This window comes from Bradyrhizobium sp. USDA 3311, from assembly GCF_054062495.1.
In genome coordinates this window covers 6259486-6313716 of sequence record NZ_JBSSFI010000001.1, presented here as the reverse complement: position 1 = coordinate 6313716, position 54231 = coordinate 6259486, and the positions used below count along the sequence as shown (strand labels likewise).

Sequence of the window (54231 nt, the reverse complement as noted above, 5' to 3'; positions counted from 1 at the left end):
GCGCATGCGATGTCGCCGGTCGGCGGCGTCGGCGTCAATCTCGCCGTGCAGGATGCGGTGGCGACCGCCAACCTGCTCGCGGACAAGCTTCAGCACGGCTGCCCGTCCGAGGATGAGCTCGACGCCGTGCGCCGCCGGCGCGAGTTCCCGGTGAAGATGACGCAAGCCATGCAGGTGATCGTGCAGAACAACATCATCAGCGGCGCCCTGCAGGGCGGCGACCGGCCGTTGAAGGTGCCGCTGATCGTGCGCCTGATCACCGCGCTGCCATGGCTCCAGGGCATCCCGGCGCGCCTGATCGCGCTCGGCGTGCGGCCCGAGCACGTTCAGTCCAAGGCCGCCCCGGCATCGTAGCGCTGCAATCGGGTAGGGATAATTTCGCGTTAAATCGCGCGTGGCGCGTTGCGGGCGTGCAACAGCGCAGACGGATTCAAGCACCGCAACCTGCCAATCCGGCGTCTTAACTTTGTTGATTCAAATTTGAGTAAGACCTGCGTGTGAGCGTGCGCCCATCAAAGGACACGGGGTGTACCATGCGTAACAAATTGATTGCCGCCTTCGCCTGCACGACCGCGCTGGTTTCGACCGGCGCTGCGTCCGCCGCCGATCTCGGTGCGCGCTACACGAAGGCGCCCGCCTATGTCGAGCCGCTGTTCAACTGGACCGGTTTCTATGTCGGCGGCCACATCGGTGGCGCCTGGACCAACGAGCAGTTCATCAACAACGGCAACAGCGGCGGCTTCGGCGATCTGGTTCCGGGACAGGGCTATCGTCAGCGCAACTCGGGCGTCCTCGGCGGCGCGCAGATCGGCTACAACTGGCAGGCGAACAACTACGTGTTCGGCATGGAAGGCACGATCTCCGGCCTCGATAACAAGGGGTCGTTCCTGAATACTGCGTTCGGTGCCGGTGACGACGTGTTCTCCTGGCGCGCCAATGTGCTTGCGACCGTCGTCGGCCGCGCTGGTTTCGCCGTGCAGAACAACCTGTTCTACATCAAGGGCGGCTATGCGGGCGTGAACAACCGCCTGTCGGTCAGCGATACGGTTGGCCCGGCGACGGGCTCGGGCGGTCAGACCCACTGGGCCAACGGCTGGACCGTCGGCGCCGGCTGGGAATACGGCGTCACCCGCAACTGGATCGTCGGCCTCGAATACAATTACGCGGCCTTCGGCAGCCAGACCTATCAGCTCGGCGGCACCACGACCAACTACACCTTCGACGCCAAGCCGCGCGACCTTCAGTGGGCCGTCGTGCGCGCGAGCTACAAGTTCGACGCGCCGGCCATCGCGCGCTACTGAGCAACGAACGACCAAGCAGCAAAAAAGACGATCACTGACAAATTCAAAGCCCCGGCATTGCCGGGGCTCTTTTTTTCGTGCAGCGAGCGTGCGTCTTAGGCCATCACCGAGAACCCGCCGTCAACGGGGATCGCGGTGCCCGTGACGAAGTTCGAGGCGGGTGAGGCGAGGAACACCGCGATGCCGGCGAAGTCGTCGATCTCGCCCCAGCGCCCCGCAGGCGTCCGCGCCAGCACGCGCTCGTGCAGGCCCGACACCTGCTGCCGCGCGCCGCGGGTGAGGTCGGTGTCGATCCAGCCCGGCAGGATGGCGTTGACCTGGATGTTGTCGGGCGCCCAGGCATTGGCGCAGGCGCGCGTGTATTGCACGATGCCGCCCTTGCTCGCCGCGTAAGCCGTCGCGAAGCTGGCGCCGAAGATCGACATCATCGAGCCGATGTTGATCACCTTGCCGTTGCCGGACGCCTTCAGCGCCGGATAGGCCAGCTTCGAGCACACGAAGGCGCTGGTGAGGTTGGTATCGATCACCTTGTTCCACTCGTCGAGCTCGAGCTCGTGCGGCGGCTTGCGGATGCTCATGCCGGCATTGTTGATGAGGATGTCGATGCGGCCGAACTCCTTGACGACGCGGTCGATCATGGCTGCGACCGCCGCCTGGTCGGTCACGTCGGTGGTGACGGCGATTGCCTTCACGCCGCGCTGTCTGAGATCGGCAACGGCGGTGGCCGACTTGGTTTCGTTGCGCCCGACCACGGCGATATTGGCGCCGGCATCGGCGAGCCCGTGCGCGAGGCCGAGCCCGATGCCGCCATTGCCTCCTGTGACGATCGCGACCTTGCCGCGGAGATCGAACCGGCTGGATGTCATGCTTTCACTTCCTGGTTTCTTCTATTGGTTGCTTTGCCAGATCAGGACCAGCCCGAACCCGGCCATGGCAGCACCATAGCCGGCCCATTGCAGCTGGTTGACCATGAAGCTCGATCGCGGCCAGGGAACGGTGCCCGTGCCCTGTCCGATCCAGAGCAGCCCGACGGCGAGGACAAACAGGCCTGCGATCAGCAGAAATCTGCGCATGCATTCCTCCCCGTTGGTCTGGTTCCGCCGCGGCCTAAGGCATGAACGACTGCCGCGGCCACGAAAACTTGGGCGCACAGTAACCGTAGCTGCGGTTCGGATACAACGGCGGCGCTCGCACAAGTGTCCGGCGTAAGCGGGAGCCACGGCGATGCGCGCTGCTCGGGGTAGGGCGATCACCAATACGGACCGGGCGGAGATCGAAGTCAGCTCGCCTGCGCCTGCAAGTCGCTGAAGGCGGTCGTCGGCCGCCGGCATTCCCGCAACGAAAAAGCCCCGGACGATGCCGGGGCTTTGACGTCTGAACTTGCGTTCGGATCAGTACTTGGCGACGACCGGGCCGGTCCAGTTGAAGCGGTAGACCAGCGAGGTCGAAACCGTCTGGTTCCAGCTGTTGGCGCGGATGCTGTTGACCAGCGGAACGTTGCCGGCGTCGAGCAGCTCGGTCTGGGTCTTGGCATTGTAGAAGGCCGAGCGATATTCGGTCTTCATGAACCAGCCGGGCGAGGTGATGCCGAAGATATTCAGGCTGTTCTCGACGCCGCCACCGATGAACCAGCCGTTGCGGTTGTAGCTGGCGAGATGAGCGCCGACGGGCACGCCCGCGAGGTCCGTGAAGTTGGTCTGGCCGAAGTGAGCGCCTGAGTAACCGCCATTGACGTAGGAGAGAACGTTCGGGGCGACCAGCCAGCCGAGGCGAACGCCCGCGGCCCAGGAGTCTTCCAGCTTCTGGTTGCCGGTGATGCCGAAGATCGGATCCTGAATGGTGGCGCGGATGCTGCCGAACTGACCGTCGGCGAACACACCGGCGACCCAAGTGCCGCTGAACTGCCAGTCGTAGCCGAGACCGACGGTGCCGAACCAGCCCGAGCCACCCTGGCGTTGGGTGATCGTCAGCGGGGTGCCCGTGACAGTATCAACCACGCTCTGGTCAGCGTTCGACAGGCCACCGCCGCCACCGCCGAAGATGTAGAAGCCGGTCCAGTTGGCAACCGGAGCCGCCATCGGAGCCTTCACGTAGGGACGCGCCGCGAGATCAGCCGCCGAGGCCGAACCGGTCATCGCCGCAACCGCGGTCAGAGCCAGCAAAATCTTCTTCATGATAAAATCCCCAACCTTGGTCTGTAGCAGGCGCGAGCGCACTGAAGTTCGTGTCATCTGATGCCCGGACTATAGACGCTTTCCGCCGAAATGCTGTTGCGTGGCAGGCACAGTCGCCGGAAAACGCCCGCCGGCCGGCCCCGGGGAGGATGACGTTAGACTTACAAAAAGAGATGTAATTTCAGTGCGTTATGTGGATTTTCGAATTCCTGGCCCGGGTAAGATTTCGTTAGCAAACTCAGCCTTGTCCGAAGCGGAGGTAGTCCTGCCTCGGCCTTGGTGCCGGTGAGTCGCGGGCCGAGTCGCGGGCCGGTGCGCGGCGTGGAGCGGCGGCGTCCGGCATGAAGTGCCGGGACGAGGGCGGTATCGTCTCCACAAATGAAAAAGCCCCGGACTTGAGCCGGGGCTTTTCGACGGGACCGCGCGAGGTCAGACGTCGAGCAGATCCTCGTTCGCGAATTCGGCCTTGTCCGAAATGAAGGCAAACCGCGCCTCGGCTTTGGTGCCCATCAGACGTTCCACCGAATCGGCGGTGGTGTCGCGATCATCCGCCAGCAGGACCACCTTCAGCATGGTCCGCTTGGCCGGATCCATGGTGGTCTCCTTGAGCTGCGCCGGCATCATTTCGCCGAGGCCTTTGAAGCGGTTCACCTCGACCTTGGCGTTGGCGTTGAACTCGCTCTTGATCAGCGCCTCCTTGTGCGCGTCATCGCGGGCGTAGACCGACTTCGAGCCGTGGGTGAGCTTGTAGAGCGGCGGCACCGCGAGGAAGAGGTGGCCCTCGTCGATCAGCCGCGGCATCTGCCGGTAGAAGAAGGTGATCAGCAGCGAGGCGATATGGGCGCCGTCGACGTCGGCGTCGGTCATGATGATGATGCGCTGATAGCGCAGATCCTCTTCGCGATATTGCGCGAGCGTGCCGCAGCCGATCGCCTGCACGAGGTCGGAAAGCTGGGCGTTCGCCGTCAGCTTGTCCTTGCCGGCAGAAGCGACGTTGAGGATCTTGCCGCGCAGCGGCAGCACGGCCTGGGTCTTGCGGTCGCGTGCCTGCTTGGCGCTGCCGCCGGCCGAGTCGCCCTCGACGATGAACAGTTCGGAACCTTCGGTGCCGGCGTCGCTGCAGTCGGCGAGCTTGCCGGGCAGGCGCAGCTTCTTGCCCGCGGTTTTCCGCGCGGTCTCCTTCTCCTGGCGGCGGCGCAGGCGCTCCTCGGCGCGGTCGATCACGAAGTCGAGCAGCTTGTTGGCCTGGTTCGGATTGCCCGACAGCCAATGGTCGAACGGATCCTTCATTGCCTGCTCGACGATGCGTTGCGCTTCGGCGGTAGCGAGCCGATCCTTGGTCTGGCCCTGGAATTCAGGCTCGCGCACGAACACCGAGAGCATCACCGCCGCACCCACCATCACGTCTTCCGACGTGATGGACGAGGCGCGCTTGCCCTGGCCGACGCGCTCGGCGTGATCCTTCAGGCCGCGCAGCAGCGCGCTCCGCAGGCCGGATTCATGCGTGCCGCCATCGGGCGTCGGCACCGTGTTGGTGTAGGACGAGAGGAAGCCGTCGGCATCCGCGGTCCAGGCGACCGCCCATTCGCAGGCGCCATGCGCGCCGTTGCGGCCCGACTTGCCGGAGAAGATGTCGGGATGCACCAGCGTGTCGGCGTGGATCGCGGCGGCGAGATAATCCTTCAGGCCGCCGGGGAAGTGGAAAGTCGCTTCCGCCGGCACGTCGTCGATGCCCTTGAGCAGTTCGGGCGCGCAGTTCCAGCGGATCTCGACGCCGCCGAACAGATAGGCCTTTGAACGCGTCATCTTGAACAGGCGCTGCGGCTTGAACGCGGCCTTGGCGCCGAAGATGTCGGTATCGGGCTTGAAGCGCACGCGCGTGCCGCGGCGGTTGTTGATCTTGCCGAGATCCTCGAGCTTGCCCTTGGGGTGCCCGCGCTCGAACGTCATGCGGTAGAGTTTCTGGCTGCGCGCGACCTCGACCTCGAGAAGGGAGGAGAGGGCGTTCACGACGGAGATGCCGACGCCGTGCAGGCCGCCCGAGGTCTCGTAGACCTTGCTGTCGAACTTGCCGCCCGAATGCAGTGTGCACATGATGACTTCGAGCGCCGACTTCTTCGGAAACTTCGGGTGCGGATCGATCGGGATGCCGCGGCCGTTGTCGGTGACGGTGAGAAAGCCGTCCGCGCTGAGCTCGACGCCGATGAAGGTCGCGTGCCCGGCGAGCGCCTCGTCCATCGAGTTGTCGATGACTTCGGCGAACAGGTGATGCAGCGCCTTCTCGTCAGTTCCGCCGATATACATGCCGGGTCGGCGCCGCACCGGTTCCAGGCCTTCGAGCACCTCGATGTCGGCCGCGGTGTAGTCGGCTTCCGCGCCGCCCGCGCGTGGCGACGCCTTGGCGGCGGCGCGGGGCTTCGGCTCGTTGCCGCCGAAAAAGTCGTCTTTTGCTTTTGGTTTCAACTGCTTGGACATGAATTTTGATGTGTTTTGAGGGCCGCGCGGGCGGCGAATCGGTTCGGGCGACTATGACACGGCTGGCCTGGAAAGGTCACCGCAGGGCCGGCGGGGGCTGGGGTTGGGAGCTAATCCCGGCGATTTTACGCCGCGGGCCGCTCTGTTCCCGGCAATTTGACGGTGAGGTCGACGCTCAGCCGGGTTTTGTGACTTGATGTCACACAAGTCCCTGGCTTACCAGTCTTTTTCACTGAGCAGGACCTTGAGACGGGGCGGGAAGGCTATTCTGGCATGGAGCAGTTTGCGCACGCACTGGCCGACTTCGTGCGTGCTCACGAGGCTTGGGCGGCTCCGATCGTGTTCCTGCTGGCGTTCGGGGAGTCGCTCGCCTTCATCTCGCTGCTCATTCCGGCCTGGGGCGCACTGGTGGCGATCGGCGCGCTGATCGGGGTCAGCGGCATCAGCTTCTATCCGGTGTGGATTGCCGGCGGCCTCGGCGCGGCGCTCGGCGACTGGGTCTCCTACTGGTTCGGCTATCGCTACAAGGAGCATGTCGCGCAGATGTGGCCGCTCTCGCGCTATCCGGAACTTCTGCCCAGGGGTGAGGCCTTCGTGCGGAGCTGGGGCGTGCCCAGCATCTTCATCGGCCGGTTCTTCGGCCCCTTGCGCGCGTCCGTGCCGCTTGCTGCCGGCATTTTCGAGATGCCCTATTGGAGCTTCCAGGCCGCCAATTTCGTCTCGGCGCTGGTCTGGTCGGCGGCGCTGCTGCTGTTCGGCGACGTGATCGCGAAGATCATGGAATGGATCTGGCGCGTGATCTGACGCCTGAACCTTGACGGGAACCGGATCTGGCCCTATAGCCCCGCGCCATGATCAACGCCGCGACCATCCTGTTCGCCCGTCGCCGCCGCCGCTCTTTAGCGGTTTGGGCGGTCGATCGCGTTTGAGATCATCGTCTTTGCCGCTGGACCCGATCCGCGGCATTCTTTCTCCTGTCAGCGCGATCTGATCCGGCGGCCCCCCAAGGAGGCCCAGCAGGAGACCACGATGTACACCCCACCTTTTTTCAAGCAGGACCGCGCCGCGAGCCTGAAATTCGCTGAGGAGCGCGGCTTCGGCACGATGTGCGCCTTCGACGGCCACAGGCCGGTCGCCTCGCCGCTGCCGTTCTACCTGACCTATGCCGCCGACGGCACGCCGCAGGCCGCCTTTCATGTCGCCCGTCACAATCCGCTGCTAAAGCTTGCGGACGGCGCGACCTCCTGGCTGCTCGTGGTCAACGGCCCCGATGCCTATGTATCGCCGGACTGGTACGTCTCGCCGGACCAGGTGCCGACATGGCTCTACCAGTCGGTGCATCTGACCGGGTCGGTGCGGCTGCTGTGTCGGATGACGAGCTGTCGGTGCAGATCGATACGCTCAGCGACAAGTTCGAGAGCTGGCTCTTGCCGAAGAAGCCGTGGACGTCGGGCAAGATGACGGCGGGCCGGCTCGAGGCAATGAAGAAGGGGATCGTGGGCCTGATCATGACGGTTGAAGAGGTCGAAGGCAGCTTCAAGCTCAACCAGCACAAATCGGACGCCGACTATACGGCGATCGCCAACGCGCTCGGTGCGCAACCCGCCGCCGACGCGAGGGAGATCGCGCAACTGATGCAGGACGTGAGGCCGGAAGCCTTCGCGGCCGAAACCAACAAGCTCGAAAGGAGCGTGCCATGAGCCTTACTGATACCAAACAGGCCCCGAAGGCGGGCGCTGCGACCAAGCCCGCCACCGTCTTCGTCGACGGCGGCTCCGGCACCACCGGGCTCGGCATCAACGAGCGGCTGAAGCTCCAGAGCGATGTCGCGGTGAAGACGATCGCCGACGACAAGCGCAAGGATCCCGCGGTGAAGAAGGCGCTGATGGAGGAGGTCGATCTCGTCATCCTCTGCCTGCCCGACGAGGCCGCCAAGGAGACGGTTGCGCTCATCGACAGCATGGGGCCGTCGGGCCCGAAGGTGCTGGACGCCTCGACCGCCTACCGGGTTGCGCCCGACTGGGCCTACGGCTTTCCGGAACTGACGCCGGATCAGCCCGCCAAGATCAAGGCCGCGAAGAAGGTCTCCAATCCCGGCTGCTATCCGACCGGCGCGATCGCGCTCTTGCGGCCGATCGTCGATGCCGGGCTGTTGCCATCAGACTATCCCGTCACGGTGAACGCGGTGAGCGGCTATTCCGGCGGCGGCAAGTCGATGATCGCGAGCTTCGAAGACGGCAGCGCGCCGTCCTTCGAGCTCTACGGCCTCGGCTTCGAGCACAAGCATCTGCCGGAGATGCAGCTCTATTCGAACCTGACGCGGCGGCCGATCTTCATTCCCTCGGTCGGCAACTACCGGCAGGGCATGCTGGTCTCGGTGCCGCTCCAGCTCGACACGCTGCCGGGCAAGCCCAGCGGTGCCGATCTCCAGGCCGCGCTGGCGAAACGCTACGCCGGCTCGAAATACGTCTCGGTGATGCCGCTCCAGAACGAGGCGAGCAAGGGCGGCCGGCTCGAGCCGGAGGCGCTGAACGAGACCAACATGCTCGAGCTCTACGTCTTCGCCAGCGACAAATATCACCAGGCCGTGCTGGTCGCCCGGCTCGACAATCTCGGCAAGGGTGCCTCGGGCGCGGCCGTGCAGAACATGCGGCTGATGCTGGGCCTGCCGGAGGCGTAGCGGCAAGGCTCTCTCTCCACCGTCGCCGCGAGCGAAGCGAAGCAATCCAGAATCTTTCCGCGGCGACAGTCTGGATTGCTTCGCGCCTCGCCATGACGCCGGGAATGCTCGGCAGCAAGATACGCGGCTGCCGGGGCTCTTCGTGCCGTGCCAAAACTCAGCGCAAAATCACGTCCGCCGGAAACGGCCGAACGGGACGGCCGGCACAGACATTGTCACGCGCCACCACCGCGTCGTGGTGAGACTTTTCGATTTCACCGAGCGAGCGGCTGGAGATGTCGCACGCCTCCTGATGGTCTTGCGCGTAGGCGTGCAGGGAACTCCAGGAGAGCGATGCGCGGATGTAAGCGTTACAGCGGTCCGGCATCAATCCACGGTTCATCGGCTTGGTGGCTTCGATGGCTTCGCTGCGCAGGCGCATCAGTTCGGAGCATTGCGCCTGCACCTCGCCGCCAAATCCGGCGAGCGCGCTCATCGCGATGGCTGAAAGAAGGGTCCGCATCCGGAATCCTCGCTTCGGCTGCCTCAGCCCGCGTGACAATATCGCAGATCGCAGGGGCCTGCGCCTGCTTTTCGGATGCTCAAAGCACCTTGAAGATCGCCAGCGCCAGGACGGCCTGCGCGAGGAAGCCGACGGTGAAGGCCAGGGTGCGGAACACCGGGATTCCCATCGCGTAGACGATCAGATGTGCGACGCGCGACCAGAAATAGACCGCGCAAGCGAGAACGGTCCATTTCGACGAATAGTCGATCGCGTTCAGGATCAGCACCAGCGGTGCGAAGATCACGAGATTTTCCACGGCGTTGTCATGCGCGAACATGAGTCGCGTCGCCCAGGGCGATTGCGGCTTGTCGCTGCGGGAGGGGTTTGCCATGGCGCCCGACAGCCCGCGAACCTGGCAGCGGTCGAGGATGTAGGGGACCCACAGGATGCCAGTGAAAATCACCGTCAGTGTCAGCCAGAACAATTCACGCGTCATAACCCGGTCCCCTCATTCATCACTGTGCTGAAGGTGAGCTTATACAAGCGCAGGAGATTCCGCTATGCGCGAACCCTGACATAGCTGCCGGGTGCATCCTCGATCGGGGGGAGCGCCTCGCTGCCGACTGCGCGCGCCGGGACTTCCTCGGGGTCGAGCTCGCCGAGCCATTGCCGCCAGTCCGGCCACCACGAGCCCTTGTGCTCGACCGCGCCCTTCATCCACTCGGCGACGTTGACGTCCTTGATGTTGTCGTTGGTCCAGTACTGGTACTTGTTCGAGGCGGGCGGGTTGACGACGCCGGCGATATGGCCCGAGCCGGACAGCACGTATTTCACCGGGCCGCCGAAGAATTGCGAGCCGTACAGCACCGACTCGGCCGGCGCGATGTGGTCCTCGCGGGTGGCGAGGTTGTAGACGGGCACCTTGACCTTGGAGAGATCGAGCAGCGTGTTGTCGAGCACCATCGTGCCAGTGGACAGCCGGTTCTCCAGATAGCAATTGCGCAGGTAATAGGAATGGTTCGACGCGGTCATGCGCGTCGCATCCGAATTCCAGTGCAACAGGTCGAACGCGCTCGGCTGCTGGCCCTTCAAATAGTTGCTGACGACATAGGACCAGATCAAATCGTTGGAGCGCAGCATGTTGAAGGCCATCGCCATCTTCGAGCCTTCGAGCACGCCGGCGGTCTTCATGTCGTGCTCGAGCGATGCGATCTGATCCTCGTCGACGAACACGAGGAGATCGCCGGCATGGGTGAAGTCCACCTGCGCCGCGAAGAACGTCGCCGAGCTCACGCGCTGGCGGCGCTTCTCGGCAAGCCAGGCCAGGGTGGTAGCGAGCATCGTGCCGCCGACGCAATAGCCGGCGGTGTGCACCTTCATCTCGCCGGTGACCTTCTCGATCACGTCCATCGCCGTGAGCGGGCCTTCCTTCATGTAGTCTTCCCAGCTCTTGTTGCCGAGCCGCTTGTCGGGATTGACCCATGAGATCACGAACACGGTGATGCCCTGGTCGACGCACCACTTGATGTAGGATTTTTCCGGCTTGAGATCGAGAATGTAGAACTTGTTGATCCAGGGCGGCACGATCAGGAGCGGGGTGCGCAGCACGTTCTCCGTGGTCGGAGAATACTGGATGAGCTGCATCATCTCGTTCTGGTAGATCACCTTGCCCGGCGTCGTCGCCATGTTGACGCCGACGACGAGATTGTCCGGGTTGGACTGGCGGATCTTGAGCATGCCCTTGCCGGCCGCGATGTCCTCGGCCAGCATCTTCAGGCCGCGCGCCAGATTCTCGCCGCTGCTCGCCACCGTCTCGCGCAGCACTTCCGGATTGGTCAGCACGAAGTTCGAGGGCGACAGCGCGTTGGTGACCTGCTGGACGTAGAACTCGGCCTTGCGGCGGGTCTGCGGGTCGAGCCCCTCGGCGTCACGCACCAGCTCCTGCGCCCATTTGGTCGTGAGCAGATAGAGCTGCATCACGAAATCGAAGAACTGGTTCGACTTCCATTCCGGATCGGCGAAACGCTTGTCGCGCGGCGAGGGCGCAATCGCGGGCGGGGCGTCCTGGCCGGCCATGCGGCGCGCCGCCGCGCCCCAGAGGTCGAGATAGTCCTTGGCGAGCTTGGTCTGGAGATCGGACGAGCGCGAGGTGTCCGACAGCCAGTATTCGGCGACCGATGTGAAGGCCTTGACGACTTCGGCAAGCTCGGCCGGCGGACGGTCCTGCACCTCGCCGCTCTCGCGCGGCTTGAGGAAGGCGGCCAGCGCCTTGCCGCCGCTCTCCATCGCCCGCGCGACATTCATCGCGAAGGCTTCCGCATCGAACTTCGTCTCGGGTTTGGGCGTGTCGGTCGTGGCCATACTCATGAGCAGAACAGTAACGATTCATTCCGTATTCGTCACCGCGAAGCTCGCATGTTTGACGTTAAACACTCTCGAAGATGTGTTGCACTGCGACAAATTTTCTTGGTTCCGTCACAATCGAGCCGCACCGCTCGGTTTGGTAGTGCCGGGGTGTTTTCTCGCTCGGACCATTTGGGCAGCAATGGTTTGAGCTTGGGCGCGGTCTTGGGTAAGGTTGCCCGGGGCCGTGCTTTGGGACGAGTAGGGGATTTTCCCAAGTGTTGGCGTTGAGGGACCTGCAAAAGTCGCTGCTGATCTGCGGCGCGCTGCTGAGCGTGGCGTTCGCGCTGGGCGGCTGCTCGAGTCAGCTCGCGGACATGACGCCTGCGGATGCGCAGGCGCATTCCAGGGAGCCCGGCACCTATTTGCCGGTGCATGATCTGCCGCCGGAGCGCGATCAGGCGGTCATCCCGCCGGACCAGCGCGCCAAGATCGAGGCCGAGCTTGCCGCCGCGCGCGACCGCCAGGCGGTCGCCGCCAAGGATGCCAAATGAGGCGGTGCAAGGTAATCGCTGGCGCGACCGCCTTGGCGTGCTAAAAAGACCTCAGTTCAGCCGAGAGTCAGGGCGAACGACTTCAGCCCCCGTCGTCGGAAGTTGCTCTAAACGTTTGATTTTGAGCAATTTTTGCGAAGGGGGCGAGCGCGTCTCCGAACGGCCGTTCTAGCCTGTCGATTCTGTCCTGACCGGGTGCCCGGAGCCCAGAGAGCCATGGAAGAGTTTTACCGCATCCGCCGCCTTCCGCCTTACGTGTTCGAGCAGGTCAACCGGGCCAAGGCGACCGCGCGGAACGCCGGCGCCGACATCATCGACCTCGGCATGGGCAATCCGGACCTGCCGGCTCCGCCGCACGTGCTGGAGAAGCTCAAGGAGACGCTCGGCAAGCCGCGCACCGACCGCTACTCGGCCTCCCGAGGCATCCCCGGCCTGCGCCGGGCCCAGGCCGGCTACTATGCCCGCCGCTTCGGCGTGAAGCTCAATCCCGACACCCAGGTGGTGGCGACGCTGGGCTCGAAGGAGGGCTTCGCCAACGTGGCGCAGGCGATCACCGCGCCGGGCGACGTCATCCTGTGCCCCAACCCGAGCTACCCGATTCACGCCTTCGGCTTCCTGATGGCGGGCGGCGTGATCCGCTCGGTGCCCTCCGAGCCGACACCGCAGTTCTTCGAGGCGGTGGAACGGGCGATCGTGCATTCGATCCCCAAGCCGCTGGCGCTGGTCGTCTGCTATCCCTCGAACCCGACCGCCTATGTCGCGAGCCTCGACTTCTACAAGGACCTCGTGGCCTTCGCGAAGAAGCACGAGATCCTGATCCTGTCCGATCTCGCCTATGCCGAGGTCTATTTCGACGAGAACAACCCGCCGCCCTCGGTGCTCCAGGTGCCGGGCGCGATGGACGTCACCGTCGAGTTCACCTCGATGTCGAAGACCTATTCGATGGCCGGCTGGCGCATGGGCTTTGCGGTCGGCAATGAGCGCGTGATCGCGGCGCTCGCCCGCGTCAAATCCTATCTCGATTACGGCGCCTTCACGCCGGTACAGGTCGCCGCGACCGCGGCGCTGAACGGCCCCGACGATTGCATCAAGGAGATGCGCGACACCTACCGCAAGCGCCGCGATGCGCTGGTGGAGTCGTTCGGCCGCGCCGGCTGGGAGATTCCGCCGCCGGAGGCCTCGATGTTCGCCTGGGTGCCGCTGCCGGAAGCGTTCCGCAGCGTCGGCAGCATGCAGTTCGCGACCCTGATGGTGGAGAAATCCGGCGTCGCGGTGTCGCCCGGCGTCGGCTTCGGCGAGCATGGTGAAGGATATGTCCGCATCGCCATGGTGGAAAACGAGCAACGGATCAGGCAAGCCGCGCGCGGCGTGCGCCGCTTCCTTGAAAGCGGTATCGAAACGTTGCACAACGTCGTTCCGCTCGCCAATCGGCGCTAATTCTCTTCGACAGGTTTTCGATAAGCATCATGGTCGCACCCCTGAAAGTGGGCATAGCGGGGCTCGGCACCGTGGGTGCCGAAGTTGTCCGTTTGATTGAAACGCAGGGACGCGTGCTCGCGGGCCGCAGCGGCCGCGGCATCCGCGTCGTCGCCGTCACCGCGCGCTCGAAGGCCAAGAAGCGCGCTGTCGACCTGCGCGGCGTCGAATGGGTGAAGGATCCGATGGCGCTCGCCACCCATCCGGAGGTCGATTGCTTCGTCGAGCTGATGGGCGGCGCCGGCGATCCCGCGCTCTCCGCGGTCGAGGCTGCGCTCAATGCCGGCAAGTCCGTCGTCACCGCCAACAAGGCGCTGCTGGCCAAGCACGGCCTCAAGCTCGCCAAGGCCGCCGAAAAGCACGGCGGCGCGCTGAATTTCGAGGCAGCCGTCGGCGCGGCGATTCCCGTCATCAAGACGCTGCGCGAGGGCTTGGCGGGAACCGGCATCAACCGCGTCTACGGCATCCTCAACGGCACCTGCAATTACATCCTGACGCGGATGGAGCAGGAGGGGCTGTCGTTTGCCGAATGCCTCAAGGACGCGCAGCGGCTGGGCTATGCCGAGGCCAATCCGTCCTTCGACGTTGACGGCCACGACACCGCGCAAAAACTCGCCATTCTCGCCAGCCTCGCTTTCGGCACGAAAGTTGCTCAAAGCGCGGTGTATGTCGAAGGTATCTCCTCCATCGCCCCGGAAGATCTTCGCGCGGCCGCCGATCTCGGCTACCGCGTCAAGCTGCTCGGCGTTGCCGTTCGCACCGCCAAGGGCATCGAGCAGCGCGTGCACCCGACCATGGTTCCAAAATCCTCCTCGATCGCGCAGGTGATGGGTGTCACCAATGCGGTCACGATCGATGGCGAGGGCATTCCGCCGATCACGCTGGTCGGCCCCGGTGCAGGCGGTGCCGCGACCGCATCCGCCGTTGTCGCCGACATCGCCGACGTCGCGCGCGGCATCCGCGCCAATCCGTTCGGCCGGCCGATCTCGCATTTGCGCGACACCAAAAAGGCGCCGATGGAGCGCCACGAGGGCGGCTACTACATCCGCCTTTTGGCGCGCGATTTCCCGGGCACTGCGGCGGCAATCGCGACCCGGCTGGCAGAACAGAAGATTTCGATCGAGTCGATCGTGCAGCGTCATCCCAATGGCGGCGCTCCGGCGGCAAACGGCAAGGCGGTCCCCGTGCCCGTCATCCTGATCACCTATGCGACGCACGAGGACGCGGTGCGCCGCGCGCTCGCCGCCGTGCAGCGCGACAAGGTGATCAGCGGACGGCCGCAGGTGATCCGGATCGAGAAGAACTAGAGCATGCTCCAGACCCGGTGAGCCGCGCCCGCGCAAAAGTGTGAAGCGGTTTTCCGGAAAGAGCAGGCTCAAGCAATGACACGGTTCGAACGAACTGTGGGTGTTACGAGTTGATGCGGGCGGAGATTTCCGTCCAGAACCGTTTCGAAGGAGTTAGCCGATGTCGACCCATATTTCAGTCCCGCCGCACGCGTTGCTCGAGCGCATCCTCACGCTGGAGATCGTGCGGGTGACCGAGCGGGCGGCGGTGTCTTCGGCGCGGCTGCGCGGCCACGGCAACGAGAAGGCGGCCGACCAGGCCGCCGTGGACGCGATGCGGCGCGAGCTCAACAAGCTGCCGATCGAGGGCACCATCGTGATCGGCGAGGGCGAGCGCGACGAGGCGCCGATGCTGTTCATCGGCGAGAAGGTTGGCATGAATGCCGGCCCGCAGGTGGACATCGCGGTCGACCCGCTCGAGGGCACCACGCTGTGCGCCAAGAACATGCCGGGCTCGATTGCCACCATGGCGATGGCCGACGGCGGCACGCTGCTGCACGCTCCCGACGTCTACATGCAGAAGCTTGCGATCGGACCGGGCTACGACAAGGGCATCGTCGATCTCGATGCGAGCCCGGCTGACAACGTCCGCCGCCTCGCCAAGGCCAAGGGTGTCCAACCGGACGGCATCACCGTTCTCGTGCTCGACCGCCCGCGCCATGCCAGCATCATCGAGAGCGTGCGCTCGACCGGCGCGGCGGTGCGCCTCATCACCGACGGCGACGTCGCCGGCGTGATCCATTGCGCCGATCCCGACAACACCGGCGTCGACATGTATCTCGGCACCGGCGGTGCGCCGGAAGGCGTGCTCGCGGCCGTGGCGCTGCGCTGCATCGGCGGCCAGATGCAGTGCCGCCTCATCCTCGATTCCGACGAGAAGCGCGAGCGCGCCGCCAAGATGGGCGTCAACGATCCCAAGATGATCTACGGCATCGAGGACATGGCGCGCGGCGACTGCCTGTTCGCCGCCACCGGCGTCACCACGGGCTCGCTGCTATCGGGCGTCAAGTTCCGCAAGGACGGCGTGATCGAGACCGAGACGGTGGTGATGCGCTCCGTCACCGGCACCGTGCGCTACATCAAGGCCGAGCACCGCGAGCTGGCGAAGTTCCACCTGGACTGACGTTGGCCGTCATTCCGGGGCGAACGGGACCGCGCGAAGCGCGGCCCGGAGAACCCGGAATCTCGCGCCGACAACCTCTGGATTCCGGGTTCGCGCTCCGCGCGCCCCGGAATGACAAAGACAAAAGCAAAAAGAGGAAGCGCCCATGTCCGATCTCTCCGCCGTCAAAGCCCTGGTCTTCGACGTGTTCGGCACCGTGGTCGACTGGCGCACCAGCCTGATCACCGACTTCATGTGGTGGAGCAGGCAGCGCGGCATCAGCGCCGACTGGACCGCCCTGGTGGACGGCTGGCGCGGCATGTACATGGCCTCGATGGACGACGTGCGCAAACATCCCGAGCGCGGCTATGTCATGCTCGACGATCTACACCGCCGCTCGCTGGAAAAGCTGGTCGCGCAATTCTCGATCAAGGGCCTCACCGAAGCCGATCTCGACTACCTTACCAAGGGCTGGCATCGCCTGCATCCCTGGCCCGACAGCGTCGCCGGCCTGACGCGGCTGAAGTCGAAATTCGTCATCTCGCCGCTGTCGAACGGCAACGTCGCGCTGCTCACCAACATGGCGAAGTTCGCCGGCCTGCCGTGGGACCTCGTCATGTCCGCGGAGCTGTTCGAGCACTACAAGCCCGATCCCGAGACTTATCTCGGCGCCGCGCGCCTGCTCGGCCTCAAGCCGGGCGAGGTGATGATGGTCGCCGCCCACAACGGCGATCTCGCCGCCGCGCAGAACAACGGCCTGAAGACCGCGTTCGTGGCGCGGCCGACGGAGTACGGACCGTTGCAGAAGGTCGACTTCGAAGCCACCGGCAACTGGGACATCGTCGCCAAGGATTTCGGCGGGATCGCCGACAGGCTCGGCTGCTGACATCTTGCGCCGAAGCGCCTTGGCCCGCGCGCTACTTCGCGATCGGCGTTGTCAACTCGGTATCGGCGGTGTCCACCACGAAGACGGCCAGCAGCTTCGCCGGCTCGGTATCGCTGGCGTTGGTGCTGACGGCATGGCGATCGCCGGGCTTCTCGGAGAAGTTCTCTCCCTTGTGAAAGACCTTGGCGGGCTCGTCATTGACCTGGCTGCGGATCGCTCCCTCGAGCACCGTGGCATAGATGAACGCGGAGCGCGCGTGGGTGTGGGCCGGTGAGGAGCCTCCGGGACCATACTCGACCAGCACGCCCTTCATGCTCTTGCCGGGAGCATTCGGCAGGACCTGGTCAAACACGACAGTCACCTTGGCCGACTTCGCTGCGGGCTGCGTCTCGGCTGCCTGGGCCGCCAGGACGAATGCGGCGTAAGCCGCCGTTGCGATCAGCAATCTGCGCATGGGATTTCCTTCATTGCCGTGGTTGCAGCGACCTTGGGATCGCAGATCCTCAAGCCGTCGCGAGCCATTTTGCGAGCGACGTTTTCCCGAGCCGCGCCTCGCCGAGCGGGACCAGCGAGGTGTCCTCGATGGGGGCACCGTAATATCCTGCCTTGGCGTCTCCCACCACCGGGCGGCTGTCGCCCGATGCTTTCAGGCGGCGCGCGACGAACTCGTTGAAGGGAGCTTTTTCCGGTCCCGCGGTATCGATTGTGCCGTTGAGCGGCCGTCCCGTCGCGACCTCCGCGAGGGAAGCAACCACGTCGTCGGATGCGATCGGCTGAAACGACGCCGATGGCACGACGATCTTGCCGTCAATCGCTCCCGCTTCGCCGATGGCCCCGAGGAATTCAAAAAACTGCGTGGCGCGAACGATCGAGTAGGGGACCGGAGATGCCTTGACGATGGTCTCCTGCGCGAGCTTGGCACGAAAATAGGCGATGTCGGGCGAGCGATCGGTTCCCACGATCGACAGCGCGACATGATGCTTGACGGCTGCTGCGGCCTCGGTCGCGGCGAGGTTCTGGCTCGAACGCTGGAAGAATTCCAGCACGGCGGCGGGCTCCCAGGACGGCGCGTTGGCGACGTCGACCACGACATCCGCGCCTGCCAGCGCGGCAGCGAGGCCTTCCCCGGTCACGGCGTTCACGCCTGTTTTTGGAGAGGCCGCTATGACCTCGTGGCCTTGCTGCTTGAGTTTCGACACGAGCTTGGATCCAATCAATCCGCTGCCGCCGATCACGACGATCTTCATGGCATGTCTCCTGAGCATTTTGCGAGCGTGAGCGGCGTCAGGCCAAAGGGGCGTCACGAGCTCTCGTCGACGAAAGTGATGCGAGGGGACTCTTATCCGAGCAGTGAGGCGAGCTCTTGCCTGGAACGGGCCTGCCTTGCCGAAAAATGCTCCAGAAGTGTCGTTGCGACGCGACAGGAACCGGTCAGGGATCATTCCCCTCTGTCGGTCAGATCAAGCGAACGGCCCGGGCCGCACATGCGCGACCCGGGCTTGGTATCACCGGCTACAACGTCATCTGCATCGGTTCGGGATAGTAGTGGAACCCGTCACCCGCCTTGGCGACGTGGCCGTAGCCGGGCCAGGCGAAGTGATAGGACATCACGGGCGTCTTGTTGGCCGCGAGCATGGTGAGCAGCTTGACGCGCGACTCGGCTGCCTGCTTCGGGTCGGTGTCGTAGGAGAATTCCATCCGCGGCCGCTCCAGCAGCAGCACGGAATGGTGCGAGAGGTCGCCGAGGAAGGCGAAGGACTTGCCGGCCGAGCTGACCATGAAGATGGTGTGGCCGACGGTGTGGCCGGGCGCGGAGATGGCCTGCACGCCGGGCAGGAATTCCTGGCCGTCCTTGAAGAACACGATGCGGTCGCGGACCGGCAGCAGGTTCTTGCGGGCGTGCACGACGAAGTCCTTTGCCGGGCTCCCCATCTTGCCTTCATCGGTCCAGAAATCGAAATCGGTCTGGGAGATGTAGATCTGCGCGTTCGGAAACAGCGGCTTGTTGTTGGCATCCACGATGCCGCCGATGTGATCGATATGCGCGTGCGAGCAGACCACGGCATCGATGTCCTCCGGCTTGATACCGGCCTCCATCATGCTCTTCTGCTGCCGGCCGGTGGTGGGGCCGAACATCTTGGAGCTGCCCATGCCGGTGTCGAACAGGATGAGCTTGTCGCCGGTGTTCACGATCGGCGAGTTCTGCTCGAGCACGACATTGTCCGGCGACAGGAAATTGTCGGCGAGCATCTTCTTCACCTCTTCCTTGGAAACGCCGGTGAAGGTGCCGGAGGGATCGCCGAGCGGCAACGGTCCGTCGGAGACGACGGTCACTTCGGCGTCGCCGAGAATGAAGCGGTGCCAATAGGGAGTCTGGGTGCCGAGCTTGGGAGCGCGTGCCATCGCACTGCTGCCGAGCATTGCGCTGGCGCCAAGGCCGGCGCCGAGTGCGAGCAGGGATCGACGTGAGACATCGAGTGTCATTCGTTTCCTCCATTCTTCTTTTGAGCTGCGCGATTGTCTCGCGCGTTGTGTTCGGCCTGAGGCCAGCGGTGGAATGCTGCGCCGGTTCAGACAAGCTAGCAAGTGGAATTGATTTGCGGGTCAGCGCGGCTTGTCAAAGTGCGCGATGCAATTCCGGCGCGCGACAAAAGACACCGGTTGCCGACGTTGCTTTCGTCAGCACGATCCAGCCACGCGGTGCCGCAATGCAATCAATGATTGTGTCGCGATTGTGTCTCCTGACCGCCCGACGCGGCAGGACTGCAAGAATCTTTTCGCGTCACGATGGCACGCGTGTCCCCAGGCGTTCGACGAAGCGCATCAGGTAGCCGTCCGGATCCTGCACGAGGAATTCACGCTGGCCGACTTCGAGGTCGCCGACCCGGTACCAGACTTCGTTCGGCTGCTCGTAGAGGGGCCATCTGGCATCGTCGAGAGCCTTCAGCATCGGCTCGATGCGATCGACAGCCATCTGAAAATTGATGCCGCGCCCGAACGGCCGCTGCATCTCGGCCGTCTCCCAGCGTCCGTTCAATTCGCAGAGCATCACCTGCAATCGCCCTCTGACGAGATACGCAAACCGCGCATCGGGGCGGTCATAGGCGACTTCGAACCCGAGCAGGTCGCGCCAGAACGACAGGCTCTCCTGAATGTCGGAAACGCTGAGTTCGGGAACCAGGTCGGCAAAGCCGCCTTGCGGCGCGCCTCCGGTGCTGTCGGAGCTGGCGCGAGCGCCGGGGTCTGAGAGCAGCGGCGTGTTCATTGCGGCGGGCCTGATGGCGTGATCGACGTGCCAGGCGGTTATCGCAGCGAAACGGCGCGATGGCCAGAAGCCGAATGCCTCACGCGATCCTCAGCGCGAGGTCGCTTGCTTCCGTCTCGGCAAAGCCGGCCTGCAAGACCTCTTCGCGCTTGTGGCGGAGATGCGCACGCAGGATGTGGGAGAGGCCGGCGCCGTCGCGCCGCTGCAGCGCGTTCAGGATCGCCTCGTGCTCCTTCACGGCGAACGCCCAGCGCTGCGGCGTCATCGGCGTGACGTAGCGCGCGCGGCGGATGCGCGCCGTCACGGAGGCGTAGAGCCCGGTCAGTGCGGGATTTCCGGCTGCGGCGACGATGGCCTCGTGGATGGCGCGGTTGCCGCGGTAGTACTGGATCAGGTCGCCCTCGCGATAATGCCGAACCATGTCCGTGTGCGCGGCGGCGATCTCGTCGATCTCGGCGTCGCTGATCCGCTCGCAGGCGAGCTCGCCGGCAAGCGCTTCGAGCCCCTGGCAGACTTCGAACAGGTCGCGCATGTCCTTGTCGGTCAGCTTCGCCGCGCGCGAGCCGCGATGGGGCAGGAGCTGCACGAGACCTTCGGCGGCGAGCACCTTGAGCGCTTCCCGCAGCGGCGTGCGCGAGATCTGGAGCCGGTCGCACAGCTCGCGCTCGGGAATCCGCGCGCCCGGCGGGATTTCGCCGTCGAGCAGGATGGCGCGGATGCGGCCGACGACCTCCTCATGAAGCATGGCAGGCGGCTCCAATTTGAATGCAAAAATGCAGTAATCAGTCGAAATATGCAAGTTCCAGCTTGCTAATCGCAGATTCTGCATTCAAAAATGTAAAAAACAAGAGGGCATGAGGAAATGGACCACGCTGCGGAGGCGGACGACCTCGTTTTTGAACGTCAGGACGGCATCGGGCGGATCACCTTCAACCGTCCGCAGGCGCGCAATGCCTTCACCTTCGCCATGTACGAACGGCTCGCGGCGATCTGCGAAGAGGCCGACCGCGATCATTCCCTCAAGGTGCTGGTGCTGCGCGGGGCCGGCGACAAGGCCTTCGCCTCCGGCACCGACATCAACCAGTTCCGCGAGTTCAAGACGCCGCAGGACGCGATCGACTACGAGAACCGCATCGACCGCGTGCTCACCACGCTCGAGCAGTGCCGGGTCCCGACCATCGCCGCGATCAACGGGTTCTGCACCGGCGGCGGGGCGGGCATCGCCGCGGCCTGCGACCTGCGCATCGGCACGAACAGCGCCAAAATCGGATTTCCGATCGCCCGGACGCTCGGCAACTGCCTGTCGATGTCCAATGTCAGCCGTCTCACCGCGCTCATCGGCGCTGCGCGCGTCAAGGATCTGATCTTCACCGCGCGCCTCATTGACGCCGCTGAAGCCGCCAGCGTCGGGCTGCTCGGCGAGGTCGTCGAGGATATCGCGGCCCTGGACAGGCGTGCCGACGAGGTCGCTCGCCTGCTGGCCAGCCACGCGCCGCTGACGCTGACCGCGACCAAGCAGGCGGTGGCGCGCCTGCAAAGGCGGCTGACCCGGGACGAGGGGGAAGACCTCATCCTGATGTGCTACACGAGCCAGGATTTTCGCGAAGGGCTCGATGCTTTCCTCAACAAGCGCGCGCCGCAATGGCGCGGCCAATAGGACGGGCCGATGCAAAGCGATCGATCGCAATCCACCTCTCGCCGTTCGGGACCGCTTGCCGGCCTCAAGGTCATCGATCTCACCCATGTCATGGCGGGGCCGACCTGCACCTTGATGCTCGCCGACATGGGCGCGGACGTCATCAAGATCGAGAAATGGCCGAACGGCGACGACACCCGCCATTCGGTGCCGCCCAAGATCGGCGATGAGGCGGCCTCCTTCCTGATGATGAACCGCAACAAGCGCGGCATCGTGCTGGACCTCAAGACCGATGGCGGCAAGAAGGTGCTGCGGCGGCTGATCGCGGACGCCGACGTGCTGGTCGAGAATTTTGCTCCGGGCGCCATGGAGCGCCTCGGCTTCGGCTATGAAGACCTGCACAAGCAGTATCCATCGCTGATCTACTGCTCGCTGTCCGGCTTCGGCCGCACCGGCCCCTACAAGCACCGCCGCGGTTTTGACCTCGTCGCGCAGGCGATGAGCGGCATCATGAGCTTTACCGGCGAACGCCCGGATGGTCCGCCCGTCAAATGCGGCCCGCCGCTGTCCGACATCACCGCCGGCCTGCTCGCGAGCATGGGTATCCTTGCCGCCTATACGCATCGGCTCAAGACTGGCGAAGGGCAGTGGGTCGAGACCTCGCTTTACGAGGCGGCCCTGGTGCAGACCTACTGGCAGTCCACGATCGCGCTGGCCGCGGGCACCGCGCCGCGCGCGATGGGCTCGGCGCATCCGCTCAACGCGCCGTACCAGGCCTTCGAGGCCTCGGACGGCTGGCTGGTGGTCGGCGGCGCCAACAAGAAGCATTGGCTGTTGATGCTGGAGGCGCTCGGTGCCAGCGAGCTCGCCTCCGATCCGCGCTTCGTCACCGGGGCCGACCGCATGGCGCATCTGAAGGAGCTCGAGGCCGTCCTGAGCGAGCGCTTCCGCACCCGGTCGCGGGTGCATTGGCTTGCGGCACTCGATGAGAAGGGCGTGCCGTGCGGCCCCGTGCACGACATGCTGGAGGCGCTCAGCGATCCGCAGACGCTGGCGCGCGAGATGGTCGTCGAGGTCGAGCATTCCACGCTCGGTCCCGTGAAGACGATCGGGCTTCCGGTCAAGTTTTCGGAGACCCCAGGCAAAGTGCTCTCGGGCGCCCCGGTCTACGGTGAGCATACCCGCGAGGTGCTGGCCGAACATGGGTTCGACCAGAAGCAGATCGAAGCGCTCGAGCAAGAAGGCGCAATCGTTTCAGCCGCAGACAGACGCGAGGAACGCGTCGCCTGACCGGTTCGATACAACAAATAAAACAGAACATAAGAGCTGGAGGAAATCATGGGTCGGACGTCAACACTTCTGCTTTCCGCAGCCGCGACCGTGCTCGCCGGCACGGTCCCGGCGTTTGCGGCCTGGCAACCGCAAAAGCCGATCGAGTTCGTGGCCACCGCCGGACCGGGCGGCGGCACCGACAATCTCGCCCGTGCGGTGCAGAACATCGTCACCAAGTACAAGCTGACGGAGCAGCCCATCGTCGTCGTCAACAAGGGCGGCGGCAGCGGCGCCGAAGGTTATGTCTACGGCAAGGCGTCCGCAGGCGATCCCTACAAGGTGATCTTCGGAACGTCGAACGCCTGGCAGCAGCCGCTCGTCTCCAAGGTCGCCTTCAACTACACCGATCTCACCCCGATCGCGGCGATGGCGCAGGACGAGTTCCTGCTCTGGGTCAAGCAGGATGCGCCCTACAACACGGCAGGGGACTATCTGAAGGCGGCCGCATCGGGCGAATTCAAGATGGGCGGCGCGCAGTCGAAGGACACCGACGAGGTGCTGACCCGCATGATCGAGAAGGCCGGTCAGGTCAAGCTGACCTACATCCCCTTCAAGAGCGGCGCCGAGACCGCCGTGCAGCTCGCCGGCGGACACCTCGACTCCCACGTCAACAATCCCAGCGAGAGCCTCGGGCAATGGCGTGGCGGCACGCAGCGACCGCTTTGCGTTTTCAGCCCGAAACGGCTGCCGCAGGGTCCCAAGGTCACCGCGACTGAAGGCTGGAGCGACGTTCCGACCTGCGCCGAGCAGGGGCTCGACATCAAGCAATATGAGCAGCCGCGGACGGTGTGGCTGCCCGGCAAGGTCACGCCGGATCAGGCCGCGTTCTATGTCGACCTCATGAAGAAGGTGCAGGCGACGCCGGAATGGAAGGACTACATCGAGAAGACCTCCCAGGTCGACACGTTCCTGACCGGCGCCGAGCTCGACAAGTTCATCAAGGAGGACCTTGAGCACGTCAAGCAGGTTGCGGGCGAGCAGGGCTGGCTGGTCAAGTGAGGCGACCATCGTGCCACAATCTCCACTGTCGTCCCGGCGAACGGCGGGACCCACACCGCGTGATCTATCGCGGAGCGTTGGTGGTGGTACCGACTTGGCTTCCAGGCCTCGTCAAACTTCTCCCTGGGGTTATGGGTCCTGGCTTTCGCCGGGACGACACTTGATGGCTTGGAAGACGCGTGCGTCATTCACTGGCCGTGGCACGCCGCTCGAACGGAGCTCTCGATGATCTCACGCCGCGCGCTTGAGCTTGCGACCGCTATCCTCACCGGCAGCTTTGGTGTGGCCGTCGTCGTCTCCAGCCTCGACAACGGCATCGGCTGGTCGAGCGCGGGCGTGGATGCCGGCACGTTCCCGTTCCTGACCGGAATCATCATCGTGCTCGGAAGCCTCTACAATCTGGTGAGAGGTCTTCTGCCGGCGACGACGCTCGCAAGCGTTCCCATCGCGATCACACCGCTCGAGCTGCGCCGGCTTGCCGGCCTGTTCGTGCCGGCCGCGATCTTCGTTGCCGCGATCCCGCTGGTCGGGATGTACATCGCCTCAAGCCTGTACGTCTTCGCCGTGCTGGCGATCCCGAGGCACCAATCCGTGCCACGCGCGCTGGCGATGGCGGCGGCAACGGCGCTCGCGCTCTACGTCGTGTTCGAGCGCATGTTCCAGGTCAGCCTGCCGCATGGCGCGCTCGCCGCCGCGTTCGGCATCTGACGGAGAGGCCGATGGATAATCTTGGGGAACTGCTGCACGGCTTCACCATCGCGATCACCGTGCCGCATCTGCTGCTGATGGCGGTCGGCGTGCTGCTCGGCATTCTCGTCGGCGTGCTGCCGGGGCTGGGCGCGCCGAACGGGGTGTCGCTGCTCCTGCCGCTGACCTTCGGCATGCAGCCGGTGTCGGCGATCATCCTGCTCTCCAGCATGTACTGGGGCGCGCTGTTCGGCGGCTCGGTGACCTCGATCCTGTTCAACATTCCCGGCGAGCCGTCCTCTGTCGCAACCACCTTCGACGGCTATCCGATGGCGCGGGACGGCCGGCCGACGACGGCACTCGCGACCGCCTTTGGTTCGGCTGCGTTCGGCGCGCTGGTCGGCGTCATCCTGATCACCTTCCTCGCATCCTGGGTGGCGCAGGTCGCGCTCGCCTTCGGGCCGGCGGAATATTTTGCGGTCTATTTCCTGGCCTTTGCGAGTTTCGTCGGCATGGGCGGGGCGGCCCCGATCAAGACCGTCGTGGCGCTCGCGATCGGTTTTGCGATCGCCGCCATCGGCATCGACACCGTCTCGGGCAGCGTCCGGCTGACCATGGGCATCGACGAGCTGGTCAAAGGGGTGAACTTCGTCGTCGCGGTGATGGGTCTGTTCGGCATCGGCGAACTGCTGGTTGCCGTCGAGGAGGAATTCCATGCCCGCGCCGTCTCCTCGAAGATCGATTGGCGCGAGGTGTTTCGCGCCGTCGGCCGCCTGCCGCGGCATAGCGTTGCGCTGCTGCGGAGCGCCGCGATCGGGTGCTGGATGGGGATCACGCCGGGCGGCCCGACCGCCGCATCCTTCATGAGCTACGGTATCGCCCGCCGCTTCTCGCGCCGCGGCCGATATTTCGGCACCGGCGAGGTCGAAGGCATCATCTCGCCGGAGACGGCCGATCATGCCGCGGGCACCAGCGCGCTGCTGCCGATGCTCTCGCTCGGCATTCCAGGCTCGGCGACCGCGGCCGTCATGATGGGCGGGCTCATGATCTGGGGCCTCAATCCAGGGCCGATGCTGTTCGTCGACCAGAAGGATTTTGTCTGGGGCCTGATCGCCTCGATGTATGTCGGCAACATCGTCGCGGTTGCGCTGGTGCTGCTGACCGTTCCGGTCTTCGCCGCCTTGATGCGAATCCCGTTCGTGGTCATCGCGCCCCTGATCGTGATCATCTGCGTCGTCGGCGCCTATTCGGTGTCGAACTCCTATCTCGACGTGGTGATGATGCTCGGCTTCGGTGTCGTCGGCTATCTCTTCAAGAAGCTGTTCTATCCGCTGGCGCCGCTGGTGCTCGCGATCGTCATCGGCGACAAGGCCGAGGATGCGTTCCGGCAGTCGATGCTGATGTCAAAGGGATCGCTCGGGATCTTCTTTGCGAACAAGCTGGTGACGTGCCTGATCGTGGCCGGCATCGCGCTGCTGCTGCTTCCGCTCGCGTTGCAGCTCGCGCGTTTGCTGCGCAAGCCCACGCCATCCGACAGGAATGAGACGACAGCTCAGGAGAAGGTGATCATATGACCGCAAAGCCGCTCATTGCACTGGCGATGGGAGATCCCGCCGGCATCAGCCCGGAGCTGACGGCGAAGCTCGTGGTGGAGGGCGACATCCGCGCGAGCTGCCGGCTCGTGGTGATCGGCGACCGCCGCATCTTCGACGAGGGCGCGCACGTTGCGGGCGTCAAGCCGGACCTGACCATGGTGGAGCAGGGGGCCGACCTTCGATCGGCGCAGGGCGACGCGCTGTTTGTCGATCTTCGCCACCTCGATCCCAGGGACGTCGAGCCGAAGACCGCGACGCTTGCCGGCGGAAAATTCGCGCTGACCAATTACCGGCACGCGCTCGAACTCGGCCGCGACGGCCGCGTCGATGCGGTCTGCTTCACCCCCTTCAATAAGCAGGCGATGCGCCTTGCCCGCGCCGAGTATGACGACGAGATCGCGTTTTCCGCGGAGGTGGTCGGCCTCAAGACGCCGGCCAGCGAGTTCAACGTGCTGGACCGGCTCTGGAACGCGCGGGTCACGTCCCACATCCCGCTTAGGGATGTGGCTGCAAAGCTGTCCAGCGAACGCATCCACCGCGCGCTGAAACTGACCGATGCTTGCATGCGCAACGCCGGCTTCGCGCGCCCGCGCATCGCGGTTGCGGGTCTCAATCCTCACGCCGGCGACGGCGGCAATTTCGGCCGCGAGGAGATCGACATGATTGAGCCGGTGGTCGCGGCCGGCCAGCGCGAGGGCATTGCCGCGGAGGGGCCGTTCCCGGCCGACACCGTGTTCCTGCGCGCCAAGGGCGGCGCCTTCGATGCGGTGCTGACGATGTATCATGACCAGGGTCAGATCGCGATGAAGCTGATGGGCTTCGATCGCGGCGTGACCTTGCTCGGCGGCTTTCCATTCCCGATCTGCACGCCCGCGCACGGCACCGCCTACGACATCGCAGGCCAGGGCATCGCATCGATCGGCGCCAGCCGCGCCGCGCTGCTGCTCGCGGCGGAGATGGCCGGGCGCCGTGCTGGGTGATCGACCACGGGCACTAGCTCGTCGGCTGCGCCAGTCGCCCTCGGGAAAAACTAGAAACTTCCGTGGTCGCTCCGAGTTGCCAATTCGGTGAATGTCTCCATCCCGGAGCTGGCACATGGGCGATCGCGGGTCGCGAAGGACGATGATGAGCGCCCGGTCGGTCGATCGCGCCCAGGTATTCTGCATCGTTCTGATCCTTGTTCTGGCGGCAGCACCCGCGTTCGCGGCCGAGATCAGCCCGGCCGTCATCGAGTCCGCCGAGCCATCGAAGAAGACTCTCTCGAACGAAAAGCCGACTCCGGCGGGCGTGCGGTTGCAAGTGCTTCTGGACAGGGCGCATTTCTCGCCCGGCGAGATCGACGGCAGGTTCGGGGAGAATGCGAAGAAGGCGCTACGCGCCTATGCGGAAGCCCGGCAGTTGCCGGGCTCGGAGGCTCCGACGGAGGAGGTTTGGAAGGCGCTGCGGGCGGACGAGCGGCCGGTCACGCTGACCTACACCATCACCGAGCGGGACGCGGCGGGTCCTTTCCTGAACAAGCTGCCGTCGAAGATGGAGGACATGAAGGACATCCCGAAGCTCGGCTTCACCAGTCCGCGTGAAGCCCTGGCCGAGAAATTTCACATGAGCGAGCAGCTTCTGGCGGCGCTCAACCCCGGGCGCCGTTTTGATCGCGCCGGCGACACCATCGTCGTGGTGGACACTGCCAGTGCGGGAGAGGGTGCGCCTGCAAAGGCGGACAGGGTCGAGGTCGACAAGGTCAGGCAGACCGTCAAACTGTTCGACAAGTCGAATGCGCTGATCGGATTTTATCCGGCGACTGTGGGAAGCGAGGACAAGCCGTCGCCCTCAGGCACGCTCAAGGTCACCGAAGTCAGCAAGAATCCGCTCTATCGCTACAATCCCGCCTATCACTTCAAGGGCGTCCGTTCGCGCAAGCCCTTTACCATCAAGCCAGGTCCGAACAATCCGGTTGGGACGGTGTGGATCAACTTGTCCGCCGAAGGCTACGGCATTCACGGCACGCCTTCGCCGGACAAGATTTCCAAAGCGGAATCTCACGGCTGCGTGCGTCTCACCAATTGGGACGCCGAACGCGTCGCAGGTCACGTCGCGAAAGGCACGCCGGTCGCCTTTGTGGAGGGCGCCAAGTGAGGGGCGCTCACACGGCGGTCGCCGGCCCAAGGCAACGAGCGCGTTTTCGGATTTCGGAATAGTCGCATAATGCCACTGTTTTGCCCGACGCGTCAAAACAGCTTGAGCTGCAGGAAAAACACCAATGAAAACAACGCCCGGCTACTGTGTATGGGGTTGTTTTGCGATTTTTTATCGAGCGGACGGATCCTGGCCTCAGGCTCCGCAGATGATCACGCCATACCAGCCGAGGCCGCGATAGGTCTCGTAGCCGGGTGTCGCATGGAACGCGATCATCGTGCCCGAGCGGTCGTGATAGAAGCCGGAGCGCTGGCCGTTCAGCGACAGCGAGATGCGCTCGCTCAAAATGCCTTTGCCGTCGGAGGCCGCGATCACGCGGAAATTGGAGTCGACCAGCAGCACGCGCGCCTTGTCGCTGTCGCCGACGCGCACGCCCTGGACGATGGCGCGGGCCTGCGGCTCCCAGTCGAAATGGATGGCGAGCACGCCGATCGGCGTGCCGTTGGCCTGGCCGCCGGCGCGGACGCTGGCGCAATAGGTCGCGACCTGCGCGTTGCCGAGCAGCGGCTGGTTCTCGACGTCGCCGGCGACATAGTCGTCGCCGGAGCGCAAGGTCCGCGCCTCGCGAAACCATTTGGTGTGGGCGATGTTCTGGCCGACGACGCGAAAGCGGTCGGCGCGGCCATTGGCGATGACGTTGCCGTCGAGGTCGCAGAGCCAGAGGTCGAGATAGACGGTGTAGGCGCCGAGGATGACGCCGAGGCGCTGCGAGGCGTAGGTGACTGCCGCCGGAGCGGGCGAGGAAGCGCAATCGACCACGGCGGAGTCGGTGGCCCACCACCGCACGTCGCAGGTGCGCTCATAGAGGTTGCGGTCGATCAGTTCGACCGCATTGAGCGACAGGTCGACCATGCGCTCGCCGCGCGAGCGCTGGCTCATGCGGTCGATCGAGGCGACGAGATCCCCGGTGCGTTTCGTCAATTGGGTTTCGAGCTCGCGCGCGATGGTCTCGACCTGTTGGCCGACGCCGCGCACCTCCTGCGCCACCACCGCGAAGCCCGCGCCTTGCGCGCCGGCGCGCGAGCTCTCGATCAGCGCGTTCAGCGCCAGCATCTTCATCTGGTTGGTGATCTGCTGGATCGCCTTGGTCTTGTCGACCGCGATCTGGTTGACCTCCGCGGTGAGGCGGTTGATCAGCGCGGAAATGTCGGAATCATCTTCAGCGGGTTCGGCGGCAATCGGCTTGGCTTTCAGACCCAGCGCAGCAGACATCGGGGAGTTCCCTTGGCAATGAGGCCTGATCTGCAATGAACCCGGAACAATCGCTTACAGATCGAATACGATTCTTTTTCGAGGATTCCGCCTAACGCCTGCTTAATTTGCTGTCCGGTGGAATGCCCAAATGATAGTCACTCCGGCCCGTCGGCTGGCCATCCACCGCTTTGTGCAGCCCGGCCGTTGCAAATCGCCGGGGTTTCCTGGCCAATCCCCTTAAGCCAGTGACCGGGCGCCTCGCGTGTTCGCCCGAACCTCGAGTTCCCAACAGATTGCCGCTCGTCATGACGCCGCCTACCACTGCCTTGCCCGTCGAAGCGCCCCAGGCGTTCCTGGGGGTGACGCGCTCGCTCACCGACAAGCTCTGGCGCGACCGGCTGGACGCCCGCGGGGCGGCCCAGGCGCTCGCCATTGTGCAGCGGCACCAGTTGCCGGAACTGCTGGCGCGGGTTCTGGCGGGGCGCGGGGTCGATATCGACGCGGTGCCGGACTTCCTGGACCCGACCATCCGCAAGCTCATGCCGGACCCCTTCACGGTGACGGAGATGGAGGCCGCCGCAAAGCGCATCGCCGATGCCGCGGCGAAGGGCGAGAAGGTCGCGATCTTCGGCGACTACGACGTCGACGGTGCGACCTCGGCGGCGCTGCTGGCCTGGCACCTGCGCCATTGCGGGCTCGATCCGCTGATCCACATTCCCGACCGGATTTTCGAGGGCTACGGGCCCAATACCGAAGCCGTGCGCGGGCTGGCCGCGAAGGGCGCCACGCTGCTCGTCACCGTCGATTGCGGCACCACGAGCATCGAGCCGCTGGCTGAGGCCAAGCGCCTCGGCATGTCCGTGGTCGTGATCGATCACCACCAGGCCGGGACGGAGCTGCCGCTGGTCGACGCACTGGTCAATCCGAACCGGCTCGACGATCTCTCGGGCCTTGGCCATCTCGCCGCGGTCGGTCTCGTGCTGGTGACGCTGGTCGCGGTCAATCGCGAATTGCGCCAACGCGGCTTCTGGAATGCGGAGATGCCCGAGCCCGATCTGCTCGGCATGCTGCATCACGTCGCGCTCGGCACGGTCGCCGATGTCGCGCCATTGATCGGACTCAACCGCGCCTTCGTCGCCAAGGGGCTGATCGCGATGCGGCGGCGCGATCATGTCGGCCACACCGCGCTGATGGACGTGGCGCGGCTCAACGGCCCGCCGGAGGCCTGGCATCTCGGCTTCATGCTGGGGCCGCGGGTCAATGCCGGCGGCCGGATCGGCCGCGCCGATCTCGGCGTGCGGCTCTTGCTCGAAGGCGACAGCGTCGAAGCCGCGCGGATCGCGGCTGAACTCGATCGCCTCAACACCGAACGCCGTGTCATCGAGCAGGCCGCGGAAGCGCAAGCCGAGGCCGAGGCGCTGGCCTCGATCGGACTGGAGGACAAGCTCGGCGTCATCGTCACGGCGTCCGAAGGCTGGCACCCCGGCGTGGTTGGCCTCGTCGCTTCCCGTCTGAAGGAGAAGTTTTCGCGGCCCGCCTTTGCGATTGCACTCGAGCCCGGCGGCATCGGCACCGGCTCGGGCCGCTCGATCGCCGGCGTCGACATCGGCAAGGCGGTGCGGCAGGCGGTCTCCGACGGCATCCTGCTCAAAGGCGGCGGCCATGCGATGGCCGCGGGCGTGACGCTGCGCAAGGAGAAGCTCGCCGAATTCCGCGCCTATCTTGAAAATGCGCTGGCGCGCGACGTCGCGGAGGCGCGCCACGTCAACGAGCTCTATATCGACGGCGCCGTCTCTGCGCGCGCAGTGACGACGGAGCTTGCGGCGACGCTCAACCGCGCAGGGCCCTTTGGCAGCGGCAATCCGGAAGCCGTGCTGGCGCTGCCGGCGCATCAGCTCGTCTATGCCGATGAGGTCGGCCAGGCGCATCTGCGTTTGCGCTTCAAGTCCGGCGATGGCGCCATCGTCAACGGGATCGCCTTCCGTTCGGTCGGACAAAAACTCGGCAACGCGTTGGTCGCCAATCGCGGTCAGCAATTGCATGTCGCGGGATCGTTGTCGGTCGACCGCTATCAGGGCGCCGAGCGTGTGCAGTTCCGCGTCATCGACGTCGCGCTACCGGACCAGGGGCCATCCGTGATTAAGTAGCGGCCTCAAACAACAAAAAAGGGAGTGAACATGGCAGGGCAGGTTGAGGGCAAGGTCGCGCTGGTGACGGGCGGCGCCTCCGGCATCGGCGAGGCGATCGTCGAGCTGTTCGCGCGCGAGGGCGCCACCGTGATTGCAACTGATATCGATGAACTACGCGGGCCCGAGCTCGCTAAACGTATCACCAGGGCCGGTGGCACGGCGATCTTCCTGGAGCAGGACGTCACCAGCGAGGAACGCTGGATCGAGATCGTCGCCGAGATCGCCAAGCGCTACGGCCGGCTCGACATCATGGTCTCCAATGCCGGCATCGGCATTGCCGTGCCCTCGATCGTCGACATGACACTCGGTGACTGGCGCAAGCAGAACGCGATCAACCTCGATGGCGTGTTTCTCTCGGTCAAGCATTGCCTGCCTTTGATGCGCAAGACCGGCGGCGGCTCGATCGTCATGATGTCCTCGCTCGCGGGCCTGCGTGGTGCGCCCGGGCTGTCGGCCTATTCGCTGACCAAAGGCGGCGTGCGGCTGTTTGCGAAATCGATCGCGATGGAGTGCGCGGCCGTGGGCGATGGCATTCGCGTCAATTCCGTTCATCCCGGCATCATCGACACTCCGATCTGGGGCAAGATCCCGACGGGGGCGACCGGCAACCAGGGCAATGCGCCGATCGATCCGGAGGAACGGGCCCGGGTCGTCACGCCGCTTGCCCGCGCCGGGCAGGCCGCGGAGATTGCCTCCGGCGTGCTGTATCTGGCGTCAGATGCCTCGCGTTACGTCACCGGCAGCGAGCTCGTGATCGACGGCGGTATGAACGCCGGCGGCGTGCCGCGGCGGCAATAAGCCGCCGCGCGGGCTGCGAAGGGCAGGGTGGCGCCCGCGGAGGCTGACGCGCAGGCGTCGGCCCTGTACAAGGCGGGCAGCTCTCGACCGACAAAGGTGTCCTTCGCCATGGCGCACAGCCTTCACTCCTCGTCATCCACGCCGGCGCCATTCCGCTCGAACCGGCCGGACCTTGCCACCGACGCGATCCGCACCGCGCGCGAGGATCTCGCCGCCTGCTTCCGCATGGCCGCGCGCAACGGCTTTGAGGAGGGCATCTGCAATCACTTCTCGGCTGTGGTGCCGGGCCACGACGACCTGTTTCTCGTCAACCCCTACGGCTACGCCTTCCGCGAGCTGACCGCGTCAAAGCTCTTGATCTGCGACTTCCACGGCAACGTGCTCGACGGCGAGGGCGTACCCGAGGCGACGGCGTTCTACATCCACGCCGAGATGCACAAGCGCCTGCCGCGCGCCAAGGTCGCGTTCCACACCCACATGCCCTACGCCACCGCGCTGTCGATGACCGAGGGCGATCCCCTGATCTGGGCCGGCCAGACCGCGCTGAAATTCTACGGCCGCACCGCGGTCGACCGCGACTACAACGGCCTTGCGCTCGACAACCGCGAAGGCGCGCGGATCGCATCCGCCGTCGGTGATGCCGACATCGTCTTCATGAAGCATCACGGCGTGATGGTGCTGGCGCCGACCATCGCGGAAGCCTGGGACGATCTCTACTACCTCGAGCGCGCTGCCGAGGTGCAGGTGCTGGCGATGTCGACGGGACGCAAGGTGCTGGCCGTCGATCCCGCGATTGCGGCCGAGACCTACAAGCAGATGCGCGAGGGCGATTCCGAATCCGCGCGGTTGCACCTGGCTGCGATCCGTAGACAGCTTGATGCTGAGGAGCCGCAGTACAGGCACTGAGGCAGGGGGCGCGTCACCCACAGTGTCATTCCGGGGCGCGCCGCTTGGCGCGAGCCCGGAATCCATTTTTCTGCGTCGCTTGCTGCACGATGGATTCCGGGCTCGCGCCGAGTGGCGCGCCCCGGAATGACCGGCTGCTACGACCCCTGCCGCAGCCGCGCCAGCACCTTCAGCCCGCCATAGCCGTCCGCCGGCGTGATCCCCGCGCGTTGTTGGAAATCCTTGATCGCCTTCATGGTGTCGTTGCCGACGCGGCCGTCGGTGCCGCCGGTGTCGAACCCGGCCTTGGTCAGTCGCGTCTGCATCTCCTGGACCTCGGCGAGCGTCAGCGCGCGCTCGGAGCCGGGGAAGGGCTGGATGAAGGGCGGTGCTCCCAGGCAGCGGTCGCCGAGATGGCAGATCGCCAGCGCATAGTTCATCGAGGGATTGTAGCTCTTCACCGAGTAGAAATTCGGCCCCAGCAGGAAGGTCGGTCCGCCCGTGACCGGCGTCCAGATCTGTGCGGTCGCGGAGGGTTGTGGAAACGGCAGGCCGTCGGCGCGGGTGACGCCGGCGGCCTGCCATGCCGCATAGGTGCGGCTCCCGCTCATGTCGCCGGATGCGCGCACCTCGTAGCCCCAGTGCTCGCCGCGGCGCCACTTGCCGCGATTGACCAGGTACTTTGCCGTCGAGCCCAGCGCGTCGTCGGGCTTGCCGAATGGTGACACCTTGCCGTCGCCGTCATAGTCGATGCCGACATTGAGCCAGACTTCGGGCATCCATTGCGAATGCCCCATCGCACCGGCCCAGGAGCCCTTCATCTCCTCCGGCGTGCTCCAGCCCTTGTCGACGATGCGCAGCGCGTTGATCAGCTCGGTCTCCCAATAGGCCTTGCGGCGCGGCTCGTTCCAGGCGAGCGCGGCGAGCGAGGGAAACACCGGCGTCATGTGGTTCTGCTGCACCAGCGGATCGCCATAGGCGGACTCGACGCCCCACAGCGCCAGCAGCGTGCCGCGCTCGACGCCGAAGTCGCGCTCGATGCGTGCGAGCAGGGCCTCGTTGTTCTTCAGCGCGATCTTGCCGTTGATGATGCGCCAGTCTGAGACGCGGCGGTTGATGTATTGCCAGACCTGCTCGTGGAATTCGGGCTGGTTGCGCATCTGCTTGAACACGCTCATGTCGGGCTCGACCCGCGCCATTGCGCGCTGCCAGGTCGCGGCCGAAATGCCTTTCGCCATTGCGCGTGCGCGAAAAGACTCGCGCCATTCGTCGAAGCCTGGCGGCGTGGCGAGGGCGTAGGTGGGTGACGCGGCGAAGGCTGCCGCGCCGAGCGCGGATTTCAGCAAGGTGCGGCGGGTGGGCGAGGAATCAGCTTGTTTCATGGACACATTGTAGCGGGAAACAAGGCTCCTGTGAGCCGGTTCCTGGAACGTAGGGAACAGGCGCCCCGCCGCACGTTCCCCGATTTTTCGGTCAGCCGCTTTACGGTCGGTTCGCTCTTGTCATGCAGAATGCGCGCATGCGGGAGCTGTTCGACATCATCCGTGCCAATCCCTGGCCGTTCGGCGCAGGGCTGTTCGTCGTGATCCTGATGATCATTGCGGAAAACTTTGGCCGAGGCATTCAGGGCGATGGCGCCGTCGGCGACTTGTCGGATGCCGATGGCGGCGACGGAGGCTTCGGCGACCAGGGCTAGTCCCGGCGCGGTCTAGTCGTCCTGCAAATCGGCCGCGATTCCGGCGAGCCAGCGCCGGACCGTTGTTTCCGCCTTGCTATCCAGATTCCGGGCGATGCGCTTCTCCAGCGCGATTACCCGATCCCGGCAAGCCTTGAGCAGCGTCGCGCCGCGCGGCGTCAGCGTCCATTGCTGGATGCGGCCGTGGACGGGATGAGGCGTCATCGCAATCGCGCCGTCGCGTTCGAGGTTGCGGATGATGACGCCGACCGTCTGCGGCGTCAGGAAGGTGAGGCGGGCGACGTCGGCGCCCGACAGGCCTGGATAGGCGTTCAGCATTGTCAGCACGGCAAATTGCGGCGAGGTCACGCCGAGATCGGCGAGCGTCCGTTCCATCGTCAGGCGGACCGCGGCATGGGCCTGGCGCAGCAGATAGCCGAGATAGCCTTGCTCGCCGCGTTTGCCTTCCCCCGGGGTGGGCACGCGGACCGCACTCCCGTCGGAAGCGGCGGAGGCCTTCCGCGGGCTTTTCGATCTTGTGAAGTCAGCGGCCTTGCGCGGCATATAAGAGCTCTTATACAGTATAAGTACTCTTACAATAACATGAGGTGCACGGCAATGTCACACGCCCGCAGCGAATATGAGGATTTCAAGCGGATCGCGCCCGATGCGTATGATCTGGTGCTGGCGCTGGGCCAGGCTGCGGCCAAGGCCGGCCTCGACAAGCAGCTTCTCGAGCTGGTCAAGTTGCGCGCCTCGCAGATCAACGGCTGCGCCTTCTGCGTGCAGCATCATATCCTGCTCTCGGAGCGCATCGGCGTGCCGGTGGACAAGCTCAATCTGGTCGCGGTCTGGCGCGAGGCACCGATCTACTCGGCGCGCGAGCGTGCGGCATTGGCCTGGACCGAAGCCCTGACCTTCCTGCCCGACGGCGTCAGCGACGAGGTCTACGCGGAAGTGACCAGCGAATTCTCCGAGTCCGAGCTGATGTACCTGACCTCGGCGGTCGCCTCGATCAACGTCTGGAACCGGTTTGGCGCGGCCTATCGCTGGACGCCGGCGAAGCGGCCGGTCGCAACGAATGCCGCCGCATCCTGATTGCCATCAGGGAAAAAGGGGAGGTTGTCATGACAGCAATGAGTCTGGCCACCACGCAACGCCCGGTGCCGTCGCGTTCAATGGCGCTGGCCGTTGTCGGCGGGCTCGCCTGCGCACTCGCGATCGGCAAGGCGCTGCCGCTGACGATGGAGACCGTATCCGGCGCGCTCGCGCCGCTCTGCGCGACAGCCGCGGAGAGTTCGCCGCTCGACAAGGTCGAGCCGATCGGCTCCTATGCATTGCCGAACGTGCCGGGCAAGCGCGTGACCATCGTGCGCGTTTTCTACGGCCCCGGCGGATTTACGCGGCCGCATCGCCACGCGGGCTCGGTGACCGCCTACGTCACCAAGGGCGAGATCCGCTCCCAGCTCGGTGGCGGCCCGGTCGAGACGTTTGGCGTCGGCCAGTCCTTCTTCGAGCCGCCCGGCGCGACGCATCTGGTGTCGGCGAATGCCAGCGCCACGCAGCCGGCGGAATTGATCGCGGTGTTCGTGGCGGACGAGGGCGCGCAGCTGACGACGTTTCTGGACTAGTTCGTAGCCCGGGCGAGCGAAGCGACACCCGGGAACAGTCGTCGTGAACATCCCGGATAGCGCTTCGCGCATCCGGCCTACACGATCTCCGTGCTCCGCGATCTCGTCAGCCGCCATACGACGCCGGATCGGGATTGTCGGACGGGTGCTCGAACGACTTCTTCATCGACACCGGCATCGGCACGTGGAAGTTCAGGCCGCGCGGCGGCACCGGCTCCATGAACCATTTGTTGTAGATCGTCTCGATCTCCGGGCTCTTGTAGAGTTTTGCCGTGGCACGATCGACCACGGCCTTGAACTGTGCGTCGTCCTTGCGCAGCATGATGCCGTAGGGCTCCGGATCGGAAAAGGCGCCGGAGCTGATGGCGTAGAGCGACGGATCCTTCGCGGAGGCGATCATGGCCGCGAGCTGGATGTCGTCCATGACGAAGGCCTGGGCCCGGTCGGTCTCGACCATCAGGAACGCCTCGGGGACGTCCTTCGCATTCATGACGTTGATCCCGAGCGAGCGCGCTGCGTTGGCCTTGTTGAGCTGGGTGATGTTGGTGGTGCCCGCGACCGAGACGACGGCCTTGCCCTTGAGGTCATCGACCTGGTCGAGCTTCGATGCCTTCTTCGACACGAAGCGGCTCGCCGTGAGGAAATGCGTGTTGGTGAACCACACCTGCTTCTGGCGGTCGGCGTTGTTGGTGGTCGAGCCGCATTCGAGGTCGATGGTGCCGTTCGCCATCAGCGGAATGCGGTTGGACGAGGTGACGAGGTTCTCGTTGACCGCGAGCTTGTCCAGCTTCAACTCGGCCTTGATCTCCTCGACGATCTTCATGCAGATGTCGATGGCGTAGCCGACGGTCTTCTGCTTCTCGTCGATATAGCTGAAGGGCACTGCACTGTCGCGCACCCCGAGCGTGATTGCGCCGGTGTCCTTGATCTTCTTCAGCGTACCGGTCAATTCCTGCGCATGAGCCGGCACGGCGAATGCGACGGCCACGATGACCGCCGTGGTAAGACAACGCATGTGCTTCCCTTTCTCCAGTTTGCTTGCGGCAAGCCAAGCAATTCTGGGGCCAGAGAAGGCCGGGTCGTTCGGGAGGTCCGGACGCCGATCCGGTCGAGCCTCATTCGCCGAAAGGGTCGTCATGGGAAAGGGCGTCATGGGATCGTCATCGAGGCGCGCCGCGCGGTGAGGCGCGAGCTGCCTCAATTATCCTCGCTGCTCGAGCCTTCGCGCTGATCCGGCTTGATCACATCCTCGGGCAGCGCATGTGCCACGGGCTGAGGAGTGCCCGCGATCTCCGGGCCGACCTCGCGGCCGCGGGCGCGGATCAGGCGCTCATAGGCGGAGACCAGCGTGATGTAGGGGCTGACCCAGATCCAGCCGTCGCGGGTGAACACCTGGACGTCGAAATGCAGATGCATCGACGTGCCGGCGGGATGGTCGAGATAGTTCGAGACCAGGCCGATCTTCTCGCCTTCGATCACGAGGCGGCCGTTGAGCACGCCGTCGGCGTTCATCACCTGCGGGTTCATGTGCATGTAGCGGAAGCGCATGTGCTCGGTGCGGCTGTTGATCTCGAGCGTCGCGGCCTGGTCCTTGGACGCGCGGATCACGATGGCGTCGCGCACGGCGACGACCGCGCGCTGCTTGGGATCGCAGGGGGCGCGACCTTCGCCGGGCGGCGGGCACTCGGCGGCGCGGATGTCCTCGCCCTGGTGGCCGTAACCGCCGCCGCATTGCCAGACTTCGAAGCTGCGGGACTCGCAGAAATTGTCGCGCCAGGGGTAGGCCGTCGGACTCTCGTTCTTGTCGCGCCTGCCGTAGGATTGCGAGCGCACGAAAGCGGGCGCCTTCTCCAGCGGGAAGCGGATCTGCGCATAGGCCATCACGTCCGGATGGCCGCTCTTGTTGCGGTAGCCGGTGTTCGGGATGATGTCGCCGCTCGGCCGGTAGCTGAAATCGGCCGAGCGCCCTGAAGGACGATCGATGATGTCGGAGGCAACGTCCATCAGCGGCCGCATGCGCTGGCCGCCGGCGACGCGCAGCGCCTTCAGGAAGCGTTCGGCAACCGGATAGGCCTCCTTGCAGGCAAGCCGCCGCGGTTTTGCGACACTGTCCAGGCACTGGATGGAGACGACATAGGCGACGCCGAACCGAGTGAAGGCGTAGCGCACATAGCCTTCGCGGATGAACCTGCGCAGGTCCGGATAAAGGGCTGCAAGCGGCTTGACCGGCTCACCCTTGCCGCCGGCGGGATCGGCGATGTCATAGAGCAGTGCGGAGCCCGTGATCTGCACCTCGACGGGTCTTGCGAAGACACGCGTCGGCATGCCGTCACCGGCGCCGGGCTCGAGCGAGAAGCTCGCGCTGTATCCCGCGGGGCCGGCGTCGAACATATCGACGGGGTTGAAATCAGCCTGATAGCGCGACAGCGACAGGCTCGGCGGCGCGCCGTTGCGCTGGGCCTCGCGATAGGCGCCGGCGTCGAACGGCAGCAGCACGGGCACGGAGCTGCGGGCAATGCCCGTGAAGAATTGGGAGGAGATTGCGTTGAGCTGCACCAGCGCCGGCATCGCCCGCGGATCGTAGCGCGGCACGGAACGGCGAGGCACGAAGATGAAATCGTCCGCGGCCCGGGGGTGGCTGTTGATCTCGGTGCGGAGCTGGTCGAGCGCTGCGCGCCAATCGACGCGCAGGGCCGTGAGCGAGGGGCTGCGGAATTCGTCCGCAGCGAGCCGAGTGGCGGTGAGGAGCGACAGCGACGCCAAAAGAAGCGAGACGAAGCGGAAACTCTTCCTACCCACTGTCTCGCCCCCCGGCGGCACCTGTTCCGATCCTCGATCCCTGGCTTAGTCCTTGGCGCGCTCGGAGTAGGAGCCGTCTTCGGTCATCACCACGATGCGAGTACCGACGGCGATGTGCGGCGGCACGGTGGTGCGGATGCCGTTGGAAAGCACCGCGGGCTTGTAGGAAGACGAGGCGGTCTGGCCCTTGGTCACCGGCTCGGTCTCCACCACTTCCAGCGTCACGCGCTGCGGCAGCGCGAGCGAGACCACGTTGACGTCGTGGGTCGACAGCTTGACGGTCATGTCTGGCTGAAGATAGGCGGCCGCGTCGCCGACCACGTCCTTGGAGACCTGGACCTGGTCGTAGGTCTCAGGGTTCATGAAGTGGTAGCCGTCACCGTCTTCATAAAGGAAGGTGAAGTTGCGCTCTTCGATAGTCGCCTTTTCGACCTGGTCGGTGGTCTTGTAGCGCTCGGAGATCTTTACCCCGTCCGAGATTCGGCGCATTTCGATCTGGCTGACCGGGGTGCCCTTGCCGGGATGGATGTTCTCGGCGCTCACGACGACATAGAGCTTGCCGTCTTGCTCGATCACGTTGCCCTTGCGAATAGAACTGGCGATGACTCTCAAAGCTGTATTTCCTGCTTGCTTGGCCCGGCTCCGGCCAGGACGTGGTCAAATTGATGGGGGACTTGGGGCCTCAAATCAGACCTCGGCGCCCGTTTCGGGCCGCAACATACTGATTTTGCCGTTGGATGCCAGCACTTTGCTGATGGCTGGGGTGGTCGGTTAATGGCCGGGGACAAGCCGATTTCGCCGTTCTGGTCGCCCGAGCGCCACCTCGACCGGCGGCCGTTCCTCCAGGCGAGGGGAGCCGTGACCGGGGCTTTACGGGGCTTTTTCGCCGAGCAGGGCTTCATGGAGGTCGAAACCTCCGTTCTTCAGGTCTCCCCGGGCAATGAGACCCATCTGCACGCCCCCCGGACCGAGATCGTGCGGCCCGACGGCAGCCGGGCCAGCCGCTACCTGCGGACCTCCCCGGAATTTGCCTGCAAGAAGCTGCTGGCGGCGGGCGAGCCCCGAATCTTCGAGTTCGCCCGGGTGTTCCGTGACCGCGAGCGCGGCGACCTGCATCTGCCCGAATTCACCATGCTGGAATGGTACCGGGCCGGTGCGCCTTATGACGCCATCATGGCCGACACCGTCGTGGTCATCGCCCGCGCGGCGCAGGCGACCGGGATCGGGACCTTCTCCTTCCGCGGCCGGACCGCCGATCCCTTCGCCGAGCCGGAGCTCCTGACGGTCGCAGGCGCCTTCGAACGGTTCGCCGGCATCGATCTGCTGTCGACAATCTCGGGTGACGAGGGTAACCGTGCCGCGCTCGCCCAAATGGCCGGCGGCAAGATCCGCGTGGCCGGAGACGACACCTGGTCGGACATCTTCAGCAAGGTTCTGGTCGAGCATGTTGAGCCGCATCTGGGACAGGGGCGTTTGACCATTCTGTTCGAATACCCATCTCCCGAGGCGGCACTGGCGCGCGTGAAGGCCGGCGATCCCAGGGTCGCCGAACGGTTCGAGGTCTATGCCTGCGGCGTCGAACTCGCCAACGGTTTTGGCGAACTGACCGACGCCGAAGAGCAGCGCCGGCGCTTCACCGAATCGATGGCGGAGAAGCAGCGCCGCTATGGCGAAGCCTATCCGCTGGACGAGGACTTTCTGGCCGCGGTCGCCGCAATGCCGGAGGCGAGCGGCGTCGCGCTCGGCTTCGACCGGCTGGTGATGCTGGCCAGCGGCGCAACGCGGATTGATCAGGTGGTGTGGACACCCCCTGCAAATGAAGCGCTGAGTGAAACATGACGAAGACCAATCTTGCACGCACCTTGCGCGAGCCGGCCGAGCTCGTGGCCGAGCACCTCGCGCCTGCCGCGGCGCTGCCCGCACTGGAGCGCGTTGCCGCGCGCTATGCGGTCGCGATCACGCCGGCGCTGGTCGAGCTGATCGACACATCCGATCCTGACGATCCCATCGCCCGCCAGTTCGTGCCGACCGCCGCGGAACTCGAGATGCAGCCGGGCGAGAGCGCCGATCCGATCGGAGATCACCCGCATTCGCCGGTCCCGGGCATCGTGCACCGCTATCCCGATCGCGTGCTGTTCAAGCTCGTTCACGTCTGCGCGGTCTATTGCCGCTTCTGCTTCCGCCGCGAGATGGTCGGACCCGGCAAGGACAACGCGCTCTCGGACAGCGCTTATCGTGCTGCCGTTGATTACATCCGCGCGCACGACGAGATCTGGGAGGTGATCCTGACCGGCGGCGATCCCCTCATGCTGTCGCCGCGCCGCATGAGCGAGATCATGGCCGATCTCGCCGGCGTCGATCACGTCAAGATCATCCGCCTTCACACCCGCGTGCCCGTCGCCGACCCCGCGCGCGTCAGCGACGAGATGGTCGCAGCGCTGAAGGTTGCGGGCGCGACCACCTGGGTTGCGCTGCATGCCAACCATGCACGCGAGCTCACGGAAGGCGCCCGCGCAGCCTGCGCGCGGCTGGTCGATGCCGGGATTCCCATGGTCAGCCAGTCCGTGCTCTTGCGCGGCGTCAATGACAACGTCACGGCCTTGTCGGATTTGATGCGAGCTTTCGTCGAATGCCGGATCAAGCCGTACTATCTGCATCACGGCGATCTCGCACCGGGCACTGCGCATCTGCGCACCACGCTGGCGGAGGGGCAGGAGCTGATGCGGCAGCTGCGCGGGCGGGTGTCAGGACTTTGTCAGCCTGACTACGTCATCGACATTCCCGGGGGTGCCGGCAAGTCGCCGGTGGGGCCGAACTATGTGTTGGCGGCACAAAATACCGCACCCGACGCACGTGAAGCGGCGACGGAAACGCGCTATCGTATCGTGGACTATTGCGGGGACGTTCATCTCTATCCGCCCGAGACGTGAGTGGTGACGGAGTGGACGCCGGTTTGAGCATGGAGGAACGCAAATGAAGAGGATCATCGTGGCCGTGTCGCTCGTGGTCTTGCTCGGCGGCGCGGCAGTGGCGCAGACCGGCAGCAAGGGATCGACCACCACGTCGGGACCGTCGGCGGGCAATTTGCCGCCTGCACCCGTCGGTCATCGGCAGCCGCGCGCCGGCGACGTGCCGAACGAGAAGAATCTGAGCGACCCGAACGATCCCCTCAGCAAGGAAAACCAGGCGCTCGACAAGAAGATCAAGAGCATCTGCCGCGGCTGCTAGGCCGCGTCGGTGCGGGCAGGGCGCGACAGCTCGCCCCGCCCGCGTTTGCTTTGGCCTTACGCCGAGCGCTCGTGCAGCCCCGCGCGCTGGGCGTTGCGCCGGATTTCGACCGCATCGGCGAGCTGCTCGAGCACAGTTGCCGTGGTCGCCCAGTCGATACAGCCGTCCGTGATGCTCTGGCCGTAGGTGAGCGGCTTGCCCGGAACCACGTCCTGGCGGCCGGCGACGAGATTGCTCTCGATCATCACACCCATGATGCGGTTCTCGCCACCGGAAATCTGGCCGGCAATGTCGGCCATGACCAGCGGCTGGTTCTCCGGCTTCTTGCTCGAATTGGCGTGGCTCGCATCCACCATCACCAGCGGCGCGACGCCGGATTTCGCCAGCTCGTTGCAGGCCGCCGCGACGCTTGCCGCATCGTAGTTCGGCGTGCTGCCGCCGCGCAGGATGATGTGGCAGTCCTCGTTGCCCGCGGTCGAGGCGATTGCCGAGCGGCCGAGCTTGGTCACCGCCATGAAATGATGCGGATGCGAGGCCGACTTCACCGCGTCCGCCGCGATCCGCACATTGCCATCGGTGCCGTTCTTGAAGCCGACCGGGCAGGACAGCCCGGAGGCCAGCTCGCGATGGATCTGGCTCTCGGTCGTGCGCGCGCCGATCGCGGCCCAGGACACGAGGTCGGCGATGTATTGCGGCGTCGTCATGTCCAGGAATTCCGCGCCGGCCGGGAGGCCGAGATTGTTCACCGCTGACAGCACGTTGCGCGCCAGCCGCAGGCCCTTGTTGATGTCGAAGCTGCCGTCGAGATCGGGGTCGTTGATCAGGCCCTTCCAGCCGACGGTGGTGCGCGGCTTCTCGAAATAGACCCGCATCACGATCTCGAGCTGGTCGGCGAGGTCCTCGCGCAGTTTTGTCAGACGCTCGGCGTAGTCGAGCGCGGCCCGGGGATCATGCACCGAGCACGGGCCGACCACCACCAGCAGGCGGTCGTCCTGGCCGGTGAGGATGGCATGGATGGCGTTGCGCGCCGCCATCACCACACGCGTTGCGGTGAGCGTGCGCGGGACCTCTCGCATCACCTCATCCGGCGTGCTCAGCTCTTTCAGTTCACGGATACGAAGATCGTCAGTCGTGCTCAGCACGGCGGGCTCCTGCTTGGTTGAACCTGCCGGCCAATAAAAAAGCCGCCAGGTCTGGCGGCTGTTCGGACGTTTGCTTCAATATTTCAGATTGAGCGCGATCCTCCTGCCGCCAGCGAGCTGTCGTAGCTAAAGTACCAAAAATAGCTGGTGGCAACGGTGATCATGGAAGGCCATATAGCGTGCCATTGGCGGGTTGTCACCCCCCCAATCGGCTTGACGGACGGCGAGACCCCTCAGGTGTTGCTGTTGCGTGCCGCCAGCGCCATGCCGATCAGGGTGGCGCCGCCGAACAGCAGGTTGATACCGACGAGCACGCCGATCGCCCATTCCGCCGAGCTTGGCAGCCCCGTGATCACCATGAACGAGATCGCGATGTCGACGAGACCGGAGATCAGGAGCCACGACCAGCGGCCGCTCAGTTCGCGGCGGTGCTCGAGTGCGTACATGATGGTGGCGACGCCCTCGGCGAGGAAATAGGCACCGAGCACGATGGTCAACGTCAGCACGGCCTGCATCGGCCGCGCCAGCAGCAGCATGCCGGCAAGCACGGCCAGCGCGGCCGAGATTAGCGACCACCAGAAGCCCGGCGTGCTGCGCGCCCAATAGGTCACGATCAGCCCGCCGATGCCGCTGATCAAGAACATCCAGCCGAGGAAGATCGCGATGGCAAGGCTTGCGAGCGGTGGCAGGATCAGTGCGGCGACGCCGAGAACGGCGAGCAGGATGCCCTCGAACAGGAAGGCCTTCCAATGCGCCTTCACAGTCTTGCTCATCGCGGATTGCAGCCGTGAAAGATCTTCAGGCAATGTCATCGGCAGGCTCCGGATCGAAGGGTGTGTGCTCAATCTAGTATGCGCGCAGCGGGCTTGCCATCCCGCGGCTCAACCGCCGCCGTGCGCGGACGAAAAACCTTCGCCGCTGGTGCGAATGCGGTTGCGGCCGAGAATATAGATCGCCGTTGTGACAATCAGAAGCGCGAGGCCGAGCAGGATCGAGACGAAGCCGATCGGGATCAGGGCCAGCGTCAGATTGCGCTCGGGGTTGATCAGCCAGTGGTGGATCGAGGTCAGCACGAAGGCGAGGCCGAGAAAGCCGACGCCGCCGCCGGCCAGCAGCAGCGCCCACATCCGGCGCAACTGGCTGAGCCGCTCCCGCGCAACGTCCGTGCGGGGCGCGTGGTGGCGCGCGACGCGCCGCACCAGGCGGATGGCGAAGGCGATCGAGCTGAAGCCGACCAGGAGGCTCGCGGCGCCCAGCCACATCCGCAGCGTCGGGTCCAGATCCGGCATCCGCTGGAGGGTCAGCAGCGGGAAGTCGAAGGCCGAATGCAGCGCGAGCGGGCCGGCGAAGATCAGCAGGCGGCTGGAGAGACGGGCCCAGTCGCGATGGTGCCGGTTTGCGCCCAGCGCCGTGCCGGCACGGGCGATCGTCAGGTAAGCGCCGGCGATGATGCCGAGCGCGCCGTGGAACGGCACGGTGAGGACGCTGCGCAAGGCGGCGAGCGAGCGCCACATCTCGGCATGCTGGACGAGATAGGCGAGGTTCTCGTAGGCGGCGAAGCCGAGGCCGACCGCGGCGCCATAGACCACGGTGTCCATCGGATTGGCGAAGGTCCGCCGCTTGGTCGAGGAGACCAGCACGATGGCGACCACCTTGACGGCCTCCTCGGGCAGCGCGACGCCGAAGATCGAATGCATCGCCAGCGCCGCCCAGGGATTGTCGGGGGCTGCAACCATCTTGGCGAAGGGGGCGCGGGCGAGGCCCAGCAGCGAGATGCTGGCCGCGCCGAGCAGGAACGCGGTCCAGACCTGGGCCGGTGGTCCCGGGCGCTCTTCGGCGGCAATGACGAGCCACAGCATCAGCAGCGCCGGGGCGATGGCGGCAGTTCCGATGACGGTGGGTAAAGCTTCAATCAGATACATCGGCGCCGAAAATAGGTTCCCTTGATCCGCTTATCTACAATCACCGCTGCGACCATGTGTCATGCGCTTGCTGTCGCCTCGCTTAACGGGCGTGACAGCTCCCGTTCATCCGCACCGCAGGGACCGAATGCAGCGACAATCAATTGCGTATCGGGCCTGTTGGTCATCAACGCGCCTGTTGGTCCTGGATAGTCGCGATCGCATGTCCAGGATCGGGCCGCGATTGGCAAGCCAAATCAAGGAAATGCACCGGTTTCTTCGATTCACGATGCTCGTCTCCCGGCGGCGAGTCTGGCAGGCGTGTCGTCCGCCAGAACAACGCGCGGCCGGGTAGATCGGCCTAGTCACGCTTCCTTGTGCGCCGGCGGGACGATGTGGCGGTACGGCGAGCCCGCACCTGCTCCAGCTGCCAGAAGACGCGCACGAGACACGAGCCCAGGCAGAACACGATCAGCAGCAGCAGGAAGGCTTGATCGACGGCGGCGACATGGATCATGGCGATAGCCAAGCAACGTGCATGCCATGCGTTCCTGCAGCGGCCTGCGCTCGGCGCAACCGCGCCTCCTACCAGGCGTTGCTTGCGGAGGCTCGAATCGGCGCGTTGCCACAGGGCGATCGGGGCTGCCGCTGCCAGCCTTCAGTGCGTGGTGAACGGCGGCGCCGCCTCGGGGGCGATGTCGAAGGCGCCGAGATGGAATTCCTCCCCGATGGACTCGTCCGGCTCGGCGTGCTGCGCGAGCAGCGTGAACGCGGCCTGCGGGTATTGCTTCCAGATCTCGAGATCGCCGGCGGTGATGGTGAGCCAGCCGAACGTATACATGTAGCGGCCGGGCTCGGTAACCCGGCCGACCCTGTCCCAGGTGATCTTGTCGACTGCCATTCGGTCCCCCGATCGCAAATCTGCAAATGAGGTCCGGCGCGAGGCACAGACCCTCAAAAGCTGATCCCGCAATGGGGCCGCGATAGGGCAGAGATGCGGAGGCAAGACGGCCCCGGAGGGCCGCCGCCTGCCGGTCAGCGCGTCGAGGCCGCCTGCGCTTCCGACGCCCGCTCCAGCTGACGGTGCGAGGCGTGGAAGACGTCGTGGACGAGGCCGATCTTCTCCATGCCCAAGATGATCAGGCCGTTGAGATCGATCTCCCACCAGGCGTGCGAGATATAGGCGTCCCGCGGGAAGCGGTGATGGTTGTTGTGAAGGCCCTCGCCGAAGGTGAGGATCGTGGTCACGAACTCGTTGGTCGAGGCGTCGTCGACCTCGAAGCGGCGATAGCCGTAGGCATGGCAGACCGAGCCGGTGAGCTGGCTGACGAGGATCAGCAGATAGGCCCGGAGCAGGCCGGAGAACAGCACGCAGCCGATCATGGTGTGCACGCCGCCGAAAACGTAGCCGATGAAGCCGGGGATGAAGACGGCCGACATCCCGTACCAGACCCAGCGAGTGCGGACGAAGAACATCGCGATCGGATCGGCGAGGATGTCCTTGGCATAGTATTCGTTGTCGGTGGTCGCCTGGTCGAACACCCAGCTGCCCTGGGCGTGCAGGAAGCCCTTGAGCGCGCTGACATAGCGATTGCCGAAGCCGTCGAATTGCGGGCTGTGGGGGTCGCCCACGTCATCGGCATAGAGATGGTGGCGGCGGTGGTTTGCGACCCATTTGGCGATCGAGCCCTGCACCGCCATCTGGGCGATGGCGCAGAAGAAGACGCGCATGATCGGGCCGGTGCGGAAGCTGCGATGGACGAACAGACGGTGCATGCCGGCGCCGATGCCGAATGTCGTCAGCGCGAACATCCAGGCAAACGTAAACAGCTCGACCTTGCCGATGCCCTGCGTGACGGCCCAGATGATGCCCGCGACCGCGCCGACATAGAGGATGCCGAGGAGGAGATAGCTTTCGCGCAGCTTGGCTTTGACGAGCGGTCCCTCGGTCACGACACCGGGGGGAAGCTGCGGCTTGGCGGCGGTGGGCGCGCTCTGAGCGGTCTTTGCCTGGGCGAACTCAGCGTCAGCGATGGACATTCCGGGACTTCCAATACGTTAGGCCCGCAATGATTGCGGACGTACTGGATCACACCCTATCGCGCAGGGCTTGCCGCCTCCAGCGTTTCGTTAAGAAAGAGTTAAGATGGAACCAGCCGGTCTCAGGCCGGCTGCGGCACGGGCGAGCGCACGATCAGGCGGACGACGTCGTCCCACTGCTGCTTCTCGGCGAATTTGACCGCAAAGCCGTTGTCGAACTTGCGGATGACGCGGCCGACGCAGGCGCCGACCGCAAGCGGGGTACCGATCGGCGGATCGTATTCGCAGGATATTGCGACGCCGGCGGTGGAGACGTCGATGATGAAGCAGGGATGGGTGCTGCCGTCGGCGAGCGTCAGGAAGTGTGCGAGACCTGCGGAACGAAGCGGGCGTCATTGCGCAGCTCCTGGACGCTGGCGTCCCTCTGCTTCTTCTCCAGCCAGGTCAGCTTCTCCGACATCCAGGCGCGCCGCGCCCGCGTCATGTCGAGTTCCATCAGGAAGCCCGACTTCAGCGTCGCGCTGATCGTGCACTGGAATTCGCCGAAATCCTGGAAGTACGAGGTCACGCGCTCGCCGATCTTGCCGACAACAGGCACGTCCACAATCATGCGGAACGGCGAGACGCGCTTGGTCCGGCAGGCGAAGGTGCGGAGCTTGCCCTCACAATCGTACCAGCGCGGCAGCGAGTAGCTGCCGCTCACGGTGACTTCCACTGCACGCTGCCTGAGGAATTCTGCGATGGACATCCGCGCCAATCGGGTTTCGGAGTATTTCCGTACTTCCACGGTAGCGGTCAAATTCTAAGTAAATGATACCGCCGCTCAGGAGCAGGGGTAAATTTCCGGTAAACGCGTGGCCCGGTCACGCACCGGCGAAAGCGGCATAAGGTCCCGATTATGGGGCACGCAAGTTCACAACACCGTTATTGAGAGCGACGGCTCGGTCGTGGCGTTCAGAGAGAGCCGAGCAGAACGAGACAGGCCAGCACGGCCACGACGACAAGGAGCCTGGCCGTTTTCCAGGCCAGACTCTCCGCACCGACCTTCAATCCGAACCACGGCAATGCGTGCCGCAGCGCGCGCGTTGCGAATGCTTGGACGATGGCGAGCGCGAGGGCGATGCCGGCAAGGAGCGCCCATGACTCGGCCGGGGGAATCCATGGCACCAGCCAGGAAGGCACCGAGCCTTTGAGGGACGCGAGCAGCGCGAACCATCCGAACAGGCATGCGAAGCTCTTGATGAGGTCGGGTCCGAGCGCATCGGGCTCGAGCCGGATGCCGATCGCTGCGAGCGCGCGCTCGATGCGCTCACCGTCGGCGAAGAAGAGAAAGGCGCCGAGGTAGAGCGGAACGCGTGACATGAAGAGGAGGGCCATCAGTCCGAACAGAACCGTGTAGCCGTAGGCGTCGCCGAGAATGTGCATGCCGCTGACGCGCGAGGGCTCCGGCGCGGTCGCGGCCTGGCGCTGCTGAAGCGACCTCGCTCGCGCCATGTGCTCCAGCATCCTGGCGCGGCGGTCCGGTGTGTAGGGCGTCGTGCGCTGCATCCAGGGCGGCAGTGCCGGCGAGGCAATGCCGGATTGGCCGTCCGAGAGGAATTTGCGCTGCTCCATGGGTCCACACCGGTTCCAACAGGATGTTGGTCGGAGGTGAGGGCCGGAGAGGTTCACGCGCAAGGCGGTGAATTTCGCCGCATCGTCCGCGCACCGTCGCGCGGATGGCGCTCCCTAGCGGAATCGAACCGCTCTCTCCACCGTGAAAGGGTGGCGTCCTAACCGATAGACGAAGGGAGCAAACGCTAAGCCCCGCCGCTTTTGACGGCACGGCCGCGGCCACGCGAGTCGTGCCCGGCGGCTTGCAGCGGGCGAACGTATAGTGGCCTTTCGGCCCGTGGGCAAGCCGTTCGGGAACGGTCTTTTGGAACCGTGGACAGCGCCGGCGAGGGGATGATTCGGACCCGATTTCAACGGTTTCTTAGGGCTCCCTGAGGTAGCGCTGGAGCGGGAGATTTCACGCCAATGCCACCGCCCAAGAAGCGCGCCGACCGCAAGCTGCTGTCGCAACACGCCTGGATCACGCTCGACGGCGGGTTCGCGGCGCGGCATTGCCTGGTCCAGGACATCTCGAGCTCGGGCGCCAAGATCACCCTGGACGAGGACGCAAGCCAGCTTCCGGGCGTGATCCGGCTGGCCTTCGCGCGCGATGCCCGCACCGGGCGGAACTGCCAGGTGGTCTGGCGCCGCGGCAAGTCGGCCGGGATCAAGTTCATCTGACATCCACCTAGTGCGACCCGGATGGCGCGCGGCACCTCGCCGGGCTAGAACGCTCGCATGCGCACACAGCTCCTCATCCTGATCTCGTTGCTGGCCACGTCCGCGGCCGCGGCCGAAGGCTTGCGCCTTCCGGCTGCCGAGCCGCCGCAGGCGGGCAAGACCTTGCCGCTGAAGGGCACGGGCGGGACGGCGAAGGCGGGCGCATGCGCGTCCTATGGCCGTGGCTACCACATGGTCGAGGGCACCGGCACCTGCGTGAAGATCGGCGGCTCGATCAGCGTCGACGCCGCGGTCCGGCGCTAAAGCCGCATGCCGCCGGATCTGTTGCGGCTCGATATCGTCGTCCCCGTGCTGATGTATTGCGCGCTGCTGTGGTGGGTCGGCCGCGGCCTGAGCTGGCCGGCGCGGCTCGCCACTGCTGTCGTGACGCTGGTGCTGATCATCTGCGTGCTGCTCGTCGAGCGCGGCTGGCTCTAGGCGCGGCCGCCAAAACAAAATGTGCGAAAACAACCCCATGCACAGTAGCCGTCAAGTGCGGCGATGCCGCCGGCCGCGTGCGCCGGAATGACGATTCCTCGCGCGCTCATCGCAGCTTACGCCGCGCCAGCGGCTCACGACATCGGCGGTGCGACAAACTGGGCAAATCCGGGGCGTTTGCCGAGCTCGGCGAGCCAGCGCGTCAGGTTCGGCTGCGCCGGCCGGGTGATGCCCTCGACGCCGAGCCAGCGCCGCGCATAGGCGCCGATCGCGATATCGGCGAGCGTGAACTGGTCGCCCTCCATGAAGCGGCGCGTCGAGAGGAGGCGATCGGCGATCGCCCAGACCTCGACGGCGGCATCGGCATCGCGCTGCACCTGGATCATGTCGCGCTCGGCGGGCGCCGTGCGCACGATGCCCCAGAACACCGGGCGGTCGACCGGCTGCACCGCCGACAGTGTCCAGTCGAGCCAGCGGTCGACCGAAGCTCGCTGCTTCGGCGCGTCCGGATAGATCGGCGTGCCGCGTCCATGCGCGAGGCAGAGATAGCGCATGATCGAATTGGATTCCCACAGCACGAAGTCGCCCTCGACCAGCGTCGGGATCCGCGCATTCGGGTTCATCGCGAGATACTCGGCCTCGCGGGTCTTGCCGTATTGCATGCCGGCATCGATGCGCTCGTAGGGAAGGCCAAGCTCGGTGAGGCACCACAGCACCTTCTGCACGTTGACCGAGTTGGCGCGGCCCCAGATCGTCAGCTTGGTGTCAGGCATGAAGCGTCTCCCGCGGCGTTTTCAATTGTGCGGGTGATAGCGGAATTTCCTGTGCCGGACGACGGCGTTTGCGGCGCGCCCCTCATGCAAAAAGCTCCGCCATGGGCAGAGCTTTCATTGCAGGTTGAACCAGCTCGTCAGTGGCCGAAGAACAGCCACAGCAGAAGGATCACCGGGATCGGCACGCCCAGCATCCACAACAACAATCCTCGTCCCATCGCGTCCTCCTCCAATCATCTTGTCGAGGAGTGAACGTGCGCGGCGAGGGCTTGTTCCTATGGAAAAGGCCCTACCAGTGGCCGGTGTTCGGCATCGACGACCACGGTTCCTGCGGCGCTTTCGGCTCGCCCTTCTGCAGCAGCTCGATCGAGTGCAGATCGGGCGAACGGACGAAGGCCATGTTGCCGTCGCGCGGCGGCCGGTTGATGGTGACGCCGGCCTTCATCAGCTTCTCGCAGGTGGCGTAGATGTCGTCGACCTCATAGGCGAGATGGCCGAAGAAGCGATCCTCGCCGTACTTCTCCTCGTCCCAATTGTAGGTGAGCTCGACCAGCGGCGCGCCGCGCGTTTGCGGCTGCTTCTTCAGCGCCTCGAGATCATCCGACGAGCACAGGAACACCAGCGTGAAGCGCCCCTTGTCGTTCTCGATCCGCCGCACCTCCTTCAGCCCCAGCGCATCCTGGTAGAACTTCAGCGCGACATCGAGATTGCGCACGCGCAGCATGGTGTGAAGGTATCGCATGGTTGTTGCTCCCTTTGACAGTCGGAGGGTTTTGCTTTGGGCCGGGACGGCGGGGGTAGGAGATAGCAGGAAAGTGGGAGGAGGGGCAGGGGGCGGGGGCAAAGTCAGCAGGCTGGCGAAGGCAAATGAATTTGATCCACCGTCACCATAGTCCTCCGGAGTCCAGTAGATGGTATTGGGTCCCCCAATATTGTACGAACAACGATACGGTCCCTTTCGCCACCCTCGCGCAAAGAATCACGTGTACCATCAGCAATCAGAGAGAGACCAACGCGGCGCAGCGTTCCATGAGGCCGGGCATATAGTCGTGGCATGGAGTCTGGGTCTAGCTGTCGGCGAGGCCGAAATAGCGATCGGTGGTGACGACGCGAAGGGCACTGCGGAAATCCAAGACGCAGGCCATGCGGACCTCGTAGACCAGCTTGCAGTTTGCGCGGCGGGCTTGGAGGCTCAGAAGCTCTTTGACGCTCCTACACATGAAGGAGCAGGTTGGGGGGACTATGGGAAGATGGTGGAGCTAATGCGAGACCTCGATGAGCAAGAGCAATTGAGGATGATGCATCAAGGGCACGGCCGTGCATCTGATCTCTTGTCCGCACACTGCGCAAAGGTTGAGCGACTTGCTCTGGCATTGTTCGATAAAAAGCGGCTGGATGCGGATGAGATCGCAAGGCTTCTTGCAGACTAGTCGTGCGCCACCGTGGCAATACGCTATCGTTGCAAGAGACACAGCAGGTGCTTAGGCGGACGTGAACAGTGAGGCACGATTTCATGGGGCGCTTACAGCAGCCGGGCATGGCGTGGGCCGAGCTTAAAAACAAGCTTCGCGAAGGTATGGTGATTTGGATCACGCTGGGAGGCCTTTTCATCTTATGGCTCGCCGTTCAGAATGTATCAGACACATTCTTCTCTGAGACCGAACTGAAGGATCGCGTGCGGTGGTATGGCATCTTGTTAGAAATCGGCTCCATCATGAGCATCGCCTGGGAATTAAATAAGTCGCTCCTGGAGGCGAACCGTACGCCGCTACTTTATGGATTCTTGTGTTGGGTCGGTGAATGGCGATTTATCGGTTTTCGACGCTCGCCTAGGAGCGTCAGCGCCTCTGCAATTCTCAGGGGTGTCGGTTCAATGGCAGCGGTTGGGACAAGTATTATCACTGCCGGCACGCTGGAGGAACGCGTCGCGCATTTGCAGAGAACACTGCAGGAAGTACAAGCCACGCTCGGTAGAGTATCGCTCAAGGTCGATGCTAGCGAACGCGAGTTTCGCAAGTTGTTGGAACAAGAAACTGCGCAGCGGGCACAGGCACTTTCCACACTGCGCGAGAACTTGGAACGTCAAGCGCTTGGCGATATTCGTGTACAAGTCGCCGCGCTTATGGTGCTGATCCTGAGCATATTTTTCGCTAACGCCCCGGATGAATTTGCCGTCGTCTTCAATAGAATTGGGCTCGGCGGCAAGGGGCATTGGTTATGATATCCGAAATGTTGTTGCCGTTCATTTGCCAACGGAGCCGCAGCGATGGGCAGGGTTGCTAGCGAGTGAATTTGATGGACTGGACCGTAATTCCGGCTGTCCCACACCGTAACAGCTCACGCGCCTACAGCTTCCCGAACTGATCCAGAGTTCTGATGACCAAGGGCATGAACTCATTGCCGCCGCCGTGGCCGGTGTCTTCGAGAATATGCAGCCTGGACGTCGTCCATCGCTTGTGCAATTGCCACGCCGTGGACAACGGTCCGCTGACGTCGAACCGGCCATGGATCAGGGCGCCGGGAATGCCGTTCAATCTCGATGCGTCGCGGATCAATTGATCCTCCGCGAGAAATGCGGCGTGGCGCCAATAGTGAGTGACCAGGCGCGCAAATCGCAATCGAAACTCCGCGTCGTCAAATCGGGGATTTGGCCGATGTCCCGGGGTGAGCGAGACGTGGGCATCCTCCCACTCGCAC

58 protein-coding genes, 1 tRNA gene and 2 pseudogenes (2 of these 61 cut by a window edge) are annotated in these 54231 nt (G+C 64.9%); 31 read left to right on the top strand and 30 right to left on the bottom strand.

The genetic code is table 11. The annotated features are described in order from the left end of the window. Both ACVWW6_RS30475 and ACVWW6_RS30470 read left to right on the top strand, forming a co-directional pair. Positions 1 to 354, top strand: the end of a protein-coding gene (locus ACVWW6_RS30475; RefSeq protein ID WP_456681929.1) for an FAD-dependent oxidoreductase. 882 nt of this gene lie to the left of the window's left edge; only the last 354 of its 1236 coding nucleotides appear in the window; its start codon lies beyond the left edge, outside the window; its stop codon occupies positions 352 to 354. Positions 355 to 533: 179 nt separating this feature from the next. Continuing rightward, positions 534 to 1301, top strand: a complete 768-nt coding sequence (locus ACVWW6_RS30470; RefSeq protein WP_456681928.1) for an outer membrane protein — start codon at positions 534 to 536, stop codon at positions 1299 to 1301. 95 nt (positions 1302 to 1396) lie between these two features. On the opposite strand, the gene ACVWW6_RS30465 is transcribed toward ACVWW6_RS30470, so the two are convergent. The 4 genes from ACVWW6_RS30465 to parE all read right to left on the bottom strand — a co-directional run bounded on the left by ACVWW6_RS30465 (position 1397) and on the right by parE (position 5950). After that, positions 1397 to 2167, bottom strand: coding sequence for an SDR family NAD(P)-dependent oxidoreductase (locus ACVWW6_RS30465; protein WP_060911855.1), 771 nt, complete (start codon positions 2165 to 2167; stop codon positions 1397 to 1399). A 21-nt stretch (positions 2168 to 2188) separates the two neighbouring features. Further along, positions 2189 to 2374 carry a hypothetical protein gene (locus tag ACVWW6_RS30460; protein WP_027542625.1) on the bottom strand — a complete coding sequence of 62 codons (186 nt, stop codon included), beginning with the start codon at positions 2372 to 2374 and terminating at the stop codon, positions 2189 to 2191. A gap of 318 nt (positions 2375 to 2692) precedes the next feature. Continuing rightward, positions 2693 to 3475, bottom strand: a complete 783-nt coding sequence (locus ACVWW6_RS30455) for an outer membrane protein (RefSeq protein ID WP_038967111.1) — start codon at positions 3473 to 3475, stop codon at positions 2693 to 2695. A gap of 429 nt (positions 3476 to 3904) precedes the next feature. Further along, positions 3905 to 5950 (bottom strand): DNA topoisomerase IV subunit B, encoded by a 2046-nt coding sequence (gene parE, locus ACVWW6_RS30450; RefSeq protein ID WP_011087127.1) that lies wholly within the window; start codon positions 5948 to 5950, stop codon positions 3905 to 3907. A 273-nt stretch (positions 5951 to 6223) separates the two neighbouring features. Between parE and ACVWW6_RS30445 the strand changes: the two genes are divergently transcribed. The 3 genes and pseudogenes from ACVWW6_RS30445 (at position 6224) to argC (ending at position 8630) form a co-directional block, all read left to right on the top strand. Next, a complete protein-coding gene (locus ACVWW6_RS30445) occupies positions 6224 to 6754 on the top strand; it encodes a DedA family protein (protein ID WP_011087128.1) in 531 nt (176 codons plus the stop codon). A gap of 225 nt (positions 6755 to 6979) precedes the next feature. Continuing rightward, positions 6980 to 7650 (top strand): annotated as a pseudogene (locus ACVWW6_RS30440) (FMN-binding negative transcriptional regulator). Further along, positions 7647 to 8630, top strand: coding sequence for an N-acetyl-gamma-glutamyl-phosphate reductase (gene argC / locus ACVWW6_RS30435; protein WP_271557379.1), 984 nt, complete (start codon positions 7647 to 7649; stop codon positions 8628 to 8630). Before ACVWW6_RS30440 ends, argC begins: the two are co-directional and overlap by 4 nt. A gap of 157 nt (positions 8631 to 8787) precedes the next feature. On the opposite strand, the gene ACVWW6_RS30430 is transcribed toward argC, so the two are convergent. The 3 genes from ACVWW6_RS30430 to ACVWW6_RS30420 form a co-directional block, all read right to left on the bottom strand. Next, entirely contained in the window at positions 8788 to 9132 is a 345-nt protein-coding gene (locus tag ACVWW6_RS30430) for a hypothetical protein (RefSeq protein ID WP_456681927.1), read from the bottom strand. A gap of 79 nt (positions 9133 to 9211) precedes the next feature. Further along, positions 9212 to 9610 carry an MAPEG family protein gene (locus tag ACVWW6_RS30425; protein WP_011087131.1) on the bottom strand — a complete coding sequence of 133 codons (399 nt, stop codon included), beginning with the start codon at positions 9608 to 9610 and terminating at the stop codon, positions 9212 to 9214. Between the two features lie 62 nt (positions 9611 to 9672). Beyond that, on the bottom strand, positions 9673 to 11481 hold the full coding sequence (locus tag ACVWW6_RS30420) for a PHA/PHB synthase family protein (RefSeq protein WP_271557383.1): 1809 nt from the start codon (positions 11479 to 11481) through the stop codon (positions 9673 to 9675). A 254-nt stretch (positions 11482 to 11735) separates the two neighbouring features. On the opposite strand from ACVWW6_RS30420, the gene ACVWW6_RS30415 reads away from it, so the two are divergent. From ACVWW6_RS30415 to ACVWW6_RS30395, 5 genes are all read left to right on the top strand, one after another. Beyond that, complete coding sequence (locus tag ACVWW6_RS30415; protein WP_028171283.1) at positions 11736 to 12011, top strand: hypothetical protein; 276 nt, start codon at positions 11736 to 11738, stop codon at positions 12009 to 12011. A 216-nt stretch (positions 12012 to 12227) separates the two neighbouring features. After that, the gene (locus ACVWW6_RS30410) at positions 12228 to 13448 is read left to right on the top strand and encodes an LL-diaminopimelate aminotransferase (protein ID WP_456681926.1); all 1221 of its coding nucleotides are present in this window, start codon (positions 12228 to 12230) and stop codon (positions 13446 to 13448) included. 29 nt (positions 13449 to 13477) lie between these two features. Then, positions 13478 to 14794 (top strand): homoserine dehydrogenase, encoded by a 1317-nt coding sequence (locus ACVWW6_RS30405; protein WP_271557385.1) that lies wholly within the window; start codon positions 13478 to 13480, stop codon positions 14792 to 14794. Positions 14795 to 14954: 160 nt separating this feature from the next. Next, positions 14955 to 15956 (top strand): class II fructose-bisphosphatase, encoded by a 1002-nt coding sequence (gene glpX, locus ACVWW6_RS30400; protein WP_027542637.1) that lies wholly within the window; start codon positions 14955 to 14957, stop codon positions 15954 to 15956. Positions 15957 to 16101: 145 nt separating this feature from the next. Continuing rightward, complete coding sequence (locus ACVWW6_RS30395; protein WP_028171285.1) at positions 16102 to 16821, top strand: haloacid dehalogenase type II; 720 nt, start codon at positions 16102 to 16104, stop codon at positions 16819 to 16821. 31 nt (positions 16822 to 16852) lie between these two features. Here ACVWW6_RS30395 and ACVWW6_RS30390 read toward each other — a convergent pair whose 3' ends face one another. The 5 genes from ACVWW6_RS30390 to ACVWW6_RS30370 form a co-directional block, all read right to left on the bottom strand. Next, a complete protein-coding gene (locus ACVWW6_RS30390) occupies positions 16853 to 17275 on the bottom strand; it encodes a cupin domain-containing protein (protein ID WP_011087137.1) in 423 nt (140 codons plus the stop codon). A 49-nt stretch (positions 17276 to 17324) separates the two neighbouring features. Then, complete coding sequence (locus ACVWW6_RS30385) at positions 17325 to 18068, bottom strand: SDR family oxidoreductase (RefSeq protein WP_456681925.1); 744 nt, start codon at positions 18066 to 18068, stop codon at positions 17325 to 17327. Between the two features lie 265 nt (positions 18069 to 18333). Then, a complete protein-coding gene (locus tag ACVWW6_RS30380; RefSeq protein ID WP_456681924.1) occupies positions 18334 to 19305 on the bottom strand; it encodes an MBL fold metallo-hydrolase in 972 nt (323 codons plus the stop codon). Positions 19306 to 19603: 298 nt separating this feature from the next. Beyond that, entirely contained in the window at positions 19604 to 20086 is a 483-nt protein-coding gene (locus ACVWW6_RS30375; protein WP_074076982.1) for a bleomycin resistance protein, read from the bottom strand. Between the two features lie 79 nt (positions 20087 to 20165). Continuing rightward, complete coding sequence (locus tag ACVWW6_RS30370) at positions 20166 to 20831, bottom strand: GntR family transcriptional regulator (protein WP_161535028.1); 666 nt, start codon at positions 20829 to 20831, stop codon at positions 20166 to 20168. Positions 20832 to 20948: 117 nt separating this feature from the next. Between ACVWW6_RS30370 and ACVWW6_RS30365 the strand changes: the two genes are divergently transcribed. The 7 genes from ACVWW6_RS30365 (at position 20949) to ACVWW6_RS30335 (ending at position 28468) form a co-directional block, all read left to right on the top strand. Beyond that, positions 20949 to 21743, top strand: coding sequence for an enoyl-CoA hydratase/isomerase family protein (locus ACVWW6_RS30365; protein ID WP_060911862.1), 795 nt, complete (start codon positions 20949 to 20951; stop codon positions 21741 to 21743). A 9-nt stretch (positions 21744 to 21752) separates the two neighbouring features. After that, positions 21753 to 23012, top strand: coding sequence for a CaiB/BaiF CoA transferase family protein (locus ACVWW6_RS30360; protein WP_271557393.1), 1260 nt, complete (start codon positions 21753 to 21755; stop codon positions 23010 to 23012). 48 nt (positions 23013 to 23060) lie between these two features. Continuing rightward, positions 23061 to 24053: a Bug family tripartite tricarboxylate transporter substrate binding protein gene (locus tag ACVWW6_RS30355; RefSeq protein ID WP_456681923.1), complete on the top strand. Its 993-nt coding sequence runs from the start codon at positions 23061 to 23063 to the stop codon at positions 24051 to 24053. A 225-nt stretch (positions 24054 to 24278) separates the two neighbouring features. Continuing rightward, a complete protein-coding gene (locus ACVWW6_RS30350; RefSeq protein ID WP_028171291.1) occupies positions 24279 to 24761 on the top strand; it encodes a tripartite tricarboxylate transporter TctB family protein in 483 nt (160 codons plus the stop codon). An 11-nt stretch (positions 24762 to 24772) separates the two neighbouring features. Continuing rightward, positions 24773 to 26314, top strand: a complete 1542-nt coding sequence (locus ACVWW6_RS30345; RefSeq protein WP_028171292.1) for a tripartite tricarboxylate transporter permease — start codon at positions 24773 to 24775, stop codon at positions 26312 to 26314. Beyond that, complete coding sequence (locus tag ACVWW6_RS30340; RefSeq protein WP_271557400.1) at positions 26311 to 27315, top strand: 4-hydroxythreonine-4-phosphate dehydrogenase PdxA; 1005 nt, start codon at positions 26311 to 26313, stop codon at positions 27313 to 27315. Before ACVWW6_RS30345 ends, ACVWW6_RS30340 begins: the two co-directional genes overlap by 4 nt. 145 nt (positions 27316 to 27460) lie before the next feature. Next, on the top strand, positions 27461 to 28468 hold the full coding sequence (locus ACVWW6_RS30335) for a L,D-transpeptidase family protein (protein WP_456681922.1): 1008 nt from the start codon (positions 27461 to 27463) through the stop codon (positions 28466 to 28468). A 195-nt stretch (positions 28469 to 28663) separates the two neighbouring features. Here the strand turns inward: ACVWW6_RS30335 and ACVWW6_RS30330 are convergent, their stop codons facing one another. After that, a complete protein-coding gene (locus ACVWW6_RS30330) occupies positions 28664 to 29740 on the bottom strand; it encodes a methyl-accepting chemotaxis protein (RefSeq protein WP_456681921.1) in 1077 nt (358 codons plus the stop codon). 287 nt (positions 29741 to 30027) lie between these two features. Here ACVWW6_RS30330 and recJ point away from each other — a divergent pair, with 287 nt between their 5' ends. The 3 genes from recJ (at position 30028) to ACVWW6_RS30315 (ending at position 33615) form a co-directional block, all read left to right on the top strand. Then, positions 30028 to 31869 carry a single-stranded-DNA-specific exonuclease RecJ gene (gene recJ / locus ACVWW6_RS30325; RefSeq protein WP_456681920.1) on the top strand — a complete coding sequence of 614 codons (1842 nt, stop codon included), beginning with the start codon at positions 30028 to 30030 and terminating at the stop codon, positions 31867 to 31869. Between the two features lie 30 nt (positions 31870 to 31899). Further along, the gene (locus ACVWW6_RS30320) at positions 31900 to 32709 is read left to right on the top strand and encodes an SDR family NAD(P)-dependent oxidoreductase (RefSeq protein WP_456681919.1); all 810 of its coding nucleotides are present in this window, start codon (positions 31900 to 31902) and stop codon (positions 32707 to 32709) included. Between the two features lie 108 nt (positions 32710 to 32817). Then, positions 32818 to 33615 carry an aldolase gene (locus ACVWW6_RS30315; protein ID WP_038967118.1) on the top strand — a complete coding sequence of 266 codons (798 nt, stop codon included), beginning with the start codon at positions 32818 to 32820 and terminating at the stop codon, positions 33613 to 33615. 137 nt (positions 33616 to 33752) lie between these two features. Here ACVWW6_RS30315 and ACVWW6_RS30310 read toward each other — a convergent pair whose 3' ends face one another. Beyond that, entirely contained in the window at positions 33753 to 34976 is a 1224-nt protein-coding gene (locus ACVWW6_RS30310) for a lytic murein transglycosylase (protein WP_456681918.1), read from the bottom strand. Positions 34977 to 35113: 137 nt separating this feature from the next. Here ACVWW6_RS30310 and ACVWW6_RS30305 point away from each other — a divergent pair, with 137 nt between their 5' ends. Further along, complete coding sequence (locus ACVWW6_RS30305; RefSeq protein ID WP_166466011.1) at positions 35114 to 35290, top strand: hypothetical protein; 177 nt, start codon at positions 35114 to 35116, stop codon at positions 35288 to 35290. A gap of 12 nt (positions 35291 to 35302) precedes the next feature. Here ACVWW6_RS30305 and ACVWW6_RS30300 read toward each other — a convergent pair whose 3' ends face one another. Beyond that, positions 35303 to 35833 (bottom strand): MarR family winged helix-turn-helix transcriptional regulator, encoded by a 531-nt coding sequence (locus tag ACVWW6_RS30300; protein WP_456681917.1) that lies wholly within the window; start codon positions 35831 to 35833, stop codon positions 35303 to 35305. Positions 35834 to 35887: 54 nt separating this feature from the next. On the opposite strand from ACVWW6_RS30300, the gene ACVWW6_RS30295 reads away from it, so the two are divergent. Continuing rightward, complete coding sequence (locus ACVWW6_RS30295) at positions 35888 to 36367, top strand: carboxymuconolactone decarboxylase family protein (RefSeq protein WP_028171301.1); 480 nt, start codon at positions 35888 to 35890, stop codon at positions 36365 to 36367. A gap of 29 nt (positions 36368 to 36396) precedes the next feature. After that, entirely contained in the window at positions 36397 to 36900 is a 504-nt protein-coding gene (locus tag ACVWW6_RS30290) for a cupin domain-containing protein (protein ID WP_028171302.1), read from the top strand. Positions 36901 to 37006: 106 nt separating this feature from the next. Here the strand turns inward: ACVWW6_RS30290 and ACVWW6_RS30285 are convergent, their stop codons facing one another. The 3 genes from ACVWW6_RS30285 to efp form a co-directional block, all read right to left on the bottom strand. Continuing rightward, a complete protein-coding gene (locus tag ACVWW6_RS30285; protein WP_456681916.1) occupies positions 37007 to 37915 on the bottom strand; it encodes an amino acid ABC transporter substrate-binding protein in 909 nt (302 codons plus the stop codon). A gap of 182 nt (positions 37916 to 38097) precedes the next feature. Beyond that, entirely contained in the window at positions 38098 to 39720 is a 1623-nt protein-coding gene (locus ACVWW6_RS30280) for a M23 family peptidase (protein ID WP_456681915.1), read from the bottom strand. A 24-nt stretch (positions 39721 to 39744) separates the two neighbouring features. Beyond that, positions 39745 to 40311, bottom strand: a complete 567-nt coding sequence (efp, locus tag ACVWW6_RS30275) for an elongation factor P (RefSeq protein WP_011087158.1) — start codon at positions 40309 to 40311, stop codon at positions 39745 to 39747. A 162-nt stretch (positions 40312 to 40473) separates the two neighbouring features. On the opposite strand from efp, the gene epmA reads away from it, so the two are divergent. From epmA to ACVWW6_RS30260, 3 genes are read left to right on the top strand one after another with little or no spacing between them, the layout of a single operon-like run. Beyond that, the gene (gene epmA / locus ACVWW6_RS30270) at positions 40474 to 41538 is read left to right on the top strand and encodes an EF-P lysine aminoacylase EpmA (RefSeq protein WP_011087159.1); all 1065 of its coding nucleotides are present in this window, start codon (positions 40474 to 40476) and stop codon (positions 41536 to 41538) included. Beyond that, complete coding sequence (locus tag ACVWW6_RS30265; protein WP_456681914.1) at positions 41535 to 42629, top strand: lysine-2,3-aminomutase-like protein; 1095 nt, start codon at positions 41535 to 41537, stop codon at positions 42627 to 42629. The genes epmA and ACVWW6_RS30265 overlap by 4 nt, the downstream gene beginning before the upstream one ends. Before the next feature lie 43 nt (positions 42630 to 42672). After that, positions 42673 to 42927 carry a hypothetical protein gene (locus tag ACVWW6_RS30260; protein ID WP_038967121.1) on the top strand — a complete coding sequence of 85 codons (255 nt, stop codon included), beginning with the start codon at positions 42673 to 42675 and terminating at the stop codon, positions 42925 to 42927. Positions 42928 to 42983: 56 nt separating this feature from the next. On the opposite strand, the gene ACVWW6_RS30255 is transcribed toward ACVWW6_RS30260, so the two are convergent. The 9 genes and pseudogenes from ACVWW6_RS30255 to ACVWW6_RS30215 all read right to left on the bottom strand — a co-directional run bounded on the left by ACVWW6_RS30255 (position 42984) and on the right by ACVWW6_RS30215 (position 49804). After that, positions 42984 to 44069 (bottom strand): 3-deoxy-7-phosphoheptulonate synthase, encoded by a 1086-nt coding sequence (locus ACVWW6_RS30255; RefSeq protein WP_304565136.1) that lies wholly within the window; start codon positions 44067 to 44069, stop codon positions 42984 to 42986. A gap of 233 nt (positions 44070 to 44302) precedes the next feature. Next, positions 44303 to 44881: an HdeD family acid-resistance protein gene (locus ACVWW6_RS30250; RefSeq protein ID WP_456681913.1), complete on the bottom strand. Its 579-nt coding sequence runs from the start codon at positions 44879 to 44881 to the stop codon at positions 44303 to 44305. A gap of 69 nt (positions 44882 to 44950) precedes the next feature. Continuing rightward, a complete protein-coding gene (locus ACVWW6_RS30245) occupies positions 44951 to 45991 on the bottom strand; it encodes a PrsW family glutamic-type intramembrane protease (protein ID WP_011087163.1) in 1041 nt (346 codons plus the stop codon). A 340-nt stretch (positions 45992 to 46331) separates the two neighbouring features. After that, positions 46332 to 46487, bottom strand: coding sequence for a hypothetical protein (locus tag ACVWW6_RS30240; RefSeq protein WP_202633014.1), 156 nt, complete (start codon positions 46485 to 46487; stop codon positions 46332 to 46334). 141 nt (positions 46488 to 46628) lie between these two features. After that, positions 46629 to 46871, bottom strand: a complete 243-nt coding sequence (locus tag ACVWW6_RS30235) for a hypothetical protein (protein WP_038967122.1) — start codon at positions 46869 to 46871, stop codon at positions 46629 to 46631. A 134-nt stretch (positions 46872 to 47005) separates the two neighbouring features. Continuing rightward, the gene (locus ACVWW6_RS30230) at positions 47006 to 48010 is read right to left on the bottom strand and encodes an acyl-CoA desaturase (protein ID WP_028171309.1); all 1005 of its coding nucleotides are present in this window, start codon (positions 48008 to 48010) and stop codon (positions 47006 to 47008) included. Positions 48011 to 48132: 122 nt separating this feature from the next. Further along, a pseudogene (locus tag ACVWW6_RS30225) lies at positions 48133 to 48758 on the bottom strand (PilZ domain-containing protein). A 206-nt stretch (positions 48759 to 48964) separates the two neighbouring features. Continuing rightward, positions 48965 to 49624: a hypothetical protein gene (locus tag ACVWW6_RS30220; protein WP_456681912.1), complete on the bottom strand. Its 660-nt coding sequence runs from the start codon at positions 49622 to 49624 to the stop codon at positions 48965 to 48967. Positions 49625 to 49729: 105 nt separating this feature from the next. Continuing rightward, positions 49730 to 49804: transfer RNA gene (locus ACVWW6_RS30215), tRNA-Glu, on the bottom strand. Between the two features lie 225 nt (positions 49805 to 50029). Here ACVWW6_RS30215 and ACVWW6_RS30210 point away from each other — a divergent pair. The 3 genes from ACVWW6_RS30210 to ACVWW6_RS30200 are packed head-to-tail and all read left to right on the top strand — an operon-like array spanning position 50030 to position 50761. Beyond that, the gene (locus ACVWW6_RS30210) at positions 50030 to 50284 is read left to right on the top strand and encodes a PilZ domain-containing protein (RefSeq protein ID WP_028171312.1); all 255 of its coding nucleotides are present in this window, start codon (positions 50030 to 50032) and stop codon (positions 50282 to 50284) included. A 57-nt stretch (positions 50285 to 50341) separates the two neighbouring features. Then, positions 50342 to 50587, top strand: coding sequence for a porin (locus ACVWW6_RS30205; protein WP_304553211.1), 246 nt, complete (start codon positions 50342 to 50344; stop codon positions 50585 to 50587). A gap of 6 nt (positions 50588 to 50593) precedes the next feature. Further along, positions 50594 to 50761 carry a hypothetical protein gene (locus ACVWW6_RS30200; RefSeq protein ID WP_011087169.1) on the top strand — a complete coding sequence of 56 codons (168 nt, stop codon included), beginning with the start codon at positions 50594 to 50596 and terminating at the stop codon, positions 50759 to 50761. A 134-nt stretch (positions 50762 to 50895) separates the two neighbouring features. On the opposite strand, the gene ACVWW6_RS30195 is transcribed toward ACVWW6_RS30200, so the two are convergent. Then, positions 50896 to 51534, bottom strand: coding sequence for a glutathione S-transferase family protein (locus tag ACVWW6_RS30195; protein ID WP_304553212.1), 639 nt, complete (start codon positions 51532 to 51534; stop codon positions 50896 to 50898). Between the two features lie 289 nt (positions 51535 to 51823). Continuing rightward, entirely contained in the window at positions 51824 to 52276 is a 453-nt protein-coding gene (locus ACVWW6_RS30190) for a VOC family protein (RefSeq protein WP_161535011.1), read from the bottom strand. A gap of 307 nt (positions 52277 to 52583) precedes the next feature. Here ACVWW6_RS30190 and ACVWW6_RS30185 point away from each other — a divergent pair, with 307 nt between their 5' ends. Next, positions 52584 to 52964: a hypothetical protein gene (locus ACVWW6_RS30185; protein ID WP_271557437.1), complete on the top strand. Its 381-nt coding sequence runs from the start codon at positions 52584 to 52586 to the stop codon at positions 52962 to 52964. 107 nt (positions 52965 to 53071) lie between these two features. Continuing rightward, complete coding sequence (locus tag ACVWW6_RS30180; protein WP_304553213.1) at positions 53072 to 53755, top strand: hypothetical protein; 684 nt, start codon at positions 53072 to 53074, stop codon at positions 53753 to 53755. 124 nt (positions 53756 to 53879) lie between these two features. Here ACVWW6_RS30180 and ACVWW6_RS30175 read toward each other — a convergent pair whose 3' ends face one another. Then, positions 53880 to 54231 carry the 3' portion of an alpha/beta fold hydrolase gene (locus tag ACVWW6_RS30175; protein WP_456683198.1) on the bottom strand. It continues 299 nt past the right edge of the window, so 352 of the gene's 651 nt are visible here — the last part of the coding sequence; its start codon lies beyond the right edge, outside the window; the stop codon is at positions 53880 to 53882.

Bases quoted from the DNA above. Each gene is read 5' to 3' on its own strand.
- ACVWW6_RS30335 (WP_456681922.1), top strand. From the start codon at position 27,461: ATGAGCGCCCGGTCGGTCGATCGCGCCCAGGTATTCTGCATCGTTCTG.
- parE (WP_011087127.1), bottom strand. From the start codon at position 5,950: ATGTCCAAGCAGTTGAAACCAAAAGCAAAAGACGACTTTTTCGGCGGC.
- recJ (WP_456681920.1), top strand. From the start codon at position 30,028: ATGACGCCGCCTACCACTGCCTTGCCCGTCGAAGCGCCCCAGGCGTTC.
- ACVWW6_RS30260 (WP_038967121.1), top strand. From the start codon at position 42,673: ATGAAGAGGATCATCGTGGCCGTGTCGCTCGTGGTCTTGCTCGGCGGC.
- argC (WP_271557379.1), top strand. From the start codon at position 7,647: ATGAGCCTTACTGATACCAAACAGGCCCCGAAGGCGGGCGCTGCGACC.
- ACVWW6_RS30365 (WP_060911862.1), top strand. From the start codon at position 20,949: ATGGACCACGCTGCGGAGGCGGACGACCTCGTTTTTGAACGTCAGGAC.
- ACVWW6_RS30285 (WP_456681916.1), bottom strand. From the start codon at position 37,915: ATGCGTTGTCTTACCACGGCGGTCATCGTGGCCGTCGCATTCGCCGTG.
- ACVWW6_RS30405 (WP_271557385.1), top strand. From the start codon at position 13,478: ATGGTCGCACCCCTGAAAGTGGGCATAGCGGGGCTCGGCACCGTGGGT.
- ACVWW6_RS30205 (WP_304553211.1), top strand. From the start codon at position 50,342: ATGCGCACACAGCTCCTCATCCTGATCTCGTTGCTGGCCACGTCCGCG.
- ACVWW6_RS30210 (WP_028171312.1), top strand. From the start codon at position 50,030: ATGCCACCGCCCAAGAAGCGCGCCGACCGCAAGCTGCTGTCGCAACAC.
- ACVWW6_RS30190 (WP_161535011.1), bottom strand. From the start codon at position 52,276: ATGCGATACCTTCACACCATGCTGCGCGTGCGCAATCTCGATGTCGCG.
- ACVWW6_RS30395 (WP_028171285.1), top strand. From the start codon at position 16,102: ATGTCCGATCTCTCCGCCGTCAAAGCCCTGGTCTTCGACGTGTTCGGC.
- ACVWW6_RS30240 (WP_202633014.1), bottom strand. From the start codon at position 46,487: ATGATCCATGTCGCCGCCGTCGATCAAGCCTTCCTGCTGCTGCTGATC.
- ACVWW6_RS30410 (WP_456681926.1), top strand. From the start codon at position 12,228: ATGGAAGAGTTTTACCGCATCCGCCGCCTTCCGCCTTACGTGTTCGAG.
- ACVWW6_RS30455 (WP_038967111.1), bottom strand. From the start codon at position 3,475: ATGAAGAAGATTTTGCTGGCTCTGACCGCGGTTGCGGCGATGACCGGT.
- ACVWW6_RS30200 (WP_011087169.1), top strand. From the start codon at position 50,594: ATGCCGCCGGATCTGTTGCGGCTCGATATCGTCGTCCCCGTGCTGATG.
- ACVWW6_RS30300 (WP_456681917.1), bottom strand. From the start codon at position 35,833: ATGCCGCGCAAGGCCGCTGACTTCACAAGATCGAAAAGCCCGCGGAAG.
- ACVWW6_RS30180 (WP_304553213.1), top strand. From the start codon at position 53,072: ATGGCGTGGGCCGAGCTTAAAAACAAGCTTCGCGAAGGTATGGTGATT.
- ACVWW6_RS30315 (WP_038967118.1), top strand. From the start codon at position 32,818: ATGGCGCACAGCCTTCACTCCTCGTCATCCACGCCGGCGCCATTCCGC.
- ACVWW6_RS30345 (WP_028171292.1), top strand. From the start codon at position 24,773: ATGGATAATCTTGGGGAACTGCTGCACGGCTTCACCATCGCGATCACC.
- ACVWW6_RS30305 (WP_166466011.1), top strand. From the start codon at position 35,114: ATGCGGGAGCTGTTCGACATCATCCGTGCCAATCCCTGGCCGTTCGGC.
- ACVWW6_RS30250 (WP_456681913.1), bottom strand. From the start codon at position 44,881: ATGACATTGCCTGAAGATCTTTCACGGCTGCAATCCGCGATGAGCAAG.
- ACVWW6_RS30380 (WP_456681924.1), bottom strand. From the start codon at position 19,305: ATGACACTCGATGTCTCACGTCGATCCCTGCTCGCACTCGGCGCCGGC.
- ACVWW6_RS30360 (WP_271557393.1), top strand. From the start codon at position 21,753: ATGCAAAGCGATCGATCGCAATCCACCTCTCGCCGTTCGGGACCGCTT.
- ACVWW6_RS30370 (WP_161535028.1), bottom strand. From the start codon at position 20,831: ATGCTTCATGAGGAGGTCGTCGGCCGCATCCGCGCCATCCTGCTCGAC.
- ACVWW6_RS30430 (WP_456681927.1), bottom strand. From the start codon at position 9,132: ATGCGGACCCTTCTTTCAGCCATCGCGATGAGCGCGCTCGCCGGATTT.
- ACVWW6_RS30355 (WP_456681923.1), top strand. From the start codon at position 23,061: ATGGGTCGGACGTCAACACTTCTGCTTTCCGCAGCCGCGACCGTGCTC.
- ACVWW6_RS30340 (WP_271557400.1), top strand. From the start codon at position 26,311: ATGACCGCAAAGCCGCTCATTGCACTGGCGATGGGAGATCCCGCCGGC.
- ACVWW6_RS30195 (WP_304553212.1), bottom strand. From the start codon at position 51,534: ATGCCTGACACCAAGCTGACGATCTGGGGCCGCGCCAACTCGGTCAAC.
- ACVWW6_RS30465 (WP_060911855.1), bottom strand. From the start codon at position 2,167: ATGACATCCAGCCGGTTCGATCTCCGCGGCAAGGTCGCGATCGTCACA.
- ACVWW6_RS30320 (WP_456681919.1), top strand. From the start codon at position 31,900: ATGGCAGGGCAGGTTGAGGGCAAGGTCGCGCTGGTGACGGGCGGCGCC.
- ACVWW6_RS30330 (WP_456681921.1), bottom strand. From the start codon at position 29,740: ATGTCTGCTGCGCTGGGTCTGAAAGCCAAGCCGATTGCCGCCGAACCC.
- glpX (WP_027542637.1), top strand. From the start codon at position 14,955: ATGTCGACCCATATTTCAGTCCCGCCGCACGCGTTGCTCGAGCGCATC.
- ACVWW6_RS30390 (WP_011087137.1), bottom strand. From the start codon at position 17,275: ATGCGCAGATTGCTGATCGCAACGGCGGCTTACGCCGCATTCGTCCTG.
- ACVWW6_RS30230 (WP_028171309.1), bottom strand. From the start codon at position 48,010: ATGTCCATCGCTGACGCTGAGTTCGCCCAGGCAAAGACCGCTCAGAGC.
- ACVWW6_RS30350 (WP_028171291.1), top strand. From the start codon at position 24,279: ATGATCTCACGCCGCGCGCTTGAGCTTGCGACCGCTATCCTCACCGGC.
- ACVWW6_RS30220 (WP_456681912.1), bottom strand. From the start codon at position 49,624: ATGGAGCAGCGCAAATTCCTCTCGGACGGCCAATCCGGCATTGCCTCG.
- ACVWW6_RS30460 (WP_027542625.1), bottom strand. From the start codon at position 2,374: ATGCGCAGATTTCTGCTGATCGCAGGCCTGTTTGTCCTCGCCGTCGGG.
- ACVWW6_RS30375 (WP_074076982.1), bottom strand. From the start codon at position 20,086: ATGAACACGCCGCTGCTCTCAGACCCCGGCGCTCGCGCCAGCTCCGAC.
- ACVWW6_RS30310 (WP_456681918.1), bottom strand. From the start codon at position 34,976: ATGAAACAAGCTGATTCCTCGCCCACCCGCCGCACCTTGCTGAAATCC.
- ACVWW6_RS30445 (WP_011087128.1), top strand. From the start codon at position 6,224: ATGGAGCAGTTTGCGCACGCACTGGCCGACTTCGTGCGTGCTCACGAG.
- ACVWW6_RS30245 (WP_011087163.1), bottom strand. From the start codon at position 45,991: ATGTATCTGATTGAAGCTTTACCCACCGTCATCGGAACTGCCGCCATC.
- ACVWW6_RS30385 (WP_456681925.1), bottom strand. From the start codon at position 18,068: ATGAAGATCGTCGTGATCGGCGGCAGCGGATTGATTGGATCCAAGCTC.
- ACVWW6_RS30295 (WP_028171301.1), top strand. From the start codon at position 35,888: ATGTCACACGCCCGCAGCGAATATGAGGATTTCAAGCGGATCGCGCCC.
- ACVWW6_RS30235 (WP_038967122.1), bottom strand. From the start codon at position 46,871: ATGGCAGTCGACAAGATCACCTGGGACAGGGTCGGCCGGGTTACCGAG.
- epmA (WP_011087159.1), top strand. From the start codon at position 40,474: ATGGCCGGGGACAAGCCGATTTCGCCGTTCTGGTCGCCCGAGCGCCAC.
- ACVWW6_RS30265 (WP_456681914.1), top strand. From the start codon at position 41,535: ATGACGAAGACCAATCTTGCACGCACCTTGCGCGAGCCGGCCGAGCTC.
- ACVWW6_RS30290 (WP_028171302.1), top strand. From the start codon at position 36,397: ATGACAGCAATGAGTCTGGCCACCACGCAACGCCCGGTGCCGTCGCGT.
- ACVWW6_RS30420 (WP_271557383.1), bottom strand. From the start codon at position 11,481: ATGAGTATGGCCACGACCGACACGCCCAAACCCGAGACGAAGTTCGAT.
- ACVWW6_RS30470 (WP_456681928.1), top strand. From the start codon at position 534: ATGCGTAACAAATTGATTGCCGCCTTCGCCTGCACGACCGCGCTGGTT.
- ACVWW6_RS30425 (WP_011087131.1), bottom strand. From the start codon at position 9,610: ATGACGCGTGAATTGTTCTGGCTGACACTGACGGTGATTTTCACTGGC.